Below are 57,671 nucleotides of genomic sequence, written 5' to 3' on the forward strand. Positions count from 1 at the left end.
GAGTATTTCACGTTGCCGTAGGCCAGGCCGCCCGTTCCGTAAATCATCGTGCGGTCAAATGCATAGCCAAGACGCGGACGAACGGTGCCGAACCAGTCAATCTTTGAATGGGCATTGAAGTTCAGATTGCCTAGCGGACCGGAAATACTGTCGCTGATGTCGCCGCCCTGGAAATCCGCTTCCAGGCCGAGAACGAAATTGTTGATCTGATAGTTGTAGCCGACCTGCGCGCCGCCGAGAAAGCCGTTATCTTCCAGGGTGCCGATGCTGCCGAGGAAGTTTCCGCGCTCACGGAATCCAACGCGATCATTTCCAGAAAATGCATAGCCAGCGTTCACACCGGCATAGAAACCCGTCCAGGTAAAAGCCGGTGCCGTGAACACTGCTTCCGGAGGAGCTGTATCAGTGACGGCATCGGCGGCATAAGCATTGCCCGATAAAACTGCGGCTGCAAAGAATAGACCGATAGGACCAAATTTCTGCATAACTTTCACCTTCAAGAGACCAACTTCGAGGTGAAGATTGCCATAGATTATAATTACGATATATACTTTAATTACATTGATTTATCTAAATATAGTCGTTGTATGTCTATGTTTGTCGTGTTCTGTATTGCATTGGCAAATAGCGCGTCAGTTCTGATGGTTAACGAATTCCTGTTCCATTGCGGGCGCATCCCGATCGGGTTCCGAGCCCGACTCGAATTGGCTGTCGTCCGGAGCAATGATTTCGTTATCAATTGGCCGCAACTCGACATGCCAGTGCGCGATTGCGCCTTCGATGGAACCTGTTTCTGTAAAGAGGCGGATTTCAATTGGCGCTTTTGGCCGTTCTATCCGGAAGGTCGTTTCGGCTGCAAACGACCCTGTTCCCGATGGCAGGATGCGGATTTTACCCAGTATGTCTTCGCTGAAGACTTCGATTGTAAAAATCTGTCCGTAGATATTCTCATCGATATCCAGGAAAAATCTGGCGTTCCATCGGCCGGCCGGAAGATGAAAATAGGGGCCATAGACAAGGCAACGGGCCTTTCCGACAAGTTCGATTGCGCCAATGGCCGTCTCGCCTCCCTTGTCGGCAAGCAGGAAGCTTTCCTGTGGCCAGGTGAGAGAGGAGACCTGTCCCTTAAGTATTTTACCATCAAATGGTTCAATCGCGTGCCGTGCAATCGTCAACAGACCTTCCAGCTTATCCGGCTGATCCTCACAGGGCGGGCCGATCTTGGCGGCAGACTCCTCAAGGGTCGGAATGTGCCCGGTTTGCGTGGCTGAACCGGCGCTGTCCATGCCCAATTGTTCCAGGCACCGGATCATGCCGGCGGGTGTCAGCGAGACACCAAGCTGCCGGCACATTTGAGCGATGATGCGGTGGATGCGCACATCACCGATTTTTGAGCGGTCCAGATGGACGAGAAAGGGATGCGGGTGCATTTGCGAAATGCAGGCAATGCTGGCCGAAAGAGAGCGAACCAGCGCTATATCCTCCTTCGCAAACTGATGGATGAGGTGTGTAATGGAGTCCAGCGCGCTCTCGCTAAAGATCATGTAGGGAGTCTTGGACCGGCATAGAAACGCGCACAAATCCGCATCGGGATAGAGTGAAGACAGAATGACGTTCTGGCTGCTCCGGCCTGTCCAGGCATTGCGCATGTCGTCCAATGTTTCCACGGACGCGTAACTGTAATCATCGAATGCTTCGTCAGCTATGACTTTCAGGGCATGGATTCCCCAGGTCGACATCAGACCTGGTATCCCCAAAACAATCTGAAGCGTCATCTGGCCTGTTTACCTCCCGCCGTTGAAGACGTTGTCGTACAGCGAACTGACAGCCTGATGATAACGTTCAGGCGAGAAAAGTTCAGCCTGTTTCGGTCCGAGATCGGCTAGATGGTTGCAGAGATCGTCATCGCGGGCAAGCGCCTTGACCGCATTGCGCAGGGAATCGGTATCATAGGGATCGATCAACAGGGCAGCATCGCCGGCAATTTCTGGAACGGATCCTTCGGTCGATGTCAGAACCGGTGTACCGAGCTGCATGGATTCAAGGACCGGGAGACCAAAGCCTTCGTAGAGGGATGGGAAGAGCACCGCGCGGGCACCACGCACAAGACTGATGAGAAGAGAATAGGAAACGAAGTCGAAGCGATGGATGCGGCGGCCAGGAACAACCCGGTTTTCGACTTGTGTGTAGAAGCGAAATCGCTCGTCGTCGATGAGGAGCTGTGTCTGGTCGCCTTTCCAGCCTGGCGCGCCGACGATGATCAGGGGAAAATCCACCTTGGCTGACAGATAGGCCTCAACCAGTCTGGACAGGTTTTTCTTCGGTTCAAAGGCGCCAAAGAACAAAAAGTATTTCTTCCAGTCGAGATTGAAGATGCCGGCAATTTCATCGGCCGCTACGCTCTCCGGCTTTTCACGTAAATCCAGAGGGACGTGCACGGCCTGATACGTATTGGTGATGCGTTTCTCGTCTACCCCGAGAATGCGAATGATGTCCTGCTTGGAGGTCTCGGATACGGTGACGATGTGATCGGCCGATTTGGTCAGATGGCGCAGCAGCTTGTAGTGGTATCGCTTATTGTCCTCGGTCAGATAGGGCAGGCGCAATGGAACCAAATCATGAATGGTGCAGATGTTCAGGCTTTTGCGCGCTTTGAGCGGCAGCGGGTATGTGCAGTGAAGGAGATCAGGAGCCTTGTCGAACGAAAGCGGCAGGCTTTTCCCGAAAGTCTTGAAGTGCTGACGGGCTAACGCAAAGATATCATTGTGCGCATAGAGAAACTCTGAATCCATCAGGTTTCCCTGCAGCGATTTGACGATGACCGTGCCAGTTAGCGGAATGGGTGTAGGGGTCGCCCCCAGCGGGGCGCCAATCTGCCGGCGCAGCCAGCGCTTCGCCAACGCAACCGGCGCCAGTTTTCTGTTTGAATTGTCGTCGAAAAGGATAACTTCCCTCAGTGCCAGATCTTTGGGAAGCTTTCCGCGAACCGAATGCACAATGCCCGTCTGGTAGTCGAGCTGGCGCGCGGTTTGAATCAGACCGCGTGTATAGGTGGCCACGCCTGTGCCCTTTTGCATGGAGAGATTGAGACCATCATACAGTATGGTTCTTGCCAAATCGGCTTCCTTTCAGGGCAGCACAGACATGCAAATCAGCCCAAAATCGCGCAATCATGCCGGTTCATGGGCAGACAATACAAGCAGCCAGTCATCGCCAGTGTCGTTTGCAGAGAGCTGTTCAAGTGTCACAACATGCGTCTGTCCTTTGAAATCGAGGTGCCGCAACGTGCCGTAAACCGCCTTCAACCGGCGAGCGAATTCAACGCTGTTTGGATACCGGTGCACGTTAAACTCCATAACAATCATGGGCTTATGGCGCTCTATGGTTTCTTGCATGGCATCAAAAATATGTTCCTCTGCGCCTTCTGCATCGATTTTTATGAAGTCCACCCGCTCGCAGGACTGACAAAGCTGATCGAGTGTCGCCGTGCGAACATTGATGAGCGATCCCAAGACAGCGTCTGCGACGAAGCCGGGTTCGACGACCGACGCGTTCTTGGGCTCATTATGAGGGATGTAGAGGGAGGCCAGCTTGTCGTTCGTATCGTTGAGGACGACTTGTTCGAGGCGGGTACGGCGCAAGAATCCGTTGAGATCGATGCTGCGCCTGAGAAAATCCATGGCATGGGGATTGGGTTCGATCGCAAGCAGATGTCCCGATGCGCCAACAAGCTCCGCCAGCAGGACCGAGTAATAACCGAAATTTGCCCCGACATCGACAGCGACCATTCCGGCACGCACGTTGCGCGCGCAAAACTGCGTCAACCAGATTTCCCAGTACCCGTCCAGGAGAAGGTGTGATCCAAAACCGCGGTCCCGGGTGTCGATATAGAATTTGTAGCGGCCCAGAATGCGCGCAACCGCCGTGTAGTCGCCGAGATAGGCGTTGCGTGCGAGCCGTTGAACCGCCAGCTCCAAATCCGGCCGCTTGAGGCTGGCGATCTCATGCAGGTGAAGCAACGATTGGGATGACATTGTTTACTCTCATGACAGCTGTTCCCCGAGGGGGAATAGGACGGTAATGGTCTCGATTGTGCCGGTGCCCGCACATCAACGGATCAGATATCACTCACTCCTGTCAGCTTCATTTCGTTGCCGCCGCTGCACTTATGCCAATCGAGGTGGCAGACAGGGCAGGGGATGCCACGCCCTGGAAGATGGCCATGACCTTCTGCCATTCGGCGCCGGATGCATTGGCGATGTAGATGACATCACGCGGCTGCATTTCGAATCTTTGCATCGCCAGCATCGTGCTCGTGTTCTTCATGTTGAAGCGGTACACCACGGGGATATATTCCCCGGAGTTGAGAAGTGGGCTGCCGGCGGGAAGAAAACGTCTGGCAACGGAAGCCAGTTCATACCGCAGGATGAAGACGCCATTGGCATCCGCGCGATTGTCATTGAGGCCTGCCGCCTTGGCCAGCGCATCGGCCATCGAAATCCGCGATGCTTCAAACGGAATTTCCGCATTGCGCCCCGCCGCACCCAGCACGAGAATGGTACGTGGTTCGCGCACGACGGTGATGAGGTCCCCGGATTTCAGGCGTATGTTTTCGGCCGGGTTTTCGATAAGTACGTCGAACGGAATGCGGGCGGTCACGCCGTTGCGCGTCAACCGGATGATGCTCTCGCTTGCCGCGGCCCGGATGCCGCCCGCCGAAGCGATGGCATCGAGGATGCGCTCGCCCGCCCCGGTCAATGAAATCCGCGCACCGGAGGCAACTTCACCGGTGACGGTGACGGAGTTGGCTGTGCTGCGCTGAATGGTGACGAGAGCCTGGGGTTGAACCGCCTTGCCTTCGAGGGCCGCTGCAATCTGGCGCTCCACTTCGGATGGCGTCCGCCCGGCAACGGCGATGCGTCCGGCATAGGGAACGGCAATCGTGCGGTCGCCCGAGACCGTTTGGGGGGGGATGACCGTTGACCCGCCGGATGATTGTTGAAAGCCTGCTGCGGTGATATTGCTGCCAAACAAGCTGCCGGGAGGCGCTTCCCACAGATTGACGCCCACCACGTCACCCACGGCGATACGAAGATCGCTTGTCCGCGGCCCCGCGCCAAAGCGATTGATGAGGCTTTCGCGCGGCCGTGTTGCCGCATAGGAAAGCACGGCGTCGTTGACATCAACCATGGCATAATTGGTGTGGGTTTCGGTCTTGCGCTGTTCAATGATCTGCTTGGTCGAAGGGCCGGAACCGGGAAGTGCGCAGCCGGAGAGGGTGCCTGCAGACAGCATGACGAGAACCAGACCGGCCGTTGCCGACCGTCTCACGTCAAAATGCCGGTGTAAGGGAGAGAGCGGCATCATGTTGCTTGGCAGTGAAAGTCCAACTTGCCTTTTCAGCATGTCTTACGCGCTCTTTTCATGAAATCGCATCATTGCCGACGGGCTCATTCCATAGGCATTCCGATACAGGGATGAGAAACGCCCCGGATTTGAAAACTGCAGGTGCATGGCCAGGTCGGTGACATTCCGCGCACTGCCGCTGACGATTGCGTCATGGGCCGCCGATAATCGGTACTCGCACAGAATATGCATGGGGCTGGTGTCGCGATACTCCTTGAACATCCGTTGCAGCGCGCGTGAACTGCAGCCCGCTGCCGCGGCAATTTCATCCAGCGTAATCGAATTGTGAATGTTTTCGCGCATGAAGGCTTCGGCGCTCTGCAGATAACGCGGCGAAATTCTCCGGGAGGACTGGTTGCTCAAGGCGTTGACATTGTCGGGCTTTGTCATGAACAGCTTGGCAAGCAGCAACCGCTCATACACGCCGGCCAGCACATCGCGGCCCGAATTTGTGGCTGCCGCTATATCTTCACTCACGTAGCAAAGTGTCTGATAGAGAGCGGAGGCGCTGCCTGTGCGGAAATCATGCAGCGGCGAGAATGCCAGCTCCTGAAAATACGGGCGGCGCATCAAGCGTTCGAAGTGCTCGCGCAATGTCGGCACCGGAACCAGATAACTCACCCAGGAGCTGCCGGAGTACAGCTTCGCCTTAACCCCCGGGCGGTCAAACACGCTGGTGGCGCTTCCCGCGGCAATATTCTGTATTTTGCGATTCTTGGTATCGATGAGATCAACCGCACCCTTGAGCATGAATACAAAGCTCAAGGTCGCTCCGATACCATTGGAGGCGACTTCCAGCCGGCCACTTGTTTCGCCGTAAACGATGGATGTCTGCTGTAATGTACACACCTGGCGTTTGAAACCATAACGACCCTGTTCGTCGGGGAAGCTCGACCAGCGCCAGTTCTCGTCCATCTTTTCAACGTTACTGGACGTATCATCGCTCGAGCTCGAAAGAGATCTGTATTCAGAACGTTCCATCGGATTTTTATACATGTACTCCCCCAAAAAACCCAAATACCTCAAGCAACTCCTGAAAAGGTAGTTGAAGATCAACTTTAGACGTTCAAGGTAATTCAGATTACGAGAAGTTTTGCAGAAATAGCAACTAAAGAAATCACATTCACAAGTTTTTCATTTTTTTTGATTAATTTGAAATTTAAATACAAGTTTACATATCCCATACAATACACAACAATTGTTCAAAGCATGAGATTTTTGAACATTCTTTTCAATATATATATTAGTGTAAACGGGAAGAAACTGACGTTTATTATATCTGTTTGTCGCGATGTGTATAAATTACACGCGTGATACGACACCGCGCGCGATGCGGGCGGCGTCATCTTGTATGGATGAAATGCTTGGATGGTCCATCATGGCGGCACCTGCCGGTGCTCTGTCGGGTTCATTTTGCATGATGAAAATATCGGCGCCTTTGAGCGGCGGGGGCGCCCGACGGCGCCGATTCTACTGGTCGAGGACCCTAGAGCTTCCCGTTCGGATTGAGAGGCGACGCATCGACAGCTGCCTGAATTGTTCGTGACGTGACGGACGGGCGCGCTCTGTTGGCGGCATCAATCATTTCATTGGTCGGATCCCGCATGACATTATACACGATGGGAATCGCAGCCTTGGCATATTCCCGGTATGTCTGACGAACAAAGTCCGGAATGCTGTCCCAGTTCTGGTTCCCAGTATATTTCTGGGCATGGATAGCCTTTGCCATGGATTCGATTAGCTTTTCATGTGTACTCATATATTTCTTCTCGCTTCTTTGATAACTCCAAGGCAAAATGAATAATCAATATGTAATTCAGTTATACATTTGAAGAGAGAGTAATCCTATATCGGAGTAAACATCGGAAATTAACTGCATTGCCGCAAGGGGTTTCCATAAATGTCATATAGGAAATGGGATATATGGTTAGCGCAGCTTTCGGATATCCCAAAATCCTATGCTTTCGAATCAATTTGGCGATGTTATGTTCCTTGATGCATCCTCCGCTTTCCCGCGGCTGCAAGCTCATCTGTGCGTGAGAGACGGCCATCGGCCCGTGTTTCCGCGGCCCTTCCGGTGTCGCGGATAATAAATATTGACCAATACAGTCATGTTTAATAACAGGGTGGCCGTGTCTACACTTTGTAGACTGGCAGAATGACGGAAGGATTTTCCGTTCTCCACGCAAGATACGGACCAATGACAGCCTTCTCCAATTCATCACCGGCCATGATTGGCAACACCACCTTTCACGACGTGGTCTCGAACCGGAATGGCCTCGTGTACCGCATTTTCGTCTACCGTCCCGGCGGGGAGCCGCCAAGCGATGGATGGCCGGTGCTTTATATGACCGATGGCAATGCGGTGATCGGTACGGCTGTTGACGCGATGCGGGCGCAGGCGAGTTATCCCAGCGGCACCAATGTGGCTCATGGCGTGATTGTCACCATCGGCTATCCCACAGACGGCGCCTATGATCCGTTGCGGCGTTCCTGGGATCTCGGGCCGCCCCCCGGACAAGCCTATCCACCATTCTATGAAAATGCTCCCGAGGTGAAGACCGGCGGCGCCGAGGAATTCCTGTCGTTCATCGAGGACCAGATCAAGCCGATGATCGAGGCGGATGTTTCAATCGACCCCAGCCGCCAGGCGATCTTCGGCCATTCCTTTGGCGGGCTGTTCGTGCTCTACAGTCTCTTCACCCGTCCGTCGGCCTTCACCACATGGATCGCGGCCAGCGCGTCGATCTATTGGGAGAATTGCGCAATCAACGCCTTTCTTCCCCAATTCGAAGCGGCACATGCAACCCGGCCGGGAGCTGCGCTTTATCTCTCCTGCGGCGAGTATGAAACCGGTAAGCTGGCGCCGTTCCAGCGCGGTGCGGCCGATGAGGCGGAGCGGTTGGCGCAGAAGAAAATCACCTTGAATGACGATCACTCCATTGAACTCATGCGCCGGTTGAACGCCCTGCCTGACCGGCCGGTCAGAACACAGTTCGAGATTCACGCCGGTGAAAATCACATGTCTCTGCTGCCGGTGGCGGTCAATCGTGCCATTCAGGCTGCCTTCGCCGTTGCAAAGCCGCGCCAGGACGGTTGAACACCGCCGTTGGAGGGAGAAGGCCCGATGCTGCCATACGATCTTCTCTCGGATTTGCCGGAGGCCAGCCCGGCCCGGATCAGCGGGCAGCAGCCAACGATCGATATCTGGTGGTGGGCCTATGCCGAAAGTCAAACGGATTGGGAAAAGGTCAAATCCACACTCACCGCGCGGGAACAGGAGCGGGCGTCGTCTTTCAGGTTCGACAGGGATGCCATCGGGTTCATGGCCGGTCGCCACCTCCAGCGCAGCGTCCTTTCACTCTATACGGGAAAAGCAGCGGAGAATTTGAACGTCGTTACCGGCGACCACGGCAAACCGTATCTTGCCGGAGAAACGGCGCTGGCATTCAATCTCAGCAATACGAGCGGCCTTGCGGTGCTCGCGGTCAGCCGCGCGTGTGCGGCTGTTGGCGTGGATGCCGAGGCGCATTTGGTCGCGCTGGAGGCTAGAACGGCGGAGATCATCTGTTCGGCCGCTGAATCTGCGATGCTCTCGATGCTTCAAGGCGCCGAGCGGCAGGCGCTGCTGCTCGCCTTCTGGACGTTGAAGGAGAGCTTTCTGAAAGCGACGGGCCATGGGCTGACTGTCGAACCGCACCGGCTGACTGTGCGGGTTGATCCGGCAAGCCGGGAAATCCGCATGGAGCATGATCTGCCGGGCGACGGAGCAGGATGGCACCACCGCCTGTTTCGATCCCCAAGCGGGCAGATGATTGCGGTTTCCGCGCAATCGGATCGGGCAGGGCTGGTCTTTCGCCAGCAAAGCCTGCCCGATCCGATTTTCCGGTTCTAATAATCTACGGCAATGGACTGGCCGAGAGTCTCATGTCCGCTCGACAGCCAGTTGACCTGCGAGTCATGCGGCTCCAGATCAAAGTGCTCGTGGCCTGTGAGCGTATTGATGATGTGGGCGCTGCGCCACGCCATCAGACTTAATTGAGAATCGGCGATGCCATGGCTGTAGCGCCCCGCGTTCTGGGCAAAGATGCGGTTTTGCTTCGGACCGTTCCAGTTGAGGCAGTACTCGTCATTGAGGGCGGGGCGACCGTGACGGTCGAACTGGATACGGTCCTGCAATCCGCTGAGTGCTTCGGGCAGTTTGAACTGGTAACCCGTGGCGAGGACAATGGCATCGGCGTGGGCAACCTCGACACCGCCGTCAAAGCGGTTGCGCACGATCAGCCGGTAGCCGTCCTTGTCCGCTTCCACCTGAATCACATCGCGATTGGGCGAAAGCTTTGCCTCGATGCTGCGGCCTTCGAGATAGCGCAGGCTGTAAAGGCGCCGGTAGATCGCATTGATTGTCGACAGGGAAAGCCCGTCGCTGGTCAGGATCGAAGCCTTCAATGCTTCGAGCTTCTGGTCATTGTTGAGGTTGAGATAGGCATAGACATATTCCGGCGAGAACACCTGATTGGAAAAAGCCGTGTCATTGATCGGTTCGAAATTGTGCCGGCGGCTGAACCAGTTGAGCTGTTTCAGATTGGCTTTGGAGTTGAGCAGGGATTCAACCACTTCGCCGCCGCTCTGGCCGCCGCCAATCACCGCGATCCGCTCGGCATTGAGCTCCGGCAGCCGGAACTTTGCTTCGGAATTGTGGAAGCAGCGCTCGCCGAGGAACGGTGTCGCCCATGACGGGACAAAGGGGCTGGTTCCTGTTCCCAGCACAATGTTCTTTGCCGCCACACTGCCATTGTCGAACTGCACCACGAACCTGTCCTTGTCGTGTTTGACCTCGCGCACGGCGGCATCAAATGAGACATTGTCGAGCTGTCCGGCGACCCAGGCGAGATATTGCGCGAACTCCCGGCGCGGCACGGCGTCGTAATGGGCATTGAGGAACGCATAGAGGCGCTTGTGCGCGACGAGATAGGACACGAACGACCATGGATTCGTCGGCATGACCGGTGTGACCAGATCCTTCAGATAGGACGACTGCAATTCGACGTCGGGCAGCATCATGCCGGGATGCCAGTCGAAATTTGCCCGGCGCTCGTAGAAATGCGCCTTGAGGCCGCCGACGCTGTCGAGCAGCGCCGCAAGGCTCAGGTTGGAAGGTCCGACACCGATACCCGCCAGATCAAGGGTCTCGTTCGGCTGGCGCGTATGATCATTGTTCGCAAACATGGCAGTCATCAGAATTCCTTTCCGTGATCTTGATTCCAAAGGGCCCTAGCGGGCCTCGTCCAGCCGGTGGGAGAGACGGCTGTGGAATGCCTGTGATCCGATTACGTGCAGATGGTTGGTGCCAGAGATGATTTCCGCCGGATTGGCCCGGGGGGAGTAGCGCCGCCAGTCGATGAGGTTGAGACCCCGATTCAGGCTGTCGTCGGCGGCCCAGGAATGGATCGGCACGTCGTGCGGCTTCAGTTCGTGACGCCTGAAAATCAGGGCATTGTCGATCAGGATCCAGAACGTATGTTCGCGGCTGCTGATATCTGGACCGTCCGTCGGCAACGTGTCTTTCTCGTCGCCGACAAAGCGCAGGAACTGCTCATAGGTATCCTCGTCCATGACGTTGAGCAGGCGATCCCATTCGGCGCGCATGGCGGTGTGCGACAACCATTCCTGCACGGTCGCATGCAACTGGTCGCGTTCGCCCGGCTTGAAGCGCGGCTTGGCGCCGATGGCGAACTCAGTGCCCAGATCGCAGACATCGACCATGGTGATCAGCCGCAGGTCGATCTCGTCGCCGAGCTTGCGCGCAGTTTCATAGGCCAGCAGTCCGCCCCAGGACCAGCCGAGGAAATAGCAGGGCTGGCCTTTGCTCTCGCGGCGGATGTAGTCCACATAGCCCTGAATGATATCGTCAACGGATGAGCCGATTTCCTTCTGTTCGGAGAGCGAATAGCAGATGAAGCCTGTCGCCGGTTGATCGGCGCCGAGATAGTCGACCAGCTTGACGTATTCGCGCGTGCTGACGAGAAGGCCGGGGAAGCAATAGAGCACGGGCTTGGTTCCCGATGCGCGCAGGACGATGACTTCGCTGCCCGCCTCGCTATTGCCGTTTTCGACGACCTCTGCGAAGGAGCGGATCGTCGGATTGTTGAAGAGATCGGCAATGGTCGTGCGGTTCTGCGGTTTGCGCTGCCGCAGGGCCGTCAGGATGCGGATGGCGCCAAGAGAATTGCCGCCGATGGCGAAGAAATTGTCCTCGACGCTGATCGGGCCGGTTTTCAGGATGTCCTGCCAGATATCGCGAATTTCTGTCTCGATGGCGTTTTCCGGTTCGACGATGTTGCGCTTCATCGGTGTTGGCGCGGGCAGGGCGAAGCGGTCGAGCTTGCTGTTGGGATTGATCGGCATGGCTTTCAGCGGAACAATGGCCGAAGGCACCATATAGGCGGGCAACATGCGTTCCAGCGCCGCGTGCATTTGCGCCACGTCAAGCTCAATGCCCTGTTTCGGCACGACATAGGCCACCAGCATCTTTTGCCTGGTGGCTTCGTCGTCCCGCAGGACCACAAGCGCCTCGCCGACGCCCTCAAGCTCAAGCAGCGCTGCTTCGATTTCACCAAGCTCGATGCGGTAGCCGCGCAGCTTGACCTGATGGTCGACGCGGCCAACGAATTCTACGGTGCCGTCTTCGCGCCAGCGGGTCAGATCGCCGGAGCGATAAAGACGCCCGCCTTCCTTGGAAAACGGGTCCGGAATGAAGCGGTCGGCGGTTGTATCGGCTTTGCCGATATAGCCGCGGGCCATGCCTTCACCGGCAATATAAAGCTCGCCCGTCACGCCGATGGGGCAGGGATTGAGGTCGGGATCGAGAACATAGACGCGCCGGTTGCCGACGGCACGGCCGATCGGTGCATAGGTGCCTTCGAACTTCTGCCCGGCACGTACTTTCCAGACCATCGGGGTCATGATGGTTTCGGTGGGGCCGTACCCGTTGATCAGCCATTCAGACTTCAGAGCCGTGGAGAGGAGATCGAAGGTCTGCTGGGCAAGTCCTTCGCCGCCGAAGGAATAGAGCCGCATCGGCGGCGCGCTGTTGGTAAGATCAGCCCATTCCGCCAATTGCTGCAGATAGGTGGTGGGAATACTGGCATTGTTGGCGCCGTGCTTGCGCATGGCGGTCAATGTTTCCTCCGGGGTCCACAGGGGCTGGTCCGGCAGAATGATGCTGCCGCCTTCCATCAGCGGGTTCATCCAGCGTTCGTGTCCGCCATCGGAGCTGAAAGGCAGGAACGGCAGTTCGCGCGAGTCCGCGCTCATGCCGTAGACGCGCGATGTGTTCTGCATGTGATGGGTCAAGGGGCCGTGCTCGACGGCAACGCCCTTGGGCAGGCCGGTCGAGCCCGATGTATACATGATGTAGGCGAGCTGATCCTTGTGGATTTTGACGTCGGGGACGCTGTCCGGCTCGTCCGACAGGTCGAGTTTGTCGAGTTCGAGGATGACTGCATCAAGGCCTTCCGGAATGCGGTCAAGCAGCCAGCTGTGGGTGAGGATGACCTTCACGCCGCCATCGCGCAGGATGTGGTGGTTGCGGCTGGTGGGATGATCCGGCTCGACGGGGATATAGGCGCCGCCCGCCTTGAGCGTGGCGAGAATGCCGACGATGGCTTCGGGGGAACGCTTGACGGCAATGGCCACGCTGATGTCGGCACCGATGCCGAGCTCGATCAGCCGGTGCGCCAGCCGGTTGGCGCTGCGGTCAAGCCTGGCGTGGCTCCAGACCTCGTCGGCAAAGATGATGGCGGTCTTGTCAGGCGTGCGCTGGGCATGGGCGGCGATGTGTTCATGCACGGCGCGATCATCATTGATTTCATTGTCTTCGTAAGGGGCGGAAAGCACGTCAAGTTCATCCTCGGCGATGAGGTCGATATCCTTGATGCGGACCTGATCCCCGGCAATGGCCTGCGAGAGAACGCGCTGAAAATGAATGGCGGCGCGCTCGATCAGTGCCGGCTCATAAATGTCTTCGGCATAATCGAACAGGCCGGCAAGCGCACCGTCCGCCTTCGGGGTCAGCACCAGTGCGAGTTCCGCATCCGAGCGCGGCGCGACGGCCGGCACATGGTCTTGCGCCATTGCGGAATGCCGGGGCGGCTGGCGGAACTCGAACAGGGATTTGACGATGGCGTCCTGTTCGCGTTCCTCATGCGTCTGGATTTCCTGCACGAGACGCTCGAACGGAACAAGGTTTTCCGTTCCTAGGACAACCGCCGATGCAAGCGCCTTGCAAACATCCAGGAAGGCAGCGCGGGACGTCAGCTCAAGCTTCAACGGCAAGATTTGCTCGCTGCGCGCTACTGTCTGCCCGATCGTGGATCCAAGCAAAATGCCATATTGCAGCGAATAGGTGCCGCTGTAGCGGGCCAGGAGAACGGCAAAGGCCGCGGAAAGCAGATGCTCGGCGTTCAGACTTTTGGAACGGGCATAGGATTCGACGGTTGCCCAGAGGTCAGCCGCCACCGTGAACGGGATGCGTTTGCGTCTGGCACCGGCATATCCGGCAGCATTGAAGCGTGTGGGCAGGGTCGTCGCATTGTACTCCTCGCCAATCAGATCGCGCCAATGCGCGAGGGCCGCCGCAAAGTGCGGCGTTTCCAGCGCTTCCTCTTCGCGCATGCCGCGCTGCAGGCTGTCGCCAGGAAGTATGGGCAATTCCTTGCCCTCGGCCAGCGCGATGAGATCACTGCGCAGGGTGGCAAGTGCTGCCTCATCGCAGACGATGGGATGCAGCACGATTGTCGAGATCAGTTGGCCGTTGTTTCCGGCAATCAATTGATAACGGGCGGAAACACCATTCAGGAGATCGAAGGGGCGGGCAATGAAGCCCGCCTTTTCCGTTTCGGCTTCCGTCGCGCTCAGAGGATTGCTGTCACTACCGACAATCTCACCGGAGGGAACCTCGCCCGGCACGGAAAACTGCTCAATGCGGCCGCCGGCAAACCGGCGAAAGCGTGTGCGCAAGGCGCTGTGCCGCTGCGCCAGCCGGTCGAGGGCGCTCTGCACCTGATCAGGCGTAACGCCCTTTTCCCATTGCAGGCAAAGCACCTGGAACGGAAAAACCGTTGCGTTGCCGATCTGCTCCAGCGACCAGATGCGCTTTTGCGCGAGGGTCAGTGGAAAGCTTTCGACCGCACCGCTGGCGATGCCGTCCACGCAAACCGGTTCATTGGTTTCGGGTTGAGCGAAGAGTTTGTTCATGGTGTCACCGATCTGTTGTCTGAAAGGGGTGTCCGGCAATCACGCCATGGCTTGCCGCAGGGCAAGCGGCCGCGGATCAACCCAGATTTTCTTGATTTCGCTCAGGCATTCCTCGCGGGTGCCGCTGAAGCTTTCCTTGCTCCAGCCGGCCGGGAGAGCCTTGTCATTGGACCAGACGGAATAGCGGTGTTCCTGATCGCGAACGATGCTCCAGGTTTCTGGCGACGTCTCGGTATTCGACATCATGCGGGCTCCTTGCAGAATAAAGACATGACCAAGAGACGGATGAACCCGCAGCCGATTTAAGCGGAACGGGAGAAAAATTTTTCAAAGTTTTGGCTAAATCAGCACCTGCTTCAGCCGTCTCTTTGGAAACCACCCTGTCAAATCTTGCCAGCAAACGGGCTGCGGAGTGCACCATGACCCTCGTTTCCAATGTTTCCAGAGAAACCGATGTTTCGCCTTTTCCGGCCTCGGGTCTCTCGTGCTTCCTGAAATCTGCCGAAATGAAAACGCCGGGTCAGATGCTGATCTCGACCGTGGCGGGGCGCTATCTCGCGGATGTTGAGCCGGGGGCCGGACGTGTCCGGGTTCGTTTGCCGGATTTGAATGCCGACGAGACCGTTTCAGTTCTGGCCTCGGCTATCGAATTTCTGTCGGCGCAGTCGCGCAATATCGGTGTGGTGGACGTCGACAATGTGCAGCCATCGGATTTTCCGTTGGGGTCGCGCAGCGGAAACTCCTTGACCGTCGATACCAGGGAATTCTGGCAATGGCCAATGCCTTGGATTGCCAATCCCGCCTGGCCGCAGCCGCAGGTGCATGTCATGACCAATGGCCAGTATCACCCCAAACGCCGGCGCAAGCCGGTCGGCGTCGTCTATGAACGCTACATTCCCTGGCTCGATCAGGTGCTTTCGTTCCGGGCTGCGGATCCGCAGACGGATCTCGAGCATTTCCATCGCTGGATGAATGATGAGCAGGTCAATGTGATCTGGGAAGACGGCGGCGACAGGGAGAAGCACGCGGCCATTCTTGAGGAGCGGCTGCATGATCCGCATGTGCTTGCGCTGATCGGTTGTTTCAACGGCGTGCCGTTCGGCTATTTCGAAGTCTATTGGGCCAAGGAAAACCGTCTCGGACCCTATTACGATGCGCAGGATTACGACCGCGGCTGGCATGTGGCCATTGGCGAGCCGGCCTATCGCGGCAAGCAATGGATCACGGCGTGGCTGCCATCACTGATGCATTTCATGTTTCTCGATGATCCGCGCACCCAGCGCATTGTCGGCGAGCCGCGTGCCAGCCATGAGCAGCAGATCCGCAATCTCGACCGCTCGGGTTTTTCCAAGGTGAAGCACTTCGACTTCCCGCACAAACGGGCCATGCTGGTCATGCTGCTGCGCGAACGCTTTTTCGATGACAGGCTTTGGGTGCCCGCACCATGAATCCCGAAGAAATCGGGCTGGAAAAGCCAGGGCGTGCCTATTTTGCGCCCGACGATCTCAACGATCCGGCGCTGACACGCCTGATCTTCCGGCTCGGCCTGCCGGCCGTGGCGGGCCTGTCGATCAATGCGGTGCACCACACGATCAACATGGTGTTTGTCGGCATGATCGGCGCCCATGAGATTGCGGCCATCACCGTTGTCCTGCCGATCCTGATGATGATCGGCGCCATCGGCGAGGGGCTTGGTGTGGGGGTGGCGACCGCCGTCGGGCGTGCCCTGGGCAGCGACAGCCCGCAGCGCGCCAATGTGACGGCATCGACACTCATGGTTCTGACAGTGCCGCTCGGTATCGTGCTCACCGCAGGCATCCTTGTCTTCCGGCGCGAATTGCTCGGCCTGTTCGGTGCCAGCGAAGCGATCATGCCGCTGGCCGAACACTATCTGATCATCGTCGCCTTCTCGGTGACGCTGACGATGCTGCAGATACTGTCGGATTTCATCGCCATCTCGGAAGGCAATACGCGTTTCAGCATGTGGACGCTGCTCGGGTGTTTTGCCCTGAACATCATTCTTGATCCGATCATGATCTTCGGGTTTGGCTTCGGGCTTGCAGGCGCAGCCATGGCAACCATCCTCTCGCAGATTGCGGCAATAGCGGCCTATGCGCTGTATTTCCGCAAGCGGATCGGCACCTTGCACCTGTCTGCGCGCTTTGCCGCGTTCCGGGCGGATATACTGAAGCCGGTATTGTCCATCGGCCTGCCGACGACGCTGACCAGTATGCTGAGCAGCATCAGCTTTGCCGTGCTGTTTACCTATGCCGGGTTCTATCGCGGCGACGCCGGTGTTGCCGGTGTTGGTATCGCGCTGCGGGTTCTCACTTTGGGCATGCTTCCCGTCATCGGTCTGTCGCTGGGCGGCCAGGCGGTCCTGAGCTTTGCATGGGGCGCGGGGAAGACGCCGCGATTGCTGGCGGCATCGAACCTGCTCCTGCTGCTGACGTCCGCTTTCTGCGTGGCCTATGGGCTTGGTGCCGTTCTCCTGCGCTATCCCATTGCAGCCATTTTCACCGATGATCTGGAGATCGCCCGGATCGCCGCGCTGACCATCGTCGTCACCCATATTCCCTTCATCTTTTTCGGCATGCGGCAAATCCTTGTCGTTCTGCTGCAGGCACAGGGCAGGGCGCGGCTCGCCGCCACGATCAGCATTGCGCAGAACGGCTATTTCCTCCTGCCGCTGCTGTTTGTCCTGCCGCATTTCCTCGGCTTTGAAGGCCTTCTTGCCAGTCTGTTCCTTGCTCCGGCGCTGACCGCACTTCTCTCCGCCGTCATTCTTTTCACCACGCTGCGCCAGCTGCGCGGCGATACCGATCTTCCCATCGCAACCTTCACCAACACCGTGTCTGAGAGGGCATCATGAACAAATCCATGCCACCCCATGAATTCGACCCAATGGAAATGCCGGACGATCTGTTTTCGCCGGTCGATACCGCTGCCTTCAATGCGGTTTCGCCGCCGATCTTCCAGACATCACTCTTCACCTATGACACTTATGAAGCCATGGAAGATGTGTTTGCCGGGCGCGCGCGCAATTACATCTATTCGCGCGGCGACAACCCGACCGTGCGCGAATTCGAATTGCTGACCGCCCGCCTGGAGGGCGCGGAAGACGGCCGCGGCTTCTCCAGCGGTACGGCCGCGATCACTGCGACGATTCTCAGCCTCGTCGAGTCCGGCGACCGCGTGGTTGCCGTCCAACATCTCTACAACGATATCTACCGGCTGTTCGTAAAACTGCTCGCCCGGTTTGGCGTCACGGTGGATTTCGTCGATCCGTCCAATCATGACGAAGTGCGCGCCGCCTTGCCCGGTGCGAAACTGCTCTATCTGGAAAACCCGACATCGATGGTGTTCGAACTGCAGGATATCGAAGCCCTGACGGCGATGGCCAAGGAATATGGCGTGACAACGGTCATCGATAATTCCTGGGCAACGCCGCTGTTCCAGAAACCCATTCAGCACGGCGTCGACATCGTCATCCACGCCGCTTCGAAATATCTCGGTGGACACAGCGATACGGTGGCGGGCGTTGTTGTCGGGCCGCGTGACCTTATCGCCAAGATCAACAGCTCGACCTATCCCTATATCGGCGCAAAGCTCTCGCCGTTCGAAGCGTGGCTGCTGCTGCGCGGCATGCGTACGCTGAAAGTCCGGCTGAAGGAGCACATGCACAACGGGCTCGTCCTTGCCAAGCACCTGCAGCAGCACGACGACATCGCCCTTGTCCGTCATCCCGCTTTTTCAGACCATCCGGGCAAGAAGACGCTGACGGGTTTTTCCGGCCTCTTTGCCTTTGATCTGAACCCCGACATCGATGTCGCGCGTTTCGTCAATGCGCTGCGCCACATCCGGCTCGGCGTCAGCTGGGGCGGACCGGAAACGCTGGTGGTCCCTGCCAAGGCCGCCTTGCAGATTCCCGACCGGATGACCTCCTTCGTGCGCTTTGGCGTCAATCCGCAGACGATCCGCTTCGCTGTCGGTCTCGAAGAGCCCGAGGTCATCTGGACCGACATTCAGCAAGCCCTCCACACCGCCAAGTTGTAAGCGAGGCACTGGCAAAACAAAGTTGGTCAAGGCGGGTGAAAAAGACGGACATTTCGTCGAACGTGCCTTGACTCCGGCAACATGACAAATGTAGTCATGTTTTGAATATGAGAATAATACTCATATTAAATATCAAACAGTCTCAGGGTTTTAACGGGGGTTAGGTCATGCGGGGTTGCAGGACGATGATTTGGAACGGGGTCAATTCAACCGGACGCAAACAGCGTTCGCACAAACGTTTGCTGGTGACCACATCGCTGGCAACGCTCATGACTGCCAATCTCGCCTCTGCGCAGCAGGCACCGACCATCGAGCTCAATCCGATCATCATCAACAGCGGCGACGATGCAACCGGCCCCGGCAAGGGGTATCTTGCCAACAGCACTTTGACAGGAACAAAGACCAGCACGCCGCTGCGCGAAGTTCCCCGTTCTGTTTCCATTATCACGCGCGAGCAGCTCGACGACCGTCCGTCGCAGCGAATCGAGGACGCGCTGGCCTATACGGCCGGTGTCACCAGTTCGCCCTGGGGTGTTGACGAGCGCTACAACCAGTTCATGATCCGTGGTTTTGACGTCGGCCCTTATTCCGTGTTCCGGGACGGGTTGCCACAGAGAACTGTCGATTTCTCCGGTTTCAAGGCCGAGCCGTACGGCCTTGAGCGTATCGAGGTCATCAAGGGCGCGGCATCGGTGCTCTATGGCCAGAACGGCGCTGACGGTCTCGTCAACTTGACGACCAAGCGGCCGACCAAAGATCCGCTGTATAGTGCCTATGCCGGCTACGGCTCGCACAATACCTACGAAGTCGGTCTCGATGCCGGCGGTCCCCTGGACAAGGAAGGTGTGTGGACCTATCGCCTGACCGGTCTTTTCCGCGAGGGGCATGAGGCGATTGATTTTTCCAAGAACAACCGTGTGTTCATCGCGCCGGCGATCACATGGTCGCCAAGCGCCGACACGTCCCTGACGGTCTTCGCCAACTATCAGTGGGACAAGCTTCCGCCCAACGCGTTCCTGCCCGTTGCGAGCCCGCTTCATCCCAATCTGCCGAAATTCTCGCGCAATTTCACCACGTCGGACCCGGATTTCGACCGCTTCAACGCCAATCATGGCTCGATCGGCTATTCCTTCGAGCATCGGTTCAACGATGCATGGACGGTTCGCCAGAACCTGCGCTACACCTCGCAGGATACGGATTACCGGCACCTGTATTACACCCAGATGCTGGATGAGCAGACTTTGGGCAGAGCCGCCTTCACGGTTGACGAAACGGCGACCATCTTCAGCGTCGATAACAGCGCCCAGTACGACTACCAGTCCGATCACATCAAAAACACTTTGGTGATGGGCCTCGATTACAGCCGTTATACGGTTGACGGTCACAACGGATACGCAGCCGGCCCCGGTCTCAATTTCGAGAACCCGGTCTACGGCATCGATGTGCCGATGCCGGGCACGATTGTCGACCGGAAGACCACGACCGATCAGATCGGCATCTACGCGCAGACGCAGACCAAGATCAACGATCACTGGCTGCTCAATCTCGGCGGGCGGCAGTCCTGGTTCGAGGAAAGGACGGATGACCGCCTGAGCAATACGAGAACGGATACATCGGACAATGCCTTCACCGGCAATGTCGGCCTCGGCTATCTCTTCGACAATGGCATTACGCCCTATGCCAGCTACTCCACCTCGTTCGTGACCAATATTGGCCAGGATGCCCTGACCAGTTCACCTTTTGCACCGTCAAAGGCGCGGCAATACGAGGTCGGCGTCAAATATGATCCTGATTTCATACCGGCGCATTTTACGGCCGCCTTGTTTGACATTACCAAAACCAATGTTCTGGCCTTTGTCAGCGACGGCGCATATCGCCAGATCGAGGAAGTGCGCCATCGCGGTTTTGAATTCGAATCCACGGTGGATCTTTTCCACAATGTCAGCCTGACAGGCAGCTACACCTATCTTGACGCTGAAATCACCGCGAGTTCCCTGCCTGAAGTCGGCAATAGTACGCCGATGGTGCCCAAGAACCAGGCCTCGCTCTGGGCCAAGTACACCTTTGACTCCGGCCTTCTTCAGGGGCTCAACGTCGGCTCCGGCATCCGCTATGTCGGCAGTTCCGTCGGCAGCGGCGCCAATGGCAAGCAGGTGAACGTTCCTGACTATACGCTGGTCGACGCCGCCGTCAGTTATGAGAAGAACGGATGGAAGGGGGCTCTCAAGGTCAGCAATCTCTTCGACAAGGGTTACTACTCCACCTGCTCGACCGACTATGACAATGCACCGATGTGCATCTATGGCGAAGGCCGGACAATCAAAGGGACCTTGTCGGTCAAATTCTAAGGTCAAAGATAAAATGAACGGAACGTCCTTTTCCCTCAGTGGTGTCGGTTTTGACATCGACGGAAGAACTCTGCTTCATCCGCTGACACTGGACGTTCCGAAAGGGGAGGTCGTCGGCATTCTGGGCCATAACGGTTCCGGCAAGTCGACGCTCCTGAAAATCCTAGCCCGGTTCCAGGCGCCGACGCGGGGGCGGGCTGACTATCGCGGTCAGCCGCTCACATCGTTCCGCCCCAAAGACTATGCCAGGAAGGTTGCCTATCTGCCGCAGCAGACGCCGGACACCGATGGCATGACCGTGCGGGAAGTGGTTTCGCTCGGCCGCTATCCATGGCACGGGGCGCTTGGCCGCTTCTCACTTACCGACCGGACCAAAGTGTCCGAAGCCCTTGACTTGACGGGGTTGACGCCGTTTGCCGATCGTATCGTGGACACGCTGTCCGGCGGCGAACGGCAACGCGCCTTTCTCGCCATGCTCATTGCGCAGGATACGGAGTGCCTGCTGCTGGATGAGCCGATCTCGGCGCTCGATATCAACCACCAGATCGAAGTGATGAGCCTCATCCGCATGCTGGCGCATGAGCATGATCGCTCGGTCCTGATCGTCCTGCATGACATCAACATGGCCGCGCGTTTCTGCGACCGGCTGATCGCCCTGTCGGGCGGCAGGCTGGTGGCTCACGATGCAACTGATGCACTGATCACGGCCGACAAACTCAATGCCATTTACGGGGTCCGCATGGGTATTTTCCGCCATCCGGAAACGCAATCGCCCATAAGCTACGTTCTCTAAGGATCGGATATTGATGATGGCCGCGCTGCGCCGCCGTGATTTTCTGTTCGGCTCAAGCCTTCTGCTCGCATCGCCATTCTTCATGCGCGCCGCCAGGGCCGCGTCGCCGCGCATCATTTCGCTGGACTACGGCCTGGCGCAGACGCTGATCGAATTCGGCACGCCGCCCGTCGGCCTGATCGACACGCCGGGCTGGTATGACTGGGTGATGGAGCCGCCCCTGCCGCCGGGCATCGCCAATGTCGGTTCCAACTACGAGATCAATATGGAAATGCTGCAGCTGCTGCAGCCCGACTTGATCATTTCGACACCCTATCTCGAGTGGATCAGGCCGCAGCTTGAGACAATCGCGCCGGTCAAATCCTTTCCCATCCACGCGGTGGGGTCGTCACCCTATCCGCATATCATCGCGGCAACGCTGGAGCTGGGGCAGATCGTCGGGCAGCCGCAGCAAGCGCAGGCCCTGATTGACCGCACCGAGCGGGACCTGCTGACGGCAAAGGCGGCAACCCGCCGTCTTGCCGAGCAGAAGCTGGCCATCATGACGTTCATGGATGCCCGCAACATTCGGGTTTATGGTCCTGGCGGTATCTTTCAGGACGTTCTCGACCGGCTTGAGCTGCAAAATGCCTGGACACGGCGGACCAATGAATGGGGTTTCAGCGATGCCGGGCTTGCCGATCTCATCGGCATCGGCGACAGCCGTATTTTCTACATGGACCCGGTTCCAGCGGATGTTCTCGCCGGATTGGCGGGAAGCCCTTTGTGGCAGGCCATGCCGTTTGTTCAAAAGGGCCATGCGCAGCGCATGGCCAGTGTTCTGATGTTCGGTGCCTTGCCATCGGTCTCCCGCTTCGCCCGTCTCCTGGCAGAGGTCAAGGTCTAGATGCTGCGCACATCCTCATCTCAACGGCTCGTCTGGACATGCCTTCTATGGTCGCTTGCGCTTGGAGCCGCGGCATTCAATCTGTGGCCGATGATCAACAGGCTTGGCGTTCAAGCAGTCTTCCTGCCTCCATTGGCGAGCGATGGCGATGCTGTCCTCCTGCATTACAGCCTGCTGCCGCGTCTGGCCATGTCCGTTGTGTGCGGCTTTGCCCTCGGGCTTTCCGGCGCGCTTTTCCAGCACGTATTGCGCAATCCGCTGGCATCGCCCTCGACGCTGGGTATCGAGGCCGGGGCGCAGCTGGCGCTTGGCGTGGCGATCCTGTGGTTTCCGGCCCTGCTTGGCTGGAGCCGGGACCTCACCACGGCCATTGGCGGGTTCGCCGCCATGGCCGCCGTCTTCGCCGTGGCCTGGCGTTTCCAGTTCCAGCCGGTCACCGTTATCCTCACGGGTCTCGTCATGGGGCTATATTGCACCGCGATCACGACCATCATGGTGCTGATGAATGATCATTATCTCGCCGGCCTGTTCGTGTGGGGCGGCGGCTCGCTCAATCAGAACGACTGGCGCGACGTCAGCGCGCTCATGCCCAAAATCGCTCTCTTCACATTTCTGGCGTTTCTTCTCGCCCGGCAACTGAATGTGCTGACCCTCGGTGATGCAGCGCAGGGGCTCGGCATGAAGCTTCACACCACGCGTGCCCTGACCCTGATGGTTGCCGTTGCATTGACGACATTCACGGTGAGCGTCGTCGGCATCATCGGTTTTCTCGGCCTTGCCTCGCCGGCCATTGCCAGGGCAATCGGCGCGCGGCGTATCCGCGACCGGTTGATTGTCGCGCCCCTTATCGGTGCCGGGCTGCTTGTTCTGATCGACCAGCTTCTGCAGATGCAGGCGGCGGTGACCGGCATTCTGCTTCCGACCGGTGCGGTGACGGCGCTGATCGGCGTGCCGGCCTTGCTGATCGTGATGTTGCGGCGCAAGGCTGCCGGGCAGCCGACAGCTGCTGCATCGCCGGTGCGCAGGAGCCGGAATCCGGTGATGCTCCTGACCACGCTGGCCGGCCTGCTGCTGCTTGCCTGTGTTGCCGCCATCTTTGTCGGCCGCGGCATCGACACCGCCTGGGCCATTCATACGGGCGCCGTGTTGGATACGCTGTTGCCATGGCGATTGCCGAGATTGGTTGCGGCCGTTTCGGCCGGCATGATGCTGGCGCTCGCCGGCAGCCTGCTGCAGCGGTTGACCAGCAATTCCATGGCCAGCCCCGAGGTGCTCGGTGTGAGCGCGGGCACGGCCTTCGGGCTGCTGTGCGTCCTGTTCGTGGTGGCGCAACCCGATTACATCGACAGGCTGCTTGGCGGCTTTCTCGGCGCGTCTGCGGTCCTTATTGCCCTCTTTGCCATGAGCTGGCGCAAGGCGCAGTCGGGCAACCAGTTCCTCATTGTCGGCGTCTCGCTGAGTGCCTTCCTGACAGCGGTTGTTTCAGTCATTCTGGCCTCGGGCGATCCGCGCGCCATGTCGCTGATCAGCTGGATGACGGGGTCGACTTATAGCGTTACGGCCTCCGCAGCGGTCATATCGCTGGTCTGCGCCGTCGTGGCAATGGCGGTGGTGCCGGTTTTCCTGCGGCCCTTGCAGCATTTCGCTCTGGGTGAAATGTCCGCCCATTCCCATGGTGTCAATGTCAGGACATTCCGTATCCTTATCCTCGGCTTTGCCGCCCTGTTGACAGCTATCGCGACGCTCGTCGTCGGGCCGTTGAGTTTTGTCGGTCTGATGGCCCCGCACCTTGCCCAGCGCATCGGACTGACACGTGGATTTGCGCATCTTCTCGGTACGGCTTTGTTCGGCGCGCTCTTGATGGCGATCGCGGATTTCATCGGCCGCACGGCGTATTTCCCGTGGCAATTGCCGACGGGATTGATCGCGACGCTTCTGGGCGGTCCGGTGTTTGCGCTGCTGCTCCTGCGCCCGCGCAAGGCCGCAAGGTCCTGACCTAGGCCGCCTTGAGTGACTGCTCGCAGTAGCGGTGCGCATCCTTGATCATGAAGTTCACCAGGGTTCGCGACACGCCCAGTTCTTCGGCAATGTCCTTCTGCGGGACACCTTCGATGCGGTGCCGGATGAACGCGTCATGGGTGCGCTTGGGCAGCTCCTTCAGCGATGTCATGACCCGGTTGAGGGCCTCTGTCATCACGATACAATCAAGCGCGTTGACGCAAGGGGCGGGCACGGAATCCACGCCATCCATCGGCATGAGGTTCTTCTTCTCGTGCTGGCGCTTTCGTGCCTCGTCGAGGGCAAGATTATAGACCATGCGGCAGGCATAGCCGACCGGGCAATGAATGCAACTGGTCTGCATTGTGCAAGCTTTGACGATGGCGTCGTGAAATATATCCTCTGCCTGTGCATGGGAGTGCACTACACTTTCGGCAATAACTATCAGTTTATTTTTATATTTAACCAGTGCATCAACAAGAACATTTTCATCATAAAGACTTTTTTCTTTTGGCATGATCTTTATTCTTTTTGCATAGGATTGTATTGCCGTTCATGGCAACATGAGACACCGCCAGAAATATTTCAAATTTTGAAATATCCAGCTTTGCAACTATCGCGAGTGCAGCTATACAAGAACATGAGAAAAAGAGTCAAGTTAAAGAAAATGCGATTTGACGAGGCGTCTTCAAAGCGGACGCAAGCGGGGAATTCGAGCCTGGTTCCACCCGAAGCGATCAAAAAGAATCTACCGGATATGCCGCTTGGCGCGGTCGACCCAGCCGCATCGGCCTGCTAAGCCAAGCGGGTAGTGAATTGACAATGGATACCCGATCATCATGAGCCGTCTTGACAGCTTCATCCGCCGCGTGACGGCTCAGCGCGATGTTCTCAACCATATCAGCGACACGGTCAGGGAACTGCCGGGGCCGGTGCTGGAGCTGGGTCTGGGCAATGGCCGGACCTACGATCATTTGCGCGAGCGGTTTCCGGATCGGCGGATCATTGCGTTTGACCGGGCATCCCATGCCTACAAGGCTTCCACGCCTGATCCGGAAAACATGATTATCGGAGAAATCAGGGAAACCGCACAAAGCTTTACCGGCATCGATGCGGCGCTGGTGCATGCGGACATTGGCACGGGCTATCCGGACCAGGATGCCATTACCCAGACATGGCTGCCGCAGCTGGCCGCTGGACTGCTTGCCCGCCACGGCATCGTCGCCAGCGGCCTGGCGCTCGATCATCCCGCGCTTGAACTGCTTCCCCTGCCTGCAAGCGTCAAGCCGGGACGATATTTCCTTTATCGCCGCCGCTGAGCCCGTGCCGGCCAAAGCATATGGGCGGCTTTAACCGAAACGGGCGCTGCTTTCCTGCGGAACAATATAGACGCGAAGCGGAAGCGCCCGCCCGCGAATGGCAACGTCCCTGACCTCAAGTCCGGCGGTATCGGAAGCGGCAAGGCTGATGACTGGTTCTGAAACCACAAGGGTCACGTCGAATTCCTTCGCAACGGCTTCGAGCCGGCTGGCGACGTTGACGGTGTCGCCAATCGCGGTCAGGCTCTTTACCGCGCCATACCCCATCGCACCGACGATGGCAGGGCCGGTATGAATGCCGATGGCGACGCGCAGCGGCATACTCAGTTCGCCCGCCAATTCGTTGTTCAACTTTTCGATTTCCTTGACGATGACTGCGGCGGCCTTCAACGCATTCTTGCAGCCGTCGGCTGCGGAACCCGTCAGCCCAAACAGGGCCATCGCCCCGTCGCCGATGAATTTATCGAGCCGTCCGCCCGAACGCTCGACGGCCTGGCCGACGATGGCGAAATAGCGGTTGAGCAGGAAAACGATATCATAGGGCAGCCGGGCTTCCGTCAGCATGGTGAAGCTGCGGATATCGCAAAACAGAATGGCGATTTCGCGTTCGCGTCCGGGGCTCGCCTGCTGGCTGCCCGCCGGAACGATGCTCTCAAGACTGGGCACGAGCAGTGGCGCCACGCTGACATTGGCGGTCGGATGCAGCTGGCAGGCAAGACGCACGCCATAATCGGCCCCGATACGGGTGAGGGTGGCCTGTTCGATCGGTTCCGGCGGAGGCAGCATCTCGGCACCTTCCAGAACCTGAACACGGCAGGTTGAACAGCGGCCTTTGCCCCCGCAAACAGCGTAATGCGGTATGCCGCCAAGGCGGCTGGCTTCGAGAACGCTGAACCCGAGGGGGACGCGCACGCTTTCACCATCGGCATAGCGGATTTCAATCTGAGTTGCCCGTTCGCGCCAGCGGCGGTGGATACGCAAGGCGACAACCAGCGCCAGCCCGCCGCCAAAGGCGCCATACAATCCGGTTTTGATCAGAAATTCGTCCTGCTTGACCTCGGCGCGCTCGGCCGGAGAGGCGTAGCGCGTGGCATTGAAGTTCTTGTGCCCCTGATAGCCCGATGAAGGGAACGCGCCATAGCCCGAGGCGGGCGACATGTTGGCGATGGTCCGGCCGGTATTGGCAAAACCCAGCAGGGCGAGAACCGGCAGCAGGATGGCCACGGTCAGCAGCACCGGCGCCGCCTTTTGATACCATTGCCGGTAGCGCAGCCAGAAGTGGACGCCGATGCAGCCGTGGGACCAGATGACGATCAGGGCGACGGTCTGCTTGATGCCGTTGAACGGCGAGGTGATCCAGAAGCCACGTATGACCGCTTCGTAGCTGTCGTAGTAGTTGGATATCTCGTGGCGGATGCGCGTACCAACCACGTGGTCGATGATGAGCAGCGGGATCACCAGCCCCAGTATGATCTGCAGCGCTTCACCCGCAGGCATGTAAAATGTTCGCCGCAGGTAGAGTGAGCGCATCACGAGCGTCACATGCGTGACCACAGCGCCATAGAAAAGAGTGGTACCGGCGGGATTGCGCCAGATGGCCAGAAACCATCGGCGCCCTTCCTCGGCGGCGGCAAGCGAGATGAGGTTGAGCGCATGATTGGTTAGATGCAAGGTCAGGAATGTGAGCATGATCAAGCCCGATGCCAGACGCGCCCTGCGCAGGGAGCGCTCGGAAAGCATGGGTGCTATCGTTGTTATCGTCATGAATACCGCATCGATTCCCGCGTCTTGTCAGCCATATCGTTCCCTCCGCCCAAGCCAAGCTTATGCGAGCCCATCTGATTTGGCGAGCGGGACGCGAGCGATCAAGCGCAATGATGGCATTTTGACAGGCAATCACGGCGATGCAGATCAAAAGATTGTTAGTGTCAGACGTCAGGAACCGGCTATAGATTTGCTGGAATCGGCAAGCGTTCGCCGAAACGGTTGAAACGATTGTGAAATACTGGATTGCTTGCGCATGCAGGTTGCCTTTTACGCCCCCTTGAAATCACCCAATCACCCGACGCCATCGGGCGATCGTGCGATGGCGCGGCTGCTCATGTCAGCGCTGCGCAAAGCAGGGCACGCCGTCGACGTCGTATCAGAGCTGCGTAGTTTCAGCGCATCGCCTGCAATCGAAGAACGGCAACCCATCGCCGCCGCCGCGCGCGCCGAGGTTGAACGCCTTACAGGCCTCTGGCAGGCCGGGAGAAAACCTGATCTCTGGTTCAGCTATCACCCCTACTACAAGGCGCCGGATCTGATCGGTCCCGTCATGGCAGCGGCGCTGGATATTCCCTACATCACCGCGGAAGCATCCTATTCGCCGCGCCGCAATGCGCTTGGCTGGGCAGGGACGCAGAGTCTGGTGGCCGAAGCGGTGCGCGGAGCCGCGGTCAACCTGTGCTTTACGCAGCGCGATATGGACGGGCTCGCAAGCAATATTCCGGGTGCACATCTTGCCCGGTTGAAACCATTTATCGAGACGGCGCCCTTTCGCGATAGCAGCGCCGGGGGAACCCCGCATCGGCTTGTCACGGTGGCGATGATGCGGCCGGGTGATAAGCTCCGCAGCTATGAAATGCTGGCCAAGGCCCTGTCGCGGATTGTCGAGCGACCCTGGACCCTCGCCATCGCTGGCGACGGTCCGGCCCGCAATGATGTGCAGGTCCTGTTTGCCGCATTCGGTGACCGCATTCAGTGGCTTGGAGAACGGAACGCCAGCGGGGTTGCCGCGTTACTGCTTGAAGGCGGTATTTACGTCTGGCCCGGTTGCGACGAAGCCTATGGCATCGCATATCTTGAGGCACAGGCAGCCGGTTTGCCGGTTGTCGCGCAGGCAACGGCGGGCGTTCCGGAAGTGGTCGAGGATGGTGTGACCGGTTTTCTGACGCGGGAGGATGACGTACCGGCCTATGCGGCCGCAATCGCCTGCCTCTTGGATGACAAGGATCTGCTGAAGTCGATGGGGGCGAATGCGCGGCGGTTTGTTCTGGAAGAACGATCGCTGGAGAATGCGGTGAGGCAACTGGATGCCGTGCTGAAACAATCCATGGGACGGAGCCAATGACGGAAGATGCAATCTGGCAGCCTCTGCAGGCCGAACTCGCGCGCTGGATCCATGCCAGCCGCAGTGCGAAATTCTGGTTGCGCGATGACGATGCGGTCGAGCCGACCGCCGCGCTGGACCGCCTCGTCGGGCTGGCCAACGATTTTGACGTGCCGGTAACGCTTGCCGTGATACCGGCCCATACCGGCGAGGCGCTGGCGCAACGCCTTGCGGCGGAGCACCGGATGTCCGTGGCGGTTCATGGCTGGTCGCATGAAAACCATGCGGCGAAGGACCGGAAAAAGCAGGAGCTTGGAGCTGACCGGCCTCGGGAGCTGGTTCTGCGGCAATTGCACGAGGGATGCACGCGTCTCGCTGGATTGCATCCCGGCCGGTTTACACCCGTTCTCGTGCCGCCATGGAACCGGATTGACACGGCGCTCCTGCCTTATCTCGGCGCTTGCGGGTTCAAGGCGCTCTCAGTGTTCGGCCCGGCCAAGCCGGTGGAAACTTCGGTGCCGCAGATCAACACCCATGTCGATCTGATGGACTGGCACGGCACGCGCGGCTGCCGCGAGCATGCGGAACTGGTCGGCGCCATCGTGGAACAGCTGCGCCAGCGGTTTGACGGAAGCGGTGAGCCGATCGGGATTCTGACCCACCATCTTGTTCACGATGAGCCAGCGTGGACCTTTCTGACCAAGCTTTTCCAGCTTGTCGCCCGAACGCCAGGCGGGCGCTGGCTCTCCATTGCCGATTTAATGAAAAGCCGGAAGCCGAAGGGTTAGAGATCGATGATCTGGCCGTCGCGCGCGGCGAATGTCCCGCCGAAGCGTTCTCTGGCCAATGCCTCGAATTCATCGATCTCGTCATCGGTGCGCGAGGGCGCATGATGGAAAAGCGCCAGTTTGCCGATCTTGCCGGCTGATGCCAGCTTGACACCATGCTGCCAGGTGGAATGGCCATAGCCGAAGCGCCGCGGCATCTCGTCTTCGGTGTAGGTGCAGTCATAGACGACGAGATCGGCGCCATCGATCAGGCGCAGCACGGCGGGATCAAGGATACCGGCTTCGTGTTCCGTATCATAAATGAGCGCGAGAACCTTGCCCGCCCATTCGATGCGATAGCCGATGCAGCCGCCCGGATGATTGAGGCTGTCTGTCCGGATGGTGACGCCCTCGCGCGGCGCGAGCACGTCGCCGGAGCGGAAATCCCGGAAGCCGAGGCTTGCCTTGCAAATATCCGGCTCGACGGGAAACCAGGGCGGCCGCATGAACTGGCTGACCATTTCACGGGTGGTCATGATGCCTGCGAGATGGCCGGACCAGAGCCGGACATTCATCATCGGATTGTACAGGGGGGCGAAATACGGCAGGCCGATAATGTGATCATAATGGCTGTGGGTGAAAATGATATCGATCTGGTCCACCCCTTCCACCGAAAGGGCATCACCCGCCTGACGCAGGCCGGAGCCTCCGTCAAAGATCATTCTATGTTCACCGCATCGCACTTCGATACATGACGTGTTTCCGCCATAGCGTTCAAATTCGGGACCGGATACTGGTACGCTGCCACGCGTTCCCCAGAATTTCACCCGAAATATCTCTTCACTCATACGTTTCTCACACCCAATTCCCCGTTTTTTTGGTCATCGTAACCAAACTGCAGACGTTATGCGAGGCTTGGATTTTGTTTTATTGGCTAAGTGCGCAATAAAAGTCTGCCATTCAGCATATGTAGGCGATAGCGATTTGTTTTTTAAGCTTTATGACAATCGCTGATACAAATGTATAAAATCACCGGAACATCTGATTCATGTCCTCACCCGCATTTCCGCCCGTCGCCATCATCGCAGATGCCCATTTTCATGATCTTTACGGCGATTATGATTTTGCCGGGGTAGAGGCTGGCGGCAGGCGCATGACAGCGCGGCGGCTGACGGATACGGTGCGCTCCACCCGGGTTTTCAACGAAAGCTATTTCGCCCTGCGCACAGCCCTGGACGAAATCGTGCAAAGGGGAATCAAGCAGGTCGTGCTGCTCGGGGATTATTCCGACGACGGTCAGGCGTCGACGCTGCGTGCGCTGCGGCAATTGCTGGACGGCTACAGCGAGGCGCATGGTCTTGTCTTTACGGCCACCCCAGGCAATCACGACATATTCGGTCCCGCGGGGCGGCATCATGCCAAGCGCCTGCTCAATCCCGACGGCACATACACCATTGTTGCCAGTGACAGCGCATTCATCGACGAAGATGCGGACGGCATGGTCGTGACGGATAAAATGTTCTGTGCAGGCTATCCCAAGGGATTGCAGGCTCTGCCGGATCTCGGCTTTTTCCGCCGTGCGAGCGATCTGCACTGGGAAACACCCTTCGGGCTGGACGATGCGCCAGAACGGCGGCTCTATACCGTGCGCTCAGCTGACGGTACAAACGACTATCTGCTGATGGATGCATCCTATCTTGTCGAACCTGTCGCTGGCCTGTGGCTGCTGATGATCGACGCCAATGTTTTCGAACCGCGCGACGGCGATTTCGAGCGCGGCAGTTCCGGCGCATTCATTGACAGCACCAATGCCGGCTGGAACGCCATGCTGCTGCACAAGCGGTTTGTCGTTGAATGGATCAAGGACGTCACGAGGCGGGCCGGGCTGGAAGGTAAGAATCTGCTTACATTCTCGCACTACCCGATGCTGGATATTCTTGATGGTACGCATGACGATGAAAGGCATGTCATCGGCAATACGGGCTCGGTCAAACGGATGCCGCTGCCAGATGTTGCCGCCGCGATGATGGATGCCGGGCTGAGGATACATTTCAGCGGCCACCTGCATGTCAATGACACGGCAAGGGTGGAGCGGGATAGGTCCTGGCTGGTCAATGTCGGTGTGCCGTCGCTGGTGGCTTTTCCGCCTGCATTCAAGGTCGTCGCCTTTGAGGAGCGGACCCTCAATGTTGAAACCGTCGGGATTGACGGACAGGTGATCGATCCGGGCCTGAACGCCCTGTACAGGACCGAAATCGGTCTGACCGGCAAGAAGGTCGGAAAGATGCTCGATGCTGCGGACTATGGGGCCTTCATCTGCGAACACGTCGACCAGCTGGTCATTCACCGGTACTTGCGGCGCGAGTGGCCCAAGGACCTGGCGCGGGTCCTGCCGCTGCTCACCCTTGGCGATCTGCTCACGCTCAGTCTGTTCGATCAGCCCGTGGATATCGACGCCACCATCATTCTGGTCCACGCCGAGCGCGGCCGTGCCGAGACCAAAGCCAGGATGAATGCCTTGCTGGCGGGCAGGGAGGTTGCCCTCGAGTCCTTCGACGGAATCACGGTGCAGGAGTTCCTGGGCGACTGGTACCGCCTGAGATTGGGCAGTGAAATGGCGCTCGATCGCATACCCGCGGCAAGACTGGCCATCTATCGTGTCCTGATCGATGTTTTTGCAGCTTCCGATGCGATGGAAATGGGCGGTGCCCAGGAGCAGTTTGCCCGCATTGTGCGTATGATGGGCCGTTACCTCTCAGGATTGCCGTCACGCCATTTCAAGATTGATCTTGTCACCGGCAGCATAGAGAACGTCTGATAATTTATAAGATGCCGGTCAGTGTTTGCTGCGCTCTTCCGAAAGCTCCGCTGTGGTATGGCTGAGCCGGCTGGCCAGAACCCGCATGATTTCGATGGTCATTTCGGGATAGTCGCTCAGCAGCTTGAGGAAATGCTCCTTGCTGATGCGCAGCGCTTCCAGCGGCGTCGAAGCCGTGACCGTTGCCGTGCGCAGGACATCGCAAAGGATGGCGATTTCGCCGACAATGGAATCATGTTCGACTTCGGCGACCTTGATCTGTCCGTTGGGCGTATCGACGCTGACCTCGGCGGTGCCCGACAGAATGACGTAGGCGGCATCTCCCATGTCGCCTTGCCGGAACAAAGCCTGATCGGCGCGATAGCTCACACGATCCGAGGTAAACGCCAGAAGCTTGAGCTTCGCCGGCGCCACACCCGAAAACAGCGGAATCCGCCGCAACATTTCGACTTCGTCTTTCAGAAGCATGAACGTCCAATACCCCCAAGTGCCACTCTACCCAGACATAGAGTATTACGATACCAGTTCTTTGAATATACCGTTTTTCTCTAAAAGAGTCGCGTGCGTTCCATCTTCGGCCAAAGTTCCGCGATCAAAGACAAGGACGCGATCGAACAGGTTTGCCAGTGAAGAATTAGCCAGCACCCAGATAATCGCGGGCGCGTGACCTTCCTCATGCAGATCCAGCATAATATTGCGCGTGATCTGATCCTGGACACGCTGGTCGAGCGCGGGCAGCGGGCGGTTGAAAATCACATAATCGGACCGCTTGAGCAGCGCCCTGGCAACATTCAGCTTCTGCCTTTGCACATTGGTGATGCGCTTGCCGCCTGATCCGACATCAAAATCAAGGCCGATCGACAAGACGCTGTCATAAACGCCGAGTTCGTCAAAGAGGTTGCGCAGGATGACGCGAATGCGATCGGGTCCATCGGCCTGCGCGTATCCGATCCTTCCGAACAGAACATTGTCCATCAGGTTAGCCGAAGTAATGAACTTTTTCGGATCGTAGCGTTCAATCACCGCCTTCAGATCATCCGGCAAATTCTTATGGAAGCGCAGCCGTGCCTCGACAATTTTTGCCATGAGTTCGTCGGTCAATAGACCGAAGCGGTGCCGTGGCTCGATATAGGCAAAACTCAGGCGGATGATGCTCGACCGCTCGTCGGGCGAGGCGGCGTCAAAGTCGCGTCCCTGCAGCTTCTGCAGCAGCAACTGATAGGCTGGAATGTCATCCGCCGTCATGAAGGTCAGCTGCTGGAAGAATGGATGGTCCGGCGGCAGGTCCTCGAACAGTTCGATGGCGTTGGCCGCAATTTCGAGACCCATCTTGTACAGATCGACATTGAGGCCGCTCTCGCGCAGGATCGAGCGGAAATAGGGATGGGCGGCAAGTTTCAGATTGGTCATCATTGGCCGCTTCACCGTGCCGAAAAGCAGGTTTTCGCCGATGGTTGCCTGTGGATTATAGACCTTCGGCTCGAATGGGACGACGAGCCCGTCAAGGTTTTCATCTTGGAGGGTTTTGCGCAAGGCTTGCCGCAGTTCGACAATGCGGCTCGTCAGGTCGGAATGGGTTGTGGTGTCTACCTGCGAGCGAAGCGCCAGATCGACGATGTCCTGCGAGATCATCACCGCTTCAAGCACCGGCCGTACGACCCTGAAAATGTCGTGCGGACCCGTGACGCCGGCAGACTGGTAGTCGACCCAGTCGCTGTTGAGGTCAAGGTCCGGGTTGCCGGCGAGCCGCGCCTCGTTGATGTTCCATTTGTATTTGGCGGCCTTGGTCCCGTCATATTCGACCTTGGTCAGGGGCGCATGCTTGAGGCCGTAGAGAAGGTTGTCGCGCAGCGTTCCGTGGAAGAAGTAGGCATCGGAGGCGGCATAGGCGATGCGCCGTCCGGTGATCGATTCCGGCAGGTCGAGAATATCAGTTCCATCAATGGTGATCCGGCCGGAGTCAGGCCAGATCAGGCGGCCGAAAGCTTCCGCAATCGCCTCGCCGCCGCCGCCGCTTGCGCCGACGATGGCCACCGTCTCGCCCAGCTTGATCTCAAGCGAGACATGCTCGACAAGGCGCGCACCGCTATCGTCGGAGAGGGTAAGGTTCACCGCATTCAGCGAGTGTTCCAGTTTCCCCACGGGTTCGCGCACAACCGCCTGGATATGCGGGTCGACCAGCATGTCGACGTTGAACTGTTCGACGACCTGCGCATACTTCACCTGCACGTCCTGGCGCGACTGGTCCCAGTCGATCAATTCCTTCAGCGGTCCGGGCAAATCCTTATAGGCATTGATGACTGCGACAAGCTGGCCGATATCCAGCCGGCCCTGCAGGGCGAGAACGCCGCCAATGGAATAGAACAGGAAGGGCGTGATCTGGGCGAGGAAATTGTTGATGAACTTGACCAGGAATTTCCACTGGTAAAGATCGTAGCGAATGGAAAAGATCAGCCCCAGACGTGCGGCAATATCCGCGCGTTCATAATTGGATGTATCATTGCCGTGAATGGTGCCGATACCGTCGACAATTTCGCCGACGCGGCCCGAAAGTTCGCGTGCCGTCAACTGACGTTGCCGCCCGAGTTCCAGCAATCGTTTGCGCATGCGCGGAATGACGACGCCCTGCACCGCGACAATCCCGGCCGCAATCATGCCGAGCCAGAAATTCTGCAGAATGATGAAGACAAGCGCCGTGATGGCCTGTCCGCCGAGGAGGGCTGGCTGCACGAACGCATCGCCGGTGAAACCGCCCATCGGTTCCACCTCATCCTTGATCATCGTTGCAATTTCGGCCGATTTCACCCGCTTGAACTGGCTCGGGGGAAACCGCAGGACGCGATCGATCAGTTCAAAGCGGATGCGGCGCAGCATGCGCTCGCCCAGCCGGCCCTTATAGGTATTGATGTAGAGCTTGAAGAGGCCGTTGATTACCACAAGCAGCAGAAACACAAGACTCAGCGCCATCAGCATTTCAAAGCGCGTCAGCTGGAGCCCCTTGAAGAACATCACCTTGCCGAAATAGGGCAGCGTATACTGGATGCGCATGAAGGTCTGCGTTGCGCCCTCCACCTCGAATCCCGTGCCCTGTATGGGGCCGTTGACGATCTGTTTCGGCAAATCGAACGACAGGAAATACGGGATCATCGAGGCCGCAACGACCATCAATATCCATATTTGCTGGAACCGCGTGTTCGACCAGATATAGCGCGTTAAACTTTTTTCCATGGGTAACCGTAAGCTGTCAAATAAGCTGAATTCTGAACAATTCGAATAGGTTGTATTCCGGTGAGATCCTCCTTTTGAAACCGTTCGGTGCAATGTCGTGGAGGGCAAAAATGGATGGTGATGTCTCAATTTTTCGGGATTGGCAGGAATCCCCCGAACCTTTCAACTGTTCAGTTTACAACACAGGGTAGCCGAACGCTATATGGTTACCGCCAATTGTATGGATATCGCGGGCGGGCCTGGGCGCGGTGTTTTCAGACGCCGCCCTGTGCTGCAACGGGCGCGGGAACCGCCGCGTCGTCCGGAACGGCGTCGTCAACGGGCAGGAGCAGACTGGAGACAAAACTCGCCCCGGCGATGAATATGAAGAGGAATGACAGGGGCGCCCACTGCACGCCGTATTTGTGCACCAGCCAGACACCGATGACCGGTGTCACCCCGCTGAAGATGGCACCGCTCAGGGATGAGCACAGTGAAATCCCCGTGTAACGCAGATGCACGGGAAAGGCGCGGGTCAAAAACGGTGCCATGACTGCATAATGGGCGGCCAGAAAGACTGTCGCACCCAGAATGGCGATATAGATATTGGTCAGATTGGCGGAAACAATCAGCATCATCATCGGAATGGCAAACAGCAGCGCGGCACCGGCCATTGCCACCAGAAGAAAACGTTCGCCATATCGTGTTGCGATATAGGAACCGGCGGGAAAGGCGAACAGTTCGACGACCCCGACCCATGAGATCAGTTCCAGCATGTCCGACCGGTTGACGCCGAGCGATGTGGTTGTGAAGGTCATCATCAGCGTGGTGATGAAATAGAAGCCGGCAACGCCAAGCAGGCACAGCCCCATGCCGAGAACCAGGGCCAGCTTTTTCGTGCGGAATATTTCCTTGGCCGGAATGACGCTTTGCACCGATTTTTCCTTGAGCCGCTCCAGAAGTTCCGGGCTCTCGTTGATGCCGGCGCGGATGATGAAGGCAAAGGTGATCAGGACCCCGCTCAGCAGGAACGGGACACGCCAGCCCCAGCTCAGGAAATCCTCCTGCGGCAGATCGGAAACTGTGCGGAAGGCGAGGGTTGCCAGGATCAGTCCGACGGGGCTGCCATATTGCGGGGCGGATGCCAGAAAGGTGCGCCAGCGCGGCGGCGCGTGCTCCGCCGCGATCAGAACGGCGCCGCCCCATTCGCCGCCGACTGCAATGCCTTGCACCAGACGCAGCAGCACGAGCAGGACCGCCGCCGTCAGGCCGATGGAATGAAAACCCGGCAGAAGGCCGATGAGAACCGTAGCAATCCCCATCAGCAGCAGCGTGATGATCAGCGATTTCTTGCGGCCGACCTTGTCGCCGAAATGGCCGAACAGCAGCGCACCGAAAGGCCGGGCGACGAAGCCGATTGCAAACGTGCCGAGCGAGGCAAGAACACCCATGACCGGGTCGGTCGAGGCGAAGAAGACATCACCGAACACAAGAGCAGCCGCCGTGCCGTAGATGTAGAAATCGTACCATTCGATCATGGTGCCGACGAAGGCTCCCAAGGCGGCTCGGACCGGTTGCCTCTCAATGGCTGCTTGCGTCATTTCTTCGTCCCTGCCTTTGCAGAAATGGTTGTGTCTACGCCTTGTTCCGCGATGCCTGGTAGGCAGCCATGAAACGGGGAGCCGCTTCGGCAACGGCACTCAGCGAATAGCCGCCCTCCTGGACGATGACCGCCGGCAGGTTGACCGCGCCCCACAGGGTGCCGATTTCCGCATAGGCATCCGTGGTCACTTTCAGCCGCGACAGGGGATCGTCGTGATGCGCATCCCAGCCGGCGGATATCACCAGCGCCGTCGATCCATGTGCGGCCACGGCCGCGGCAAGCTTGCGGTTGGCTTCGATAAATGCCTCGTCGCCGCTGCCTTCGGGCAGGGGCAGGTTGAGATTGGCGCCGTGACCGGCTCCGGCTCCCGTTTCATCGGCATAACCGCTGTAGTGCGGATAGTAATTGGATGGATCGGTGTGGGTGGAGCCGAAAAACACATCATCGCGCGTGTAGAAAATAGCCTGGGTGCCGTCACCGTGATGGGTGTCGAAATCGATGATTGCAACGCGGTCATGACGCTGACGCAGGTGCTGGGCGACAATGGCGGCATTGTTGAAATAGCAGAAACCCGCCGCGCGGTCGGCATAGGCGTGATGGCCCGGCGGGCGGCAAAGGGCGAATGACTGGCGCGCGCCATTCAGGACGGCATCGGCTGCGGCGATGGCCGTCTGGGCCGAGGCATAGGCGGCCGCATAGGTGTGCTCCATCATCGCGCAGGACAAGCCGTTGATGTACCAGCCTGCCTGACCCAGAATGCCCGTCGGGCGCGGACGGGCGCGCGCGCCGAAATCCTGCCCGGCTCCCTGATAGGAATTCACATTGGGCAGAACTTCAGGCCCGTGGTTTGGCAGTTCCATGAACCTGTCATAGGCGGTTTGCAGGAATGCGACGTAGTGATCGGCATGGACGGCAAGGATGGGATCGAGCCCTGAATCGGCCGGTTCTTCCTGTGCAAATCCGAGTTTGGCGAGGGCGTCAATCAGCGTGTGGGCGCGTGCCGGATTTTCAAGCGGATCGGTGATCCTGCCATTGATCATGTATTGCCTGGGTTGATGGGCCATCTGCCGGCTGTCAAAGAACAGTTTCATGCATTCCGTCTCATTGTCGTTGTGAGTCGTATCGAAAGCTTATTCGCTGCCACGGGCAATGCAATCCGGCAGGTCTTGTTTCAGTCGAAACGGCACCCGGCCTGTTTTTTATTTCGACATGCTTTGCTTTTTCAAATCATGCTTAACCGGAACTTAACGGGCTCATCCTAAGGTTGTGGAAAGGGGAGATTTCCCCAACTGATAGTCACCCTGGGGATTGATAATGCGTTATACGAAGACGTTCCTTTCTGTAGCCTCCTTCTTCTCGCTGCTGGGCGGTCATGTTCTTGCGGCAGATCTTGCGCCGGCAGCCTTTCCGGAGCGGGCGCCGTATATGCCGGTCGAGAATGCATCCGGCTGGTATTTGCGCGGCGACGTTGCCTACAATTTTTCATCGACCGTCAACGCGCATGTCGACTATCCCAGCGGCACTACGCCGAGCGAATATGAGTTGAAGCGGGGATTCTCGCCCTTCATCGGTGTGGGCTATCAGTTCAATGATTATCTGCGCGCGGACGCCACGGTTGGCTACAGCCAGCGCGACAGCAATTACTACGAGACCACAACCAAACTCTGGGAAGCCATGGCGAACGCCTATGTCGACCTCGGCAATTATTACGGGATTACGCCCTATGTGGGCGGCGGTATCGGTTTTGCAAATGTCAATTACGACTATCAGGGTCCCGTCGACGCGCGGCTCTCATCGGGCAGCACGAACCGCTTTGAATGGGCGCTCATGGCTGGTATCGCGGTGGATATAACCCCGCGCCTCAAGCTGGACCTGGGCTATCGCTATGCGGATATCGGCGGCAAGGACCTGTATCGGGACGGTGATGTAACCATCCGCGACGATGGCGTCAAAACCCATCAGATCAGGGCGGGTGTTCGCTTCAACACCTGGTGACGGGCCCGGTTTGCCACCGCTTTCCGGGGCCGCAGATAGGAAACCAATGTTCTCGCGCTTTCATCACGTTGCCATCATCTGCAGTGATTACGACCGCTCCAAACAATTTTATACCGGGAAACTCGGCTACGCGATCATTGCTGAAAACTGGCGCGCGGACAGCCAATCCTGGAAGTGCGACCTGAGATCGGGCGATACCCAGATCGAACTGTTTCATTTCCCGCATTCTCCTGCACGTCCGTCGCGCCCGGAGGCTTGCGGACTGCGGCACCTGGCATTCGCCGTCGCGTCCGTAGAGGAGACGCTGGCCTGGCTGCAGGCGAGGGGCGTTGCAACCGAACCGGTGCGGATTGATCCCTACACCAAGCGCGCCTTCACTTTCTTCGCCGATCCCGATGGGCTGCCGATCGAGATTTATGAGACGGGCTAGCCCGAGACGGCACGGCCCCGTACCTGTTATACGCCATGACCTTTGATCAGGCGGCGGCCAGCCTCCCAGAAGGTTCGCTTGGATTTTTCTCTCTTGCTGGTTTCCTCTGCCGGGAAGACGGCGGTGGCCGGCAAGCTGAACCCGAAGGGCTCGCATGGCTGTCCGCCCCGATCGATCCAGTAGGCATCCAGATTGGCGAGCATCATCCGCCGTCTCTTCCGCCGCCGCTGATTGATGGCATGCCTTGCATTCGATACGGCCATGAGATGGCTGGCCTCGCTCTTTGCTGCCATGCCCTGCAGGACAAGCAGGACGGCATCCTTTGGCCGCAGCCCGGCCAGGCACCGTGTGGCCGTTATCAGCGACTGTTTGGCCGTTTCGCCCTTGGGACCCTGCATTCCGCCAATGATCACGCTGCCGCTGAATTCGTCGGTCCCGGCAAAGATGAAACTGGCGGTCCACAGGGCAAATCCGTCCCGTTCGCGCGCAAGCTGGATGGCAAACACACCCTCATGCCGCCCGCCGCAATGATCGGCAAGACGCAGGGCAATTCTGTAGCGCTCGTGTCGCCCGTGGATCACGCCCATGTCGACAGTCCCGCCCTTCCAGAGCTGCCGCAGGTCGCTGAGGGAAAACATCTGCCGGGCAATGCGGAAATGATCCATCAGCAAATGCAGGCGGATCCGGCTCGATGCCTGATGGACAAGAAATGTTCCGACCGATTTTCTCAAGAGATCATCATGCGGCCTGCCGAGGGACAGATGGTTGGCGTAGATGCTCAGGAACGACAGCCAGCGGATCGCCAGGAGCGGATGGCAGGCAAAGCGCAGGCAGAATACCACCGAGCGTTTGAGCGTGATGCGCGTGCAGAGACTGAACGTCTGGCGGGCGATGGAATGGGAATGCTGGTGGCGGGTGAAATGCGCATGAAAAGGCTTTGTGCGGTTCGTTGTATCCGGCATGAGAAGCGAGGTGCCAGCGGAGGTCTCGGGCAATGGGGATTCCGGCATGAAACGATCAGGCCCCGATTTCGTTCAGTCGTTTCCGGTCGCTGCAGCACAGGTTCATTCGAATTTTCTCCAGAGGTTCAGCTCATCGTGCGGGACCGGCTGTCTTGAGCAAATCAACCGCTGTCATGGCCTAGCCAAGACAGATTACGCGGGCGTTACCGGGTGATTCCCGGTTGCAACAACCACCGGTCTCCCGCATGAACTGTGTGAAATTGGGCTATGTTCCGAGCCATCTAGCTTGTATGGGTGGAAACTGGGCCAAACGTGCCCGGACAGAGCGGGAATTCATCAAAAAAACCAAAGGGCGGACGTGCATCACGAAGTTTCCTTAATTGCCACAGTGGCGGTGAGTTTTGTTTTTGCAGCTGTATGCGGCTATCTCGCGGATCGTCTGCGTCTGCCGCCGCTGGTCGGTTATCTCGTCGCCGGTATTCTGATGGGCCCCTTTACCCCTGGGTTCATCGCCGATGGTGCACTTGCATCACAGCTTGCCGAGATGGGCGTCATCCTTCTGATGTTCGGTGTCGGCCTGCATTTCTCCGCTTCGGAGCTGCTGGCTGTCCGCGGTATCGCCGTTCCCGGCGCGGTTGCGCAGATTGTTCTTGCGACCGTCCTGGGCGTTGGCTTGGCGTCGCTGTGGGGATGGGGGATCGGCGCCGGGCTGGTTTTGGGCCTGAGCCTTTCCGTTGCCAGCACGGTCGTTCTGCTGAAGGCACTGGAAGAGCGCAACCTCGTCAACTCAGCCAATGGGCGCGTGGCTGTCGGCTGGCTCATCGTTGAAGACCTGGCGATGGTGCTGGCGCTGGTGCTCCTGCCGGCCCTGGCGGAGATTTTGGGCGCGCAAGGCACCAGTGCGGCCGGGCAGGCGGCTGCAGGCGGAATGCCGCTGGCGCTGACCATCGCGATAACCCTGCTCAAGGTCGGAGCCTTCGCCGTCATGGCGATCTTTCTGGGCCCGAAGGTCGTGCCATGGCTGCTGACTCTGGTGGCGCGGACAGGATCGCAGGAGTTGTTCACCCTTTCGGTCCTTGCCATTGCGCTTGGGATCGCTTTCGGGGCGACAGAGATTTTTGGCGTATCCTTCGCGCTGGGTGCGTTCTTTGCCGGCGTGGTGATGAGCGAGTCGAACCTCAGTCACAGGGCGGCGGCGGACTCGCTGCCGCTGCAGAATGCATTCTCGGTGCTGTTTTTCATTTCCGTGGGCATGTTGTTCGACCCGTCCATCCTGCTGCGCGAACCCATGGCGGTGCTGGGGGCGCTCGCATTGATTATTTTCGGCAAGTCGCTCATCGCATTCTGCATCGTGCTTCTGCTGCGTTTCCCCGTGGGAATGGGCCTGACGGTCGCGGCCAGCCTGGCGCAGATCGGCGAATTCTCGTTCATTCTCGCCGGCCTCGGTGTGGCGCTCGGCCTGCTGCCGCGCGAGGGGCAGGACATTATCCTTGCCGGAGCGATCCTCTCGATCACCATCAATCCGCTGGTGTTTCTGGCCGCCGAGGGGTTGGAGAACGGCATCCATCGCCGCTGGCCGGTATTTTTCACCAGCTATGGCAAGAAGCGGGAGGACGTGCTGGCGCGTGAACTCGGCGACATCCGGGCAATCAACGAGGAACGCAACCGGCAGCATCAGCTCAGGATGCAGCAGCTGATCGACACTTTTCCCCTGTTTGCGCAAGTGGATGAACACGCCCAGGAGGAACTCCTGCTGTTGTTCAAACCCAAATCCGCTTCGCCGGGTGAGCGGATCATCCGGATCGGCGATCGCGGCGATGGAATGTATTTCATTGCGTCAGGCGCTGTGGAGGTCCAGCTCGACAGCGAGCCGGTGCGCCTCGAGCCCGGAGCATTTTTTGGCGAGATGGCGTTGCTCAGCGGCGGACGGCGGACGGCGGATGTCGTCGCCATCGATTTCTGCGAGTTTCTTGTGCTTGACCGGCGTGATTTCAACGTCTTCATGTCGCGGCATCCGACCCTGCGGACGGCGGTCAGCACCATGGCGCGGGAAAGGGCGGAGATGAACACCTTGCGGCGGAATCCGGACCAGACCTCCGGCGCCGCCTGAGCAGACCTTGCGTTGGCGCTATTGCTTCATGAGCCCGGCGCGCCAGGCAAGCGCAACTGCCTGGGTGCGGTCGGTCAAGTCCAGCTTTGACATGATGCTTCCCAGATGGGCTTTCACCGTCTTTTCCGTGATGTTGAGTTCGGCGGCGATCTTCGCATTGCTGCCGCCTTCTGCCAGGCAGCGCAGAACTTCAAGCTCGCGGGCCGTGAGATCCTCGAACTGGCGCGGCTGCGGATTGCGGATGGAGTTGAGCAGGCGCTGCGCCACCAGGGGGTGCAGTGTCGGCGTCCCCTTGCCGGCCGCGTGAATGGCATTGAGCAAATGTTCGCCGCGCATGGATTTCAACAGGAAGGAATGGGCGCCCGCCTCGATGGCTTTGAAAGCGAGCCGGTCGTCATCGCTCGATGTCAGGATCATGATATGGGTTTCGGGGCTTGCCTTGCGGATGAGGCCAATCATGGCTTCCGCGGCATCGCCCATTCCCGGCATCATCAGATCCAGCAGGAGAACGTCGGGACGATGCTCGCGCACCATCAAGATGGCGGTCTCGCCGTTTTCAGCTTCCGCAAGAACAGTGAAACCGGGATCGATGCGCAGCAGCCCGCGAATGCCTTCGCGCACCACGGCATGATCATCGGCAATGACTATTGTTGTGCTCATGATTGCCCCGCCACGGGTAGTTTGAACGACACATCGATGGATGTGCCGGTTGATTCCGACTGAATTGTTATCGTGCCGCCCGGCAATGTGTTCGCACGCCAGCGCATGTTCGACAATCCCATCCCGAAAGGAGCCTTGCCGAGGTCGAAACCCTGGCCGTCGTCGGTGATGCTCCAGTGCCAGCGGGCACCAGGCTTGCAGTCGATGCGGATGGCGCGGCACTGCGCATGGCGCAAGGCATTCGCCACGGCTTCATGGGTTATCATGAGCAATTCCTGGGCAATTTCCGGCACGCCATCAAAAGCGGAGCGGGCATTTTCCGGCCAATTGATCGACCATTGCACGCCTGATCCCGCCAGCAGATCGCGCACGCTGCGCAGCAATGTCTCATACAGGCCGTAATCGGCAATCGCGGGCAGGTTGAAGCCGGAAACCACGTTCTCCAGATCGTGCTGCAGATGATCCGCCAGGCGCCGGGCCGATTCGACGGTGGGCAGCAGCGGCGCATGTCCCTGCGCCTCATATTCCAGCTCGGTGAGTTTCAAACCAAGCACAAAACTCCGCTGCTTGGCCGTATCGTGCAGGTCGCGGGCAATACGGTTGCGCTCCACCGATATGGCCAACGCCTTCTGCGTATCGAAGCTCTTGGATATCGCATCCGCCATGCTGTTGAATCGTTGCATCAGCCGCCCGAATTCGTCTCTTGAACCGTCCTTGATGCGGGCCCGCAGATCGCCAGCCGCCCATTGGTCCGCGACGGTTGTCGCCCGCTTTATCCGCCGGAACAGCCGCCACACGAACAGAGCCGCAACGCTTGCCCCCATGGAATTGATCAGGATGAATGTGCGGATATAGTCGTAGACGGTGACGTCGATCACTTCGTCGTAAAGTTCCCACTGCGACCAGTACTGGACCCCGATCAGTGCCTGGCTGTTATTCGCAAGCGGCAGCGATACCTGCTGGATCATGGCCCAGTCTTCATTGTCGCGCTGAATGAAATTCGGCTGCCCCGCATGGGCAGCTTCGCTCATGGCCTTGCTGAGCAAGGGAGTGGCATCGGGCTGGGTGGCACACAGGACGCTGTCATCGCCAAGGATTCGAACCTGCATCCTGCCGCTGTGAAAGTAGGAAAACATAACGCCGAAGTCAGATACCCGCGTGACGCCGTCCTTGACGACAGCCCAGAAGATTTTGCTGGCCAGCACATTACAGGCTTCCCTGTCGCGCGGATCGGTGCCTGATGCCAGGGCGGCCAGCTGCTGCTGATTCAGGCTATTGAAGAAGCTGCGGATGCTGCTTTCATACCGGCCGGAGGAAAACTGGCTCATGAGAATGCTGACGAGAAAGAGCGCGCCGAAACCGACGATCATGAACATCAGCACCAGTTTGACGAACAGGCCGCGCAAACGCAGAGCATGCAAAAAACTCACGTGTTCAATCCTCGCCGGTTACTTGAGCCGGCGTCTCGCGGGCCGGGCTCCTGTTCCATACCACTCGGCGGAACGAATGCCACCCTTGCTCTTGAATCGGGTTTTCGGCGTTGTGCGATGACCCTCCGGCGCCGGGTGAGACAGGTGGGCGCGTATCGGCGCTGATTCCGGCTGTTTGGCGGGTTCATCCGGTTGCGTGGCTGTCGTTTTTCTCCGTCCACCGGCAAAATGCAGCAGGATCACAACCCTATCGCGCAAAGCGCTCCAGAAGGCTGAGGAAAGGAGCGGAATCAGCACGAGGCCAAGCAGCAGCGACAGGGCGAAATACTCAATGGAAAGCAGCTGAATCTGAAAGCGCATGATCAATCGACCGTCGTTGATGCGGGGCCAGGAACGTTTGGTTCAACCTGCGGTGCAAGCCAAATTCGGTTTGGTCTGAGCATAGCTGTATCTTCCGGTTATCACGCTTTCGTGAAGCGCTGCACCGGAAAGTAACCACGTTCCATTTTTTGTGCATCGGGCGAAGGTCAGGCCCGTATATACGACCAAAGTCGTAGACGTTTGATCTCATCCGCCACCCGCCAAGCGCGGAACGCGCATGGCGGGTGGCGTCGTGCGATGGTATCAGGCGCCGCCGAGACCCAGAGCAGCGCGCAGTTCCGCCTTTGCAGGCTCATATTCGGCCTTGAAGTCGTCATGCTTCATGATTGTCGCGGCAATAACGCTGCCGGAAATGCGGCCCATTTCCACGTCGGAACGGTAGTGAATGCCGCCGACGATGCGGTTATTGCCGTATTCCCAGGCACGGGCCATGATTTCCGCTTTCTTTTCCGGGACCATGTTGGACAGGACAATGCCCATCAGCGTGCCAACGGTTGTGTGACCGGACGGCCAGGCACCGGAATTGGAGGGCTTGACGGCAGGCTTGACGAGTTCGCTCAGCTGATGCGGGCGCGGGCGCTTGAAGACGTCCTTTGCCGGATCAACGACAGCGCCTTCGGTCTCAACGACGCGGTCGAAAAAGGCAGCAAGCTTCGGCAGTTTGTCCTTGTTGAAATCCGGACCGAGCACATCGGCGAAACGCCAGACGTTTTCCTCGGCATCGGCCTGGGCGCGGGCAACCATTTCCGGTGTCCGGGTCACTTGCAAGGTAAGAACTTCACCGATTTCTGCCTTGGTCTGCGCCGAGTCATTGGCCGGAGGCGGAGGCAAAATGGTCAGGAGGTCGATTTCCTTACTATCGCTGAAAGGCTTGACCTCGCCAGCATAGGCGGCGGTAAGGCCAACAAAAGCAAACGCTGTCAGCAGACTGAGCAATCTACGCATAAAATAGTCCTCGTTAGGGTGATGGTCGTTATTGGATCATGCGCCCGTTGGATGTCACGTTTGTGACACAATGGGGTCATTGAAGGCGGCCTTGCGCGGCAAAGGCTGCGGTGAAGGCGCGGTGGCAAGAAGACGCATGATCATGCCGCGTCTTTCCGTTGTGCCGTCCGTTTGCGGACTATATTGAGGGCGGGGAGCTGCCAGATCGGACGCCATGTTTCAATCCATCCACACCATCATGCAACACCCGGCATGGCCCGGCCGGACGGCCTGGGTGTTTGCGCTCAGGACGAATGTGGCGGCTCTGGTTGCCCTCACGGCAGCCTTTGCCTTGAACCTGCAGCAGCCGCAATGGGCGATGATGACCGTCTTCATCGTGTCACAGCCGATTGCCGGCATGGTCATCAGCAAAGGCCTGTTTCGTCTGGCCGGAACGCTGACCGGGGCTTTGGCGGCCATTGCCATTACGGCCGCAACCGGCGACATGCGCTGGCTGTTTGTCGCGGCGATCGCCCTGTGGGTGGCATTGTGCACCTATGCGGCCTCCATGTTGCGGAACCCGGAATCCTACGGCGCCGCTCTTGCGGGCTATACCGCCGTCATTATCGCGCTCCCGGCATTTGGCCACCCGCATCTTCTGACCGAATTTGCCTATGCGCGTTGCATGGAGATCGTGCTCGGCATTGTCTGTGCCGGTGTAGCCAGTCGCTTTTTTCAGCCGCAGCTGGCGCGAACGGCGCTGGTGGAAGGCCTGGAAAATTGCATCGCCGATCTGGCGCGCTATACCAGCGATGCGATTGCCGGGCATGATGCCGGGCACTTGAAAGCCGCGCACAGAAAGCTGATCGCGGACACGCAGGCTCTCGCCGCCATGCGGGCTCACGCACGGCTGGAAGCCCCCAGCCTCGTCACCCATGGCCGTCATTCGCGCCATACGGTGGGCCATCTCATGTCGTGCCTGTCGATTGTGAATATCCTTGTGGCGCATCGGGTCTCGTCCGACGGGACATGGAGCAGCCTGCGCGACAAACTCGGGGCATTGCTTGATGACATGGCGCGCGACTTCAAGGTTGACGCCGTCGATCCCTGGCTCGGCAGACTGGACATCATTGCGGCCGAAATTGCGGAGCTGAAAGCCCGGCCCTGGGGCGATGACAGTATCGGCATGATGGCGCGTTTAACGCTTTTGGGTGAGTTTCTCGACGGGCTCAAGGCAACGTTGAACGGTCTTTCGGCACTGCGAAGCCGTTCGCAATATATGGCAGGCAGCCGGAAGGCGCCGGCATTGCCGGTCTACCGCGATCACAGCACGGCCCTGGTGAATGCAGTTCGCGCCGTTGCTGCAACAGCCCTCATGACCGCCTACTGGATGGAAAGCCAGCATGCGGATGCGGCGGCTGCGGCGATCATCGTTGCAGTGGTGTGCAGCCTCTTCGCGTCCATGCCCAATCCGTTGCAGACGAGCTGGGGATTTTTCAAGGGCACGTTATACGCGGTTCCGTTTGCCTTCGTTCTCGGGCAGTTGATTCTGCCGTCTTTCCCCGGTCTGTTCTGGTTTGCCGTATTCATCGTTCCCATCCTCGTGCCGGCGGCGCTTCTCATGGCAGATCCACGCCATGTCGGCCCGGCAACAGCGTTCGCCATCAATTTCATCGTTTTCCTCAAGCCGCATGAGGCGATGGTGTTTGAACCGCAGGTGTTCATGGAAACCTCCCTGTCGGTTCTGGTCGGCATTCTCATCGGGCTCCTCGTCTTCATCGTTGTTCTGCCGAAGCGGCCGCAGGTGACAGTGAACCGGATGATGGGCGCGCTGCGAACGGATATCGTCCGGCTCTGTCTGCGTGACCGGGTTCCAAGCCCGTCCGCATTCAACAGCCTTGCCTATGACCGTATCAACCAGCTGATGCCGATCCTCAGGACCATGCGGGAGGCGGGGGAGGCGCTGCTGGACGATGCCCTGTCGTCGGTCACGCTGGGCGCGGAAATCATCCGGTTGCGGCGGCTCCTGTTGTGGGGGCGTCTCGAGCACAACATTGCCGATCGTATTTCGGAAAATCTCGCGCAATTGGCAAGAATGATAAGCCTGCAGACGCAGGATACCGGAGCGGTCGCGAGCTATATCGCGTCTGCCCGGTCGGTGGCCGCGGATATCCCGGCCATGGCGGCGCGGCCCCTGGCACTGCAGGCGGCAGCCTCGCTGCGGCTGATCGCCGTCATGATCGAGGACCATCCCTCTCTGGTTCTTGGCGCACGCGTCCGGCCGGGCCGGGATAAAAAGGGCGCCTTCCGCTTCGGCATTCTCTGATATCCGGATAGATGAACGCCGTTTTCCATCCGGGGGAATAGCTTCACTTTCACTATTCCCCTATCATGATTTCAATGGCTTATGATTCTGCAAACTATTCCCTGAAAGACCTGCTCCGTCCCGTTGTGGCGGCCGAAGATGCGCTTGCACGGCTGGATGAACGGGTGGCGCGCAAGGGTGATTTCGGCGAGCTGGGCAGCCGCCAGTCGAAAGATGGGTTGTTGCGTGAAAACGAAGGCTGGATTGCCCGGTCGCATTTCATGGAAGCGTGCAACGCGCTGTGGCTGGCGGGTGAACTCGTGCATGTGGAGGATCTTGTCCTGCATGATGCCCGCATGGATATCAGGACGCCGACCCATGAACTGACGCGGGCGCATGCGATTCTGCGAACCCGGCGCCAGATTGCCTCCAGTCCGGCGCAATGGGCGTTGAGCCCGAAGGGCATTGCCAGCCTGCGTGGACGTTGGGGCAGCGACGCGCTTCTTGCGCCGATTGTCAGTGAACCGGTGCGGCGGCTTGATGTTGAGGCTGCCCCCGAGCCGGGATCAGAGGCGGAAAGCGCTTTCGAGGAAGAACTGGCGAAGCTGGATGCGCTGCTGGATCGCTCGGAACGCCTGCTGAAGCAGCCCAAGCCAACCCGCGATAATCCGCCAGCCAGGGTGGAAACAACCTCTCCGGGGCATCTGACGCCGGATGGCGATTCGCTGGTTTACGATCCGGACTGGGATGAAGACGGCAGGATGGAGGAATGGTTCGCGGTCATGGATCGCACCGGCGATCTGCCGCCCATGCTGGCCGCGGCACTGCTCTGGGATGCGTGGGAGGAAATTGAGCCATTGCAGCACCAGCACTGGCTTGGTCCGATGCTGGTCGCCTCCATGTTGCGTGAACGGTTGAAGACACGGGCGCATCTGGCTGTTTTTAATGCGGGGCTGCGCGCGATACCGCGCGATCGCCGCCGGGCCCGTGACCGCAATGCGCGACTCACGGCCTTTCTCGAGGCGGCGCAATCATCGGCCATTGCCAGTCTGAAAGAGATCGACCGGTTGAGCCTCGCCCGTGTCCAGATGGAGCGCAAACTGAAAGACCGGCGCTCGACATCCAGTCTGCCCGGCATGATCGATCTCATTCTGTCACGGCCGATGGTGTCAACTGCACTGATTGCCAAGGAGCTGAAAGTGACGCCGCGCGGCGCGCTCAATCTCATTGGCGAATTGGGTGTGCGGGAGATGACCGGGCGCGGCCGCTACCGTGCCTGGGGTATCGTTTGACGACCCCTCAAGGGTGCCGGCAGGCTTGCCATCGCGCTGGCCGAAATTTTTGCATTAATACTTGACTCAATTATTCATCTTTTAATATGGTCCCGGCGGCCCCGCATGGTCATCCCCAATGGATCGACGGCGGAAGCGTAATGCCAGGAGAATATCCATGTCTGCCATGCCGACCGTTCTGAGCAGCTTTGCTGCGGTTAAACTCCAGGCGCCGCAGGACATGCTGGACAAACTCTGCAACGTCTTTTCCGAGCACGCGCGTGTCGAGAGGGATGAAGCCGAGGGGCGCATCGAGACGCCCTATGGCAAGGCGCATCTGACAATTGCCGGCGATGTCCTGTCGCTCGATGTCGAGGCCGGTGACGAAACATCATTGGCTTATGTGCGCATGGTGCTGGCCGACAGCCTTCTCGGCTTTGCGGGCAATGAAAAGCCGCAGCTGTCATGGGTAGGCGATGGCCTGGACAGCACCGAACTGCCTTACTTCCGCGAAATGCGGGTGGTGAGTGCCCGCGATCTCACACCCCATATGCGGCGCATCCGTTTGCGCGGCGCCAATCTTGCCCGGTTTGCGATTGGCGGCCTGCATGTCCGGCTGCTGTTCGCGCCGGAAGGCCGCAAGCCGGTTTGGCCGACCATGGGGCGCGACGGCCGTCCGGTCTGGCCGGAGGGGGACGATGCGCTGACCGCCCGCGTCTATACCATCCGCACCATCGACATTGAGCGCGGCGAAGTCGACATCGACATGGTTGTTCATCCCGGCAACGATACGCCGGGATCGACATGGGCCTTGAATGCCAAGCCGGGCGGCATTGTCGGAATGACAGGCCCCGGCGGCGGCAGCGTGGAAGATGCGCGGCGGTATCTCCTGGTCGGCGACGAAACGGCCTTGCCTGCGATCGGCCGGATTCTGGAAACGCTGCCCGCGGAAGCCCAGGCGACCGTCATTCTTGAGATCGACAGCCCCGCGGACAGGCAACCCCTGCATTCCGCAGCGGCACTCGATGTGCGCTGGATCTACCGCGACGGCGCACCCGCCGGAACGACCGGCCGGCTCGCCGGAATCGTTGAAGGCCTCGATTCCTCCGTCATTTCCCCCGACACATTTGTCTGGGCCGGTTGTGAATTCACTGATTTCAAGCAAATCCGGGCGCATCTGCGCAAGGAGCGAAAACACGAGCGCTCCAAACATCTCGTTGTGGCTTACTGGCGGCGCGGCTTTGACGGCGACAATGCCAGACGGGACGATTGAAGCCCCCGAAATACCCCCCAAATACCATTGTCTTAAAACTCGGGGTTGCAGAAGTTAATAGTTGAATATTATATTCAACAATATTAAAGCCTCTCCACCAGATCAATCGCCACGCATCGGACCCGCTGAGAGCCGGCAGAGTTTTCCGGCCCGATGGCTGAGTTGGCGGAAGAAGCGAAAGATAAGACTCATGCGCAAAAGCACAGGTGGATTTCCAGTGAAGCGGAATGTTTCAGGGTGTGTCAGGGCAGGGGCGATCGTCCTTCCGCTCCTGTTGTTGCTGGCTGCTCCAGTGATGGCGCAAGAAGGCGCGCCGCAGGCGGCGCAGCCTCAGGCCATCCAGCAAAGCCCGGTTGAAACCGCCCCGGCGCCTCAAGCGGCGCCTGCGTCCGTTCCCCAGGCCGCTCCGGCGCCATCTGCACCGGCTGTTGTCACCAAGGCAACCCTCCCGCACAACTTGTCTCCCTGGGGCATGTTCATGGCGGCGGACTGGGTGGTGAAGGGGGTGATGATCGGGCTGGCCTTTGCCTCGCTCGTGACCTGGACCGTCTGGCTGGCCAAGACGCTGGAACTGGCCGGGGCGAGGGTCCGCGCCTACCGCGCCCTCAACGCCATCGGCAATGCGCGCACCCTGCGTGATGCCGAACAGGCGCTTGAAGGCCGCGGCGGACCGGGAGCCCAACTGGTCAATGCCGCACGCGAGGAAGTGCGCCTGTCGCAGGAAGCGCAGAGTTATGCGGGTGCTGATGGCTTGAAGGAGCGCGTTTCCTCCCGCCTGTCGCGCATCGAGGCCCAGGCCGGCCGCCGCATGAGCCGGGGCACGGGCGTGCTTGCGACCATCGGCTCAACGGCACCCTTCGTCGGCCTGTTCGGCACGGTATGGGGGATCATGAATTCGTTCATCGGCATTTCGGAGTCGCAGACGACCAATCTTGCCATTGTCGCGCCGGGTATCGCCGAAGCCTTGCTTGCCACAGCCATCGGTCTTGTCGCCGCGATCCCCGCCGTCGTCATCTACAACGTATTTGCCCGGTCCATCACCGGCTATCGCCAGTTGCTGGCCGACGCCTCGGCGGGTGTTGAGCGGCTTGTCAGCCGCGACGTGGATTTCGCCCTGATGCCGCCGGTGCATCAGCCCCGCGCCGCAGCGGCGGAATAGGGGTACGGATCATGGCCGGCGGTATCAGACACAACGTTTCCGACGACGAATTGCAGGAAAACCATGAAATCAACGTGACGCCGTTCATCGACGTCATGCTGGTTCTCCTGATCATCTTCATGGTGGCTGCGCCGCTGGCAACGGTCGATATCAACGTCGACCTGCCGGCGTCGACGGCGGCGCCCGCCACGCGGCCAGACCAGCCGCTCTATCTCACGCTGAAGGAAGATCATACGATCGCCATCGTCAATGACACGGTGACGAAGGAAACGCTGGGTGCCTTCCTTGACCGGAAGACGCAGGGTGACAAGGAAACGCGCGTGTTCCTGCGTGCCGACCGGGCCGTGGACTACGGCGCGCTGATGGACTTGATGAACACGCTGCGTGACAATGGCTATCTCAAGATCGCGCTGGTCGGGCTTGAGAGTGCCCCGTCGGTGCCCGCTGGAACTGCGCAGTGATGTCCGGCGAGCCGATAGCACGCGGGGCGGGACGGTTTCACCTGAACTGGCGTGAAATAGGCTTATGGTCCGCCGCCGGGATTGTCGTGGCCGGCCTGCATGCAGGGGCGGGGTGGTATGGATATCGTTACCAGCCGGAGGCGGAAGCGGGGGATATTGCCGCTGCGGTGATGATCGATATGGAGCCGCTGCCGGCTCCTGTCATCCCGGAAGCCGTTGCCGAACTGCCGCCGGTGGAGCCGGAGAAGATCACGCCGGAGCCTGTCCAGCAGGAAGCCAAGGCGCCCGAGGTGCAGTCGGAAAAACCGGTCGAACCCGAACCTGAGCCGCAGCCCGTCGAACAGCCCGTTCCGGAAGAGCAGGTGGTCCCGGAGGAGCCGCAGCCGGAAAAAACGGTTGAGCTGCCGAAGGCGGACGTACCTTTGCCCATTGTCCGTCCCGAACAGAAAAAGCCGGATGTTCCCAAAAAGGACGTGCCGAAGAAGATCGTGCGCAAACCGGTCAAGACACCCGTCACGGAAGCGAAGAGCGATACCGTTGTGGAAGCCAGGCAGCAGCCAAGCGTGTCACGGGCTGACGCGCAACGAGCTACCGAAAAATGGGGTGACAAGGTACGCAACCATATAGCGCGTTATGTGCGTCGGGCCAGCGTAAATGCGCGGGGCAGGACAATCAGTGTAAGCATCATCGTCGGTCGTAGCGGCGAGATTCTTTCGGCGCGGCTGGTCAACGGATCCGGCTCCGCCGATAGTGACCAGCGCGTTCTGGAGGCGGTGCGCAATTCGTCGCCGACGCCGTCAGCCCCAGCCGAATTCATGGCTTCAAGGCAACCTTTCACAATACCGGTCCTGATTCAGTGACTGGACTGCCCAGCGGTACTTACCCGGTGAACCCTATCTGATGGATGAGCCGGCACAGTGCAGCAATTTCCTTGGATGCCTTCTCCCGGACAATGCGAAGTAGTTTTTCATCTGCAGTGACAAACAGGCATTGCCGTTGTTTTGCGAGCGCGAGATAAATGCAGTCATAGGCGGGATGGCCAAGCAGAACGGCCAGCCTTGTCGCCTCTTCCAAAAGCCCGCGCATGCCGATCAGTTCAATGTCCGCCTGTTGCAGCAGCCGGCTGGCCAATTGGGCCTCTTCCAGCGTCAGCTCGTTTCGCTGCACTTTCTTCCACAGAATGTTGGCGCATTCAGCGACAATGAGGTCAGGCGCCGCGAAATAATAGCGGCCGCGTAGTCTCAGCGCCTGTTCTGTCCCTTCCTCTTCAATGACCCATTTGATGGCGATGCTGGCATCGACGATCAGGGTTTCCATCAGCGCTCGTCGCGCCCTTCGCGGAGCAATTCTTCTGAAGGCGTCTGCTTCCGGTTCATTGTCAGTTTGCGCAACTGGGCAGCAAGATCATCAAAGGAAGGCTCAATCTCGGTCGCCAAAGCCTGACGCAAGATTTCGCGATGTTCCGCTTCTGCCGAGCGGCCATGCCGCGCCGCACGCAGCTTGAGCTTCGTAATCAGGTCGTCATCGAGATTTCTGACGTGCAAGTTTCCGGCCATGGGTGCCTCCATTGATCTCAATGATAGCAAAGAGATCATGCGAGTTCAACTGGCCCTGCTTTTAAGCGCCGGCAATCATTTCCGCCGCCTTCTCCGCAATCATGATCGTGGGCGCGTTGGTATTACCCGATGTGATGGTTGGCATGACGGATGCGTCGGCAATGCGCAATCCCTTTATACCCCGCACGCGCAGCTGCGGATCGACAACCGATTCCTGATCGGCGCCCATGCGGCAGGTGCCGACGGGATGAAAGATCGTCGTGCCGATGGCGCCTGCGGCTTCGACCAGCTCCGCTTCGCTCTGATAGTGCGGCCCCGGTTTGAATTCTTCCGGCCTGTAGCGCTGCAGCGGTTTTTGCGCCACGATGTTGCGGGTGATGCGGATTGAATCCGCTGCAACACGCCGGTCGCTGTCCGTCGTCAGGTAATTCGGCCGGATGGCTGGATGCGCCCGGTAATCCGGTGATTTGATGTGAACGGAACCACGGCTTTCCGGCCGCAGATTGCAGACACTGGCGGTAAAGGCGGGGAAGGGGTGGACGTTTTCACCGAACTTTTCCAGAGACAGCGGCTGGACGTGATATTGCAGGTTCGCCGTCGCAAAAGACGGATCGGACCGGGTGAAGACCCCCAGCTGGCTTGGGGCCATCGACATGGGGCCGGACTGGTTGATGAGGTATTCCAGGGCAATCGATGCCTTGCCCAAAAGGCGGTTGGCCTTTTCGTTGAGTGTCGCAATGCCTGTCACCTTATAGGCGCAGCGCAGTTGCAGATGATCCTGCAGGTTTTCGCCAATGGCCCGCCGTTCAAGAACGGGCGCAATCCCGGCCTTCTGCAGGACATCGCCGCGCCCGATGCCGGAGAGTTCAAGAATTTGCGGGGAGCCGACAGAGCCTGCCGCAAGGATCACCTCGCGGCGGCAGCTGAGCGTGCGGATGGTTCCCGCCTGTTCAATCTCCACGCCCACGGCTGTCAGATTGTCGATAACGAGCTTGCGGACATGGGCACCCGTCTCGACCGTCAGGTTCGCCCGCTTCATCGCCGGGCGAAGAAACGCCTTTGCCGTGTTCCAGCGGATGCCGCGTTTCTGGTTGACCTTGAAATAGGAGCTGCCTTCATTGTCGCCGCGATTGAAATCGTCGGTGCGCGGGATTCCGGCCGCTTCGGCAGCATCCCTGAACGCATCGAGAATATCCCAGTGCAGACGCGCTTCCTCCACGCGCCATTCGCCGCCCGACCCGTGAAACTCATCGCTGCCGAGATAGTAATCTTCCGATTTGCGGAAATAGGGCAGGACGTCGTCCCAGCCCCATCCGGCACAACCGTCCTGCCGCCACAGATCGTAGTCGCGCGCCTGCCCGCGCATATAGATCATGCCGTTGATCGACGAGCAGCCCCCAAGCACCTTGCCGCGCGGGTAGTTGAGGACGCGCCCGTTGAGGCCGGGTTCAGCCTCCGTCGAAAAGCACCAGTCCGTCCGCGGATTGGAGATGCAGTAGAGATAGCCCACCGGAATATGAATCCAGGGATAGTTGTCCTTGCCGCCGGCCTCAAGCAGGAGAACGGACACGTTCCGGTCCTCCGACAGCCTGTTGGCAAGAGTGCAGCCTGCCGTGCCTGCGCCGACGATGATGTAGTCATAGCTGGCTGTCATGTCAGTGCCCGGAGCTGCTTTCGAGTTTCTTGCCGAACCGCGAGGCGTAGAGCTCGCCGATAATGCCGCGGCGGAAGACGAGGACGCAGACCATGAAAATAATGCCGGTGATCACCGTGACCGGAAACTCCGACGTGGCGAGATAGTTTTCCAGCGCCGTGATGAATCCGGCTCCGACGATCGGGCCGACCAGTGTGCCGATGCCGCCAAGCAGGGTCATGAGCACGACCTCGCCGGACATCTGCCAGCTGACATCCGTCAGCGTCGCAAACTGAAAGACGATTGCCTTCAAGCCGCCGGCAAGGCCGGTGAGGGCGGCTGACATGACGAAGGCGGCAAGCTTGTAGCGGGCAACGGAATAGCCGAGCGAAATGGCGCGGTTTTCGTTTTCGCGGACGGATTTGAGGATCATGCCGAAGGGCGAATTGATGATGCGCCAGATGATGAAGACACCAATGAGGAACACCGCCAGCACGAAGAAATACATGTTGAGCGGATCGTTCAGATCGATGAAGCCGAGGAGCTTGCCGCGCGGTACGCCCTGAATGCCGTCTTCGCCCTTGGTGAAGGAGGCCTGCAGGCAGAAGAAGAAGAACATCTGCGACAGGGCAAGGGTGATCATCGTCGAGTAGATACCCTGACGCCGGATGGCAAAGAAACCGATGATCAGCCCGAGGATGGTTGCGCCGAAGACGCCGAGCAGAATGCCAAGCTCCGGCGGAAAGCCCCATTCCTTGACGGAATGGGCGGTAAAATAGGCGGCTCCGCCAAAGAATGCCGCATGGCCGAAAGAGAGTATGCCGGTATAGCCGAGAAGCAGATTGAAGGCGCAGGCGAACAGCCCGAAACACAGCACCTTCATCAGGAAGACCGGGTAGAAATGGAATGGTGCAAGAATGAGCGCGGCGACGCCGATAAGGATCAGCAGCATTTCAAGATTGAGAAATTTGCTTTTCCGGCCTGGGGAAACCGTTGTATCGGTCATGTCAGACCTCCTTTCCGAACAGGCCTGCCGGACGGACAAGCAGAACGATCGCCATGATGACGAAGATCACGATATTGGAGGCCTCGGGGTAGAATACCTTGGTCAGGCCCTCGAAAATACCGAGCATGTAGCCGGTGAGGATGGCGCCGAGAATGGACCCCATGCCGCCGACAACGACGACGGCGAACACGACGATGATCAGGTTCGATCCCATCAGCGGACTGACCTGATAGATGGGGGCGGCCATGATACCCGCAAGCCCGGCAAGCGCGGCACCAAGACCATAGGTAAAGGTCAGCAAGATCGGTACGTTGATGCCGAAGGCCCTGACAAGCGTCGGATTTTCCGTCGCTGCGCGCAGATAGGAGCCCAGCCGGGTTTTCTCGATCAGAAGCCAGGTGGCAAGACAGATAGCGAGCGATGCCAGCACCACCCAGGCACGGTATTTCGGCAGGATCATGAAGCCGAGATTGTAGCTGCCGGTGAGAGCGGCGGGCACTGCATAGGGTTGTCCCGCCGCACCGTAGTAGTAGCGGAAGGTCCCTTCGATCACCAGCGCGAGCCC

The 57,671-nt window shown here is 58.8% G+C and carries 49 protein-coding genes (2 of these 49 cut by a window edge); 22 read left to right on the forward strand and 27 right to left on the reverse strand.

Going from position 1 to position 57,671, the window contains the following annotated elements; translation table 11 throughout:
* The 7 genes from ACTJJ7_RS12710 to ACTJJ7_RS12740 form a co-directional block, all read right to left on the reverse strand.
* Window positions 1–485, reverse strand: the 5' portion of a protein-coding gene (locus ACTJJ7_RS12710) for an outer membrane protein (RefSeq protein WP_130271798.1). Its footprint begins 220 nt before the window's first position; only the first 485 of its 705 coding nucleotides appear in the window; the start codon lies at window positions 483–485; the stop codon falls past the left edge of the window.
* Between the two features lie 147 nt (window positions 486–632).
* A complete protein-coding gene (locus tag ACTJJ7_RS12715) occupies window positions 633–1,775 on the reverse strand; it encodes a hypothetical protein (protein WP_440967296.1) in 1,143 nt (380 codons plus the stop codon).
* A 9-nt stretch (window positions 1,776–1,784) separates the two neighbouring features.
* Window positions 1,785–3,116, reverse strand: a complete 1,332-nt coding sequence (locus ACTJJ7_RS12720) for a glycosyltransferase family 4 protein (RefSeq protein WP_245421044.1) — start codon at window positions 3,114–3,116, stop codon at window positions 1,785–1,787.
* Window positions 3,117–3,170: 54 nt separating this feature from the next.
* Entirely contained in the window at window positions 3,171–4,034 is an 864-nt protein-coding gene (locus tag ACTJJ7_RS12725) for an FkbM family methyltransferase (protein ID WP_440967298.1), read from the reverse strand.
* Between the two features lie 109 nt (window positions 4,035–4,143).
* A complete protein-coding gene (locus ACTJJ7_RS12730; RefSeq protein WP_245457823.1) occupies window positions 4,144–5,331 on the reverse strand; it encodes a polysaccharide biosynthesis/export family protein in 1,188 nt (395 codons plus the stop codon).
* 78 nt (window positions 5,332–5,409) lie between these two features.
* On the reverse strand, window positions 5,410–6,402 hold the full coding sequence (locus tag ACTJJ7_RS12735) for a helix-turn-helix transcriptional regulator (RefSeq protein WP_105733426.1): 993 nt from the start codon (window positions 6,400–6,402) through the stop codon (window positions 5,410–5,412).
* A 490-nt stretch (window positions 6,403–6,892) separates the two neighbouring features.
* Window positions 6,893–7,165, reverse strand: a complete 273-nt coding sequence (locus ACTJJ7_RS12740) for a hypothetical protein (protein ID WP_105733427.1) — start codon at window positions 7,163–7,165, stop codon at window positions 6,893–6,895.
* 441 nt (window positions 7,166–7,606) lie between these two features.
* On the opposite strand from ACTJJ7_RS12740, the gene ACTJJ7_RS12745 reads away from it, so the two are divergent.
* On the forward strand, window positions 7,607–8,506 hold the full coding sequence (locus tag ACTJJ7_RS12745; protein ID WP_440967300.1) for an alpha/beta hydrolase: 900 nt from the start codon (window positions 7,607–7,609) through the stop codon (window positions 8,504–8,506).
* Window positions 8,507–8,533: 27 nt separating this feature from the next.
* Entirely contained in the window at window positions 8,534–9,301 is a 768-nt protein-coding gene (locus tag ACTJJ7_RS12750; protein WP_440967301.1) for a 4'-phosphopantetheinyl transferase family protein, read from the forward strand.
* On the opposite strand, the gene ACTJJ7_RS12755 is transcribed toward ACTJJ7_RS12750, so the two are convergent.
* Genes ACTJJ7_RS12755 through ACTJJ7_RS12765 form a run of 3 tightly spaced genes read right to left on the reverse strand, consistent with a single transcriptional unit; the run spans window position 9,298 to window position 14,910 of the window.
* Window positions 9,298–10,644, reverse strand: a complete 1,347-nt coding sequence (locus ACTJJ7_RS12755; RefSeq protein ID WP_105733430.1) for a lysine N(6)-hydroxylase/L-ornithine N(5)-oxygenase family protein — start codon at window positions 10,642–10,644, stop codon at window positions 9,298–9,300. The two genes, ACTJJ7_RS12750 and ACTJJ7_RS12755, sit on opposite strands and share 4 nt — an antisense overlap.
* A 36-nt stretch (window positions 10,645–10,680) precedes the next feature.
* Entirely contained in the window at window positions 10,681–14,664 is a 3,984-nt protein-coding gene (locus ACTJJ7_RS12760; protein ID WP_440967302.1) for a non-ribosomal peptide synthetase, read from the reverse strand.
* 39 nt (window positions 14,665–14,703) lie between these two features.
* Window positions 14,704–14,910, reverse strand: a complete 207-nt coding sequence (locus ACTJJ7_RS12765) for an MbtH family protein (protein WP_245421046.1) — start codon at window positions 14,908–14,910, stop codon at window positions 14,704–14,706.
* Window positions 14,911–15,170: 260 nt separating this feature from the next.
* Between ACTJJ7_RS12765 and ACTJJ7_RS12770 the strand changes: the two genes are divergently transcribed.
* From ACTJJ7_RS12770 to fhuB, 7 genes are all read left to right on the forward strand, one after another.
* Window positions 15,171–16,112: a GNAT family N-acetyltransferase gene (locus tag ACTJJ7_RS12770; RefSeq protein ID WP_440967443.1), complete on the forward strand. Its 942-nt coding sequence runs from the start codon at window positions 15,171–15,173 to the stop codon at window positions 16,110–16,112.
* A complete protein-coding gene (locus ACTJJ7_RS12775; protein WP_440967303.1) occupies window positions 16,109–17,536 on the forward strand; it encodes an MATE family efflux transporter in 1,428 nt (475 codons plus the stop codon). The genes ACTJJ7_RS12770 and ACTJJ7_RS12775 overlap by 4 nt, the downstream gene beginning before the upstream one ends.
* Complete coding sequence (locus ACTJJ7_RS12780; RefSeq protein WP_105733433.1) at window positions 17,533–18,720, forward strand: PLP-dependent transferase; 1,188 nt, start codon at window positions 17,533–17,535, stop codon at window positions 18,718–18,720. Before ACTJJ7_RS12775 ends, ACTJJ7_RS12780 begins: the two co-directional genes overlap by 4 nt.
* A gap of 185 nt (window positions 18,721–18,905) precedes the next feature.
* The gene (locus ACTJJ7_RS12785; protein WP_440967304.1) at window positions 18,906–21,068 is read left to right on the forward strand and encodes a TonB-dependent siderophore receptor; all 2,163 of its coding nucleotides are present in this window, start codon (window positions 18,906–18,908) and stop codon (window positions 21,066–21,068) included.
* Between the two features lie 13 nt (window positions 21,069–21,081).
* Window positions 21,082–21,861, forward strand: a complete 780-nt coding sequence (locus ACTJJ7_RS12790; protein WP_199538039.1) for an ATP-binding cassette domain-containing protein — start codon at window positions 21,082–21,084, stop codon at window positions 21,859–21,861.
* A 13-nt stretch (window positions 21,862–21,874) separates the two neighbouring features.
* Window positions 21,875–22,747 carry an ABC transporter substrate-binding protein gene (locus ACTJJ7_RS12795; protein WP_440967306.1) on the forward strand — a complete coding sequence of 291 codons (873 nt, stop codon included), beginning with the start codon at window positions 21,875–21,877 and terminating at the stop codon, window positions 22,745–22,747.
* Complete coding sequence (fhuB, locus tag ACTJJ7_RS12800) at window positions 22,748–24,742, forward strand: Fe(3+)-hydroxamate ABC transporter permease FhuB (RefSeq protein ID WP_130271772.1); 1,995 nt, start codon at window positions 22,748–22,750, stop codon at window positions 24,740–24,742.
* Between the two features lies 1 nt (window position 24,743).
* Here fhuB and ACTJJ7_RS12805 read toward each other — a convergent pair whose 3' ends face one another.
* Complete coding sequence (locus ACTJJ7_RS12805; protein WP_440967307.1) at window positions 24,744–25,262, reverse strand: sigma-70 family RNA polymerase sigma factor; 519 nt, start codon at window positions 25,260–25,262, stop codon at window positions 24,744–24,746.
* A 322-nt stretch (window positions 25,263–25,584) separates the two neighbouring features.
* On the opposite strand from ACTJJ7_RS12805, the gene ACTJJ7_RS12810 reads away from it, so the two are divergent.
* Complete coding sequence (locus tag ACTJJ7_RS12810) at window positions 25,585–26,064, forward strand: class I SAM-dependent methyltransferase (RefSeq protein WP_105733439.1); 480 nt, start codon at window positions 25,585–25,587, stop codon at window positions 26,062–26,064.
* A 30-nt stretch (window positions 26,065–26,094) separates the two neighbouring features.
* Here ACTJJ7_RS12810 and ACTJJ7_RS12815 read toward each other — a convergent pair whose 3' ends face one another.
* Window positions 26,095–27,828: an adenylate/guanylate cyclase domain-containing protein gene (locus ACTJJ7_RS12815; RefSeq protein ID WP_440967308.1), complete on the reverse strand. Its 1,734-nt coding sequence runs from the start codon at window positions 27,826–27,828 to the stop codon at window positions 26,095–26,097.
* Window positions 27,829–28,084: 256 nt separating this feature from the next.
* Here ACTJJ7_RS12815 and ACTJJ7_RS12820 point away from each other — a divergent pair, with 256 nt between their 5' ends.
* Both ACTJJ7_RS12820 and ACTJJ7_RS12825 read left to right on the forward strand, forming a co-directional pair.
* Window positions 28,085–29,176 carry a glycosyltransferase family 4 protein gene (locus ACTJJ7_RS12820; RefSeq protein ID WP_440967309.1) on the forward strand — a complete coding sequence of 364 codons (1,092 nt, stop codon included), beginning with the start codon at window positions 28,085–28,087 and terminating at the stop codon, window positions 29,174–29,176.
* Window positions 29,173–29,943: a polysaccharide deacetylase family protein gene (locus tag ACTJJ7_RS12825; RefSeq protein ID WP_440967310.1), complete on the forward strand. Its 771-nt coding sequence runs from the start codon at window positions 29,173–29,175 to the stop codon at window positions 29,941–29,943. Before ACTJJ7_RS12820 ends, ACTJJ7_RS12825 begins: the two co-directional genes overlap by 4 nt.
* Here the strand turns inward: ACTJJ7_RS12825 and ACTJJ7_RS12830 are convergent.
* Window positions 29,940–30,770, reverse strand: a complete 831-nt coding sequence (locus tag ACTJJ7_RS12830) for an MBL fold metallo-hydrolase (RefSeq protein WP_440967311.1) — start codon at window positions 30,768–30,770, stop codon at window positions 29,940–29,942. The two genes, ACTJJ7_RS12825 and ACTJJ7_RS12830, sit on opposite strands and share 4 nt — an antisense overlap.
* 200 nt (window positions 30,771–30,970) lie before the next feature.
* Between ACTJJ7_RS12830 and ACTJJ7_RS12835 the strand changes: the two genes are divergently transcribed.
* Window positions 30,971–32,740, forward strand: coding sequence for a metallophosphoesterase family protein (locus ACTJJ7_RS12835; protein ID WP_440967313.1), 1,770 nt, complete (start codon window positions 30,971–30,973; stop codon window positions 32,738–32,740).
* Window positions 32,741–32,758: 18 nt separating this feature from the next.
* Here the strand turns inward: ACTJJ7_RS12835 and ACTJJ7_RS12840 are convergent, their stop codons facing one another.
* The 4 genes from ACTJJ7_RS12840 to ACTJJ7_RS12855 form a co-directional block, all read right to left on the reverse strand.
* Window positions 32,759–33,208: a cyclic nucleotide-binding domain-containing protein gene (locus ACTJJ7_RS12840; RefSeq protein ID WP_105733445.1), complete on the reverse strand. Its 450-nt coding sequence runs from the start codon at window positions 33,206–33,208 to the stop codon at window positions 32,759–32,761.
* Between the two features lie 45 nt (window positions 33,209–33,253).
* Window positions 33,254–35,968 (reverse strand): ABC transporter ATP-binding protein, encoded by a 2,715-nt coding sequence (locus ACTJJ7_RS12845; protein ID WP_105733446.1) that lies wholly within the window; start codon window positions 35,966–35,968, stop codon window positions 33,254–33,256.
* Window positions 35,969–36,222: 254 nt separating this feature from the next.
* On the reverse strand, window positions 36,223–37,548 hold the full coding sequence (locus ACTJJ7_RS12850) for an MFS transporter (protein WP_440967316.1): 1,326 nt from the start codon (window positions 37,546–37,548) through the stop codon (window positions 36,223–36,225).
* 34 nt (window positions 37,549–37,582) lie between these two features.
* A complete protein-coding gene (locus ACTJJ7_RS12855) occupies window positions 37,583–38,641 on the reverse strand; it encodes a histone deacetylase family protein (RefSeq protein ID WP_440967317.1) in 1,059 nt (352 codons plus the stop codon).
* A 223-nt stretch (window positions 38,642–38,864) separates the two neighbouring features.
* Between ACTJJ7_RS12855 and ACTJJ7_RS12860 the strand changes: the two genes are divergently transcribed.
* Together ACTJJ7_RS12860 and gloA2 are read left to right on the forward strand one after the other, a co-directional pair.
* Window positions 38,865–39,545, forward strand: coding sequence for an outer membrane protein (locus ACTJJ7_RS12860; protein ID WP_105733449.1), 681 nt, complete (start codon window positions 38,865–38,867; stop codon window positions 39,543–39,545).
* Between the two features lie 46 nt (window positions 39,546–39,591).
* Window positions 39,592–39,975 carry an SMU1112c/YaeR family gloxylase I-like metalloprotein gene (gene gloA2 / locus ACTJJ7_RS12865; RefSeq protein ID WP_130271756.1) on the forward strand — a complete coding sequence of 128 codons (384 nt, stop codon included), beginning with the start codon at window positions 39,592–39,594 and terminating at the stop codon, window positions 39,973–39,975.
* A 26-nt stretch (window positions 39,976–40,001) separates the two neighbouring features.
* Here the strand turns inward: gloA2 and ACTJJ7_RS12870 are convergent, their stop codons facing one another.
* The gene (locus ACTJJ7_RS12870) at window positions 40,002–40,970 is read right to left on the reverse strand and encodes a DUF535 family protein (protein WP_440967318.1); all 969 of its coding nucleotides are present in this window, start codon (window positions 40,968–40,970) and stop codon (window positions 40,002–40,004) included.
* Window positions 40,971–41,295: 325 nt separating this feature from the next.
* On the opposite strand from ACTJJ7_RS12870, the gene ACTJJ7_RS12875 reads away from it, so the two are divergent.
* The gene (locus tag ACTJJ7_RS12875; protein WP_440967319.1) at window positions 41,296–43,047 is read left to right on the forward strand and encodes a cation:proton antiporter domain-containing protein; all 1,752 of its coding nucleotides are present in this window, start codon (window positions 41,296–41,298) and stop codon (window positions 43,045–43,047) included.
* Between the two features lie 18 nt (window positions 43,048–43,065).
* On the opposite strand, the gene ACTJJ7_RS12880 is transcribed toward ACTJJ7_RS12875, so the two are convergent.
* The 4 genes from ACTJJ7_RS12880 to ACTJJ7_RS12895 form a co-directional block, all read right to left on the reverse strand.
* A complete protein-coding gene (locus ACTJJ7_RS12880) occupies window positions 43,066–43,707 on the reverse strand; it encodes a response regulator (RefSeq protein WP_105733453.1) in 642 nt (213 codons plus the stop codon).
* Window positions 43,704–45,137, reverse strand: a complete 1,434-nt coding sequence (locus ACTJJ7_RS12885; protein ID WP_440967320.1) for a sensor histidine kinase — start codon at window positions 45,135–45,137, stop codon at window positions 43,704–43,706. The genes ACTJJ7_RS12880 and ACTJJ7_RS12885 overlap by 4 nt, the downstream gene beginning before the upstream one ends.
* Before the next feature lie 18 nt (window positions 45,138–45,155).
* Window positions 45,156–45,497, reverse strand: coding sequence for a hypothetical protein (locus ACTJJ7_RS12890; RefSeq protein ID WP_440967321.1), 342 nt, complete (start codon window positions 45,495–45,497; stop codon window positions 45,156–45,158).
* Between the two features lie 264 nt (window positions 45,498–45,761).
* On the reverse strand, window positions 45,762–46,463 hold the full coding sequence (locus ACTJJ7_RS12895) for an acid phosphatase (RefSeq protein WP_105733456.1): 702 nt from the start codon (window positions 46,461–46,463) through the stop codon (window positions 45,762–45,764).
* Window positions 46,464–46,677: 214 nt separating this feature from the next.
* On the opposite strand from ACTJJ7_RS12895, the gene ACTJJ7_RS12900 reads away from it, so the two are divergent.
* From ACTJJ7_RS12900 to ACTJJ7_RS12925, 6 genes are all read left to right on the forward strand, one after another.
* Window positions 46,678–48,768, forward strand: coding sequence for an FUSC family protein (locus tag ACTJJ7_RS12900; protein ID WP_440967323.1), 2,091 nt, complete (start codon window positions 46,678–46,680; stop codon window positions 48,766–48,768).
* 74 nt (window positions 48,769–48,842) lie between these two features.
* Window positions 48,843–50,039, forward strand: coding sequence for an RHE_PE00001 family protein (locus ACTJJ7_RS12905; RefSeq protein ID WP_440967324.1), 1,197 nt, complete (start codon window positions 48,843–48,845; stop codon window positions 50,037–50,039).
* A gap of 157 nt (window positions 50,040–50,196) precedes the next feature.
* Entirely contained in the window at window positions 50,197–51,291 is a 1,095-nt protein-coding gene (locus ACTJJ7_RS12910) for a siderophore-interacting protein (RefSeq protein ID WP_245457821.1), read from the forward strand.
* Between the two features lie 190 nt (window positions 51,292–51,481).
* Window positions 51,482–52,450 (forward strand): tonB-system energizer ExbB, encoded by a 969-nt coding sequence (gene exbB / locus ACTJJ7_RS12915; RefSeq protein ID WP_170111934.1) that lies wholly within the window; start codon window positions 51,482–51,484, stop codon window positions 52,448–52,450.
* Window positions 52,451–52,461: 11 nt separating this feature from the next.
* Window positions 52,462–52,911, forward strand: coding sequence for a TonB system transport protein ExbD (gene exbD, locus ACTJJ7_RS12920; protein WP_105733458.1), 450 nt, complete (start codon window positions 52,462–52,464; stop codon window positions 52,909–52,911).
* Window positions 52,911–53,771, forward strand: coding sequence for a TonB family protein (locus ACTJJ7_RS12925; RefSeq protein WP_440967325.1), 861 nt, complete (start codon window positions 52,911–52,913; stop codon window positions 53,769–53,771). Before exbD ends, ACTJJ7_RS12925 begins: the two co-directional genes overlap by 1 nt.
* A gap of 19 nt (window positions 53,772–53,790) precedes the next feature.
* Here ACTJJ7_RS12925 and ACTJJ7_RS12930 read toward each other — a convergent pair whose 3' ends face one another.
* From ACTJJ7_RS12930 to ACTJJ7_RS12950, 5 genes are all read right to left on the reverse strand, one after another.
* Complete coding sequence (locus tag ACTJJ7_RS12930) at window positions 53,791–54,228, reverse strand: type II toxin-antitoxin system VapC family toxin (RefSeq protein ID WP_440967326.1); 438 nt, start codon at window positions 54,226–54,228, stop codon at window positions 53,791–53,793.
* Window positions 54,228–54,467, reverse strand: a complete 240-nt coding sequence (locus tag ACTJJ7_RS12935; protein WP_105733461.1) for a FitA-like ribbon-helix-helix domain-containing protein — start codon at window positions 54,465–54,467, stop codon at window positions 54,228–54,230. The genes ACTJJ7_RS12930 and ACTJJ7_RS12935 overlap by 1 nt, the downstream gene beginning before the upstream one ends.
* 61 nt (window positions 54,468–54,528) lie before the next feature.
* Window positions 54,529–56,121 (reverse strand): GMC family oxidoreductase, encoded by a 1,593-nt coding sequence (locus tag ACTJJ7_RS12940; RefSeq protein WP_440967328.1) that lies wholly within the window; start codon window positions 56,119–56,121, stop codon window positions 54,529–54,531.
* Between the two features lies 1 nt (window position 56,122).
* A complete protein-coding gene (locus ACTJJ7_RS12945; protein ID WP_245421075.1) occupies window positions 56,123–57,052 on the reverse strand; it encodes a branched-chain amino acid ABC transporter permease in 930 nt (309 codons plus the stop codon).
* A 55-nt stretch (window positions 57,053–57,107) separates the two neighbouring features.
* On the reverse strand, window positions 57,108–57,671 hold the 3' portion of the coding sequence (locus ACTJJ7_RS12950) for a branched-chain amino acid ABC transporter permease (RefSeq protein ID WP_105733464.1). Its footprint extends 324 nt past the window's final position; the window shows 564 of its 888 coding nt (coding positions 325–888); its start codon lies off the right edge, out of view — the gene reads right to left on this strand; its stop codon occupies window positions 57,108–57,110.

The organism is Phyllobacterium sp. 22229, assembly GCF_052056495.1.
Lineage (GTDB): Bacteria > Pseudomonadota > Alphaproteobacteria > Rhizobiales > Rhizobiaceae > Phyllobacterium > Phyllobacterium myrsinacearum.

What these genes read in the sequence shown, in the direction of transcription:
- ACTJJ7_RS12835 (WP_440967313.1), top strand. Translation starts at nt 30,971, where the DNA reads ATGTCCTCACCCGCATTTCCGCCCGTCGCCATCATCGCAGATGCCCAT.
- exbB (WP_170111934.1), top strand. Translation starts at nt 51,482, where the DNA reads ATGCGCAAAAGCACAGGTGGATTTCCAGTGAAGCGGAATGTTTCAGGG.
- ACTJJ7_RS12760 (WP_440967302.1), bottom strand. Translation starts at nt 14,664, where the DNA reads ATGAACAAACTCTTCGCTCAACCCGAAACCAATGAACCGGTTTGCGTG.
- ACTJJ7_RS12765 (WP_245421046.1), bottom strand. Translation starts at nt 14,910, where the DNA reads ATGATGTCGAATACCGAGACGTCGCCAGAAACCTGGAGCATCGTTCGC.
- ACTJJ7_RS12780 (WP_105733433.1), top strand. Translation starts at nt 17,533, where the DNA reads ATGAACAAATCCATGCCACCCCATGAATTCGACCCAATGGAAATGCCG.
- ACTJJ7_RS12860 (WP_105733449.1), top strand. Translation starts at nt 38,865, where the DNA reads ATGCGTTATACGAAGACGTTCCTTTCTGTAGCCTCCTTCTTCTCGCTG.
- ACTJJ7_RS12925 (WP_440967325.1), top strand. Translation starts at nt 52,911, where the DNA reads ATGTCCGGCGAGCCGATAGCACGCGGGGCGGGACGGTTTCACCTGAAC.
- ACTJJ7_RS12910 (WP_245457821.1), top strand. Translation starts at nt 50,197, where the DNA reads ATGTCTGCCATGCCGACCGTTCTGAGCAGCTTTGCTGCGGTTAAACTC.
- ACTJJ7_RS12750 (WP_440967301.1), top strand. Translation starts at nt 8,534, where the DNA reads ATGCTGCCATACGATCTTCTCTCGGATTTGCCGGAGGCCAGCCCGGCC.
- ACTJJ7_RS12775 (WP_440967303.1), top strand. Translation starts at nt 16,109, where the DNA reads ATGAATCCCGAAGAAATCGGGCTGGAAAAGCCAGGGCGTGCCTATTTT.
- ACTJJ7_RS12795 (WP_440967306.1), top strand. Translation starts at nt 21,875, where the DNA reads ATGATGGCCGCGCTGCGCCGCCGTGATTTTCTGTTCGGCTCAAGCCTT.
- exbD (WP_105733458.1), top strand. Translation starts at nt 52,462, where the DNA reads ATGGCCGGCGGTATCAGACACAACGTTTCCGACGACGAATTGCAGGAA.
- ACTJJ7_RS12850 (WP_440967316.1), bottom strand. Translation starts at nt 37,548, where the DNA reads ATGACGCAAGCAGCCATTGAGAGGCAACCGGTCCGAGCCGCCTTGGGA.
- ACTJJ7_RS12805 (WP_440967307.1), bottom strand. Translation starts at nt 25,262, where the DNA reads ATGCCAAAAGAAAAAAGTCTTTATGATGAAAATGTTCTTGTTGATGCA.
- ACTJJ7_RS12725 (WP_440967298.1), bottom strand. Translation starts at nt 4,034, where the DNA reads ATGTCATCCCAATCGTTGCTTCACCTGCATGAGATCGCCAGCCTCAAG.
- ACTJJ7_RS12745 (WP_440967300.1), top strand. Translation starts at nt 7,607, where the DNA reads ATGACAGCCTTCTCCAATTCATCACCGGCCATGATTGGCAACACCACC.
- ACTJJ7_RS12825 (WP_440967310.1), top strand. Translation starts at nt 29,173, where the DNA reads ATGACGGAAGATGCAATCTGGCAGCCTCTGCAGGCCGAACTCGCGCGC.
- ACTJJ7_RS12900 (WP_440967323.1), top strand. Translation starts at nt 46,678, where the DNA reads ATGTTTCAATCCATCCACACCATCATGCAACACCCGGCATGGCCCGGC.
- ACTJJ7_RS12945 (WP_245421075.1), bottom strand. Translation starts at nt 57,052, where the DNA reads ATGCTGCTGATCCTTATCGGCGTCGCCGCGCTCATTCTTGCACCATTC.
- ACTJJ7_RS12755 (WP_105733430.1), bottom strand. Translation starts at nt 10,644, where the DNA reads ATGACTGCCATGTTTGCGAACAATGATCATACGCGCCAGCCGAACGAG.
- ACTJJ7_RS12740 (WP_105733427.1), bottom strand. Translation starts at nt 7,165, where the DNA reads ATGAGTACACATGAAAAGCTAATCGAATCCATGGCAAAGGCTATCCAT.
- ACTJJ7_RS12830 (WP_440967311.1), bottom strand. Translation starts at nt 30,770, where the DNA reads ATGAGTGAAGAGATATTTCGGGTGAAATTCTGGGGAACGCGTGGCAGC.
- ACTJJ7_RS12930 (WP_440967326.1), bottom strand. Translation starts at nt 54,228, where the DNA reads ATGGAAACCCTGATCGTCGATGCCAGCATCGCCATCAAATGGGTCATT.
- gloA2 (WP_130271756.1), top strand. Translation starts at nt 39,592, where the DNA reads ATGTTCTCGCGCTTTCATCACGTTGCCATCATCTGCAGTGATTACGAC.
- ACTJJ7_RS12940 (WP_440967328.1), bottom strand. Translation starts at nt 56,121, where the DNA reads ATGACAGCCAGCTATGACTACATCATCGTCGGCGCAGGCACGGCAGGC.
- ACTJJ7_RS12845 (WP_105733446.1), bottom strand. Translation starts at nt 35,968, where the DNA reads ATGGAAAAAAGTTTAACGCGCTATATCTGGTCGAACACGCGGTTCCAG.
- ACTJJ7_RS12935 (WP_105733461.1), bottom strand. Translation starts at nt 54,467, where the DNA reads ATGGCCGGAAACTTGCACGTCAGAAATCTCGATGACGACCTGATTACG.
- ACTJJ7_RS12715 (WP_440967296.1), bottom strand. Translation starts at nt 1,775, where the DNA reads ATGACGCTTCAGATTGTTTTGGGGATACCAGGTCTGATGTCGACCTGG.
- ACTJJ7_RS12905 (WP_440967324.1), top strand. Translation starts at nt 48,843, where the DNA reads ATGGCTTATGATTCTGCAAACTATTCCCTGAAAGACCTGCTCCGTCCC.
- ACTJJ7_RS12815 (WP_440967308.1), bottom strand. Translation starts at nt 27,828, where the DNA reads ATGACGATAACAACGATAGCACCCATGCTTTCCGAGCGCTCCCTGCGC.
- ACTJJ7_RS12880 (WP_105733453.1), bottom strand. Translation starts at nt 43,707, where the DNA reads ATGAGCACAACAATAGTCATTGCCGATGATCATGCCGTGGTGCGCGAA.
- ACTJJ7_RS12810 (WP_105733439.1), top strand. Translation starts at nt 25,585, where the DNA reads ATGAGCCGTCTTGACAGCTTCATCCGCCGCGTGACGGCTCAGCGCGAT.
- ACTJJ7_RS12820 (WP_440967309.1), top strand. Translation starts at nt 28,085, where the DNA reads ATGCAGGTTGCCTTTTACGCCCCCTTGAAATCACCCAATCACCCGACG.
- fhuB (WP_130271772.1), top strand. Translation starts at nt 22,748, where the DNA reads ATGCTGCGCACATCCTCATCTCAACGGCTCGTCTGGACATGCCTTCTA.
- ACTJJ7_RS12735 (WP_105733426.1), bottom strand. Translation starts at nt 6,402, where the DNA reads ATGTATAAAAATCCGATGGAACGTTCTGAATACAGATCTCTTTCGAGC.
- ACTJJ7_RS12840 (WP_105733445.1), bottom strand. Translation starts at nt 33,208, where the DNA reads ATGCTTCTGAAAGACGAAGTCGAAATGTTGCGGCGGATTCCGCTGTTT.
- ACTJJ7_RS12785 (WP_440967304.1), top strand. Translation starts at nt 18,906, where the DNA reads ATGATTTGGAACGGGGTCAATTCAACCGGACGCAAACAGCGTTCGCAC.
- ACTJJ7_RS12790 (WP_199538039.1), top strand. Translation starts at nt 21,082, where the DNA reads ATGAACGGAACGTCCTTTTCCCTCAGTGGTGTCGGTTTTGACATCGAC.
- ACTJJ7_RS12895 (WP_105733456.1), bottom strand. Translation starts at nt 46,463, where the DNA reads ATGCGTAGATTGCTCAGTCTGCTGACAGCGTTTGCTTTTGTTGGCCTT.
- ACTJJ7_RS12770 (WP_440967443.1), top strand. Translation starts at nt 15,171, where the DNA reads ATGAAAACGCCGGGTCAGATGCTGATCTCGACCGTGGCGGGGCGCTAT.
- ACTJJ7_RS12855 (WP_440967317.1), bottom strand. Translation starts at nt 38,641, where the DNA reads ATGAAACTGTTCTTTGACAGCCGGCAGATGGCCCATCAACCCAGGCAA.
- ACTJJ7_RS12890 (WP_440967321.1), bottom strand. Translation starts at nt 45,497, where the DNA reads ATGCGCTTTCAGATTCAGCTGCTTTCCATTGAGTATTTCGCCCTGTCG.